48 protein-coding genes, 1 tRNA gene and 5 pseudogenes (2 of these 54 only partly in view) are annotated in these 56,204 nt (G+C 63.8%); 25 read left to right on the forward strand and 29 right to left on the reverse strand.

Annotated elements, in window-relative coordinates; genetic code table 11:
• From P3R82_RS28335 to P3R82_RS28345, 3 genes are all read left to right on the forward strand, one after another.
• On the forward strand, positions 1-1,533 hold the 3' portion of the coding sequence (locus P3R82_RS28335) for an EAL domain-containing protein (RefSeq protein ID WP_283196170.1). It extends 774 nt beyond the left edge of the window; 1,533 of the gene's 2,307 nt are visible here — the last part of the coding sequence; its start codon lies beyond the left edge, outside the window; its stop codon occupies positions 1,531-1,533.
• Between the two features lie 180 nt (positions 1,534-1,713).
• A complete protein-coding gene (locus tag P3R82_RS28340; protein WP_183901964.1) occupies positions 1,714-2,466 on the forward strand; it encodes a hypothetical protein in 753 nt (250 codons plus the stop codon).
• Between the two features lie 173 nt (positions 2,467-2,639).
• Complete coding sequence (locus P3R82_RS28345) at positions 2,640-2,864, forward strand: aa3-type cytochrome c oxidase subunit IV (protein ID WP_183901963.1); 225 nt, start codon at positions 2,640-2,642, stop codon at positions 2,862-2,864.
• 108 nt (positions 2,865-2,972) lie between these two features.
• On the opposite strand, the gene P3R82_RS28350 is transcribed toward P3R82_RS28345, so the two are convergent.
• The 3 genes from P3R82_RS28350 to rpsU (P3R82_RS28360) all read right to left on the reverse strand — a co-directional run bounded on the left by P3R82_RS28350 (position 2,973) and on the right by rpsU (P3R82_RS28360) (position 6,116).
• Complete coding sequence (locus P3R82_RS28350; protein ID WP_283196171.1) at positions 2,973-4,631, reverse strand: sensor histidine kinase; 1,659 nt, start codon at positions 4,629-4,631, stop codon at positions 2,973-2,975.
• Between the two features lie 276 nt (positions 4,632-4,907).
• On the reverse strand, positions 4,908-5,768 hold the full coding sequence (locus P3R82_RS28355) for a tetratricopeptide repeat protein (RefSeq protein ID WP_283196172.1): 861 nt from the start codon (positions 5,766-5,768) through the stop codon (positions 4,908-4,910).
• A 132-nt stretch (positions 5,769-5,900) separates the two neighbouring features.
• Positions 5,901-6,116, reverse strand: a complete 216-nt coding sequence (rpsU, locus tag P3R82_RS28360) for a 30S ribosomal protein S21 (protein WP_018899827.1) — start codon at positions 6,114-6,116, stop codon at positions 5,901-5,903.
• 715 nt (positions 6,117-6,831) lie between these two features.
• Here rpsU (P3R82_RS28360) and rpsU (P3R82_RS28365) point away from each other — a divergent pair.
• The 3 genes from rpsU (P3R82_RS28365) (at position 6,832) to P3R82_RS28375 (ending at position 8,709) form a co-directional block, all read left to right on the forward strand.
• Positions 6,832-7,071 (forward strand): 30S ribosomal protein S21, encoded by a 240-nt coding sequence (rpsU, locus tag P3R82_RS28365; RefSeq protein ID WP_018899825.1) that lies wholly within the window; start codon positions 6,832-6,834, stop codon positions 7,069-7,071.
• Between the two features lie 32 nt (positions 7,072-7,103).
• Complete coding sequence (locus P3R82_RS28370) at positions 7,104-7,331, forward strand: hypothetical protein (RefSeq protein ID WP_183901960.1); 228 nt, start codon at positions 7,104-7,106, stop codon at positions 7,329-7,331.
• Between the two features lie 187 nt (positions 7,332-7,518).
• A complete protein-coding gene (locus tag P3R82_RS28375; RefSeq protein ID WP_283196173.1) occupies positions 7,519-8,709 on the forward strand; it encodes a TadE/TadG family type IV pilus assembly protein in 1,191 nt (396 codons plus the stop codon).
• Positions 8,710-8,721: 12 nt separating this feature from the next.
• Here the strand turns inward: P3R82_RS28375 and P3R82_RS28380 are convergent, their stop codons facing one another.
• Together P3R82_RS28380 and P3R82_RS28385 are read right to left on the reverse strand one after the other, a co-directional pair.
• Positions 8,722-9,159 carry a VOC family protein gene (locus P3R82_RS28380; protein WP_283196174.1) on the reverse strand — a complete coding sequence of 146 codons (438 nt, stop codon included), beginning with the start codon at positions 9,157-9,159 and terminating at the stop codon, positions 8,722-8,724.
• Positions 9,160-9,173: 14 nt separating this feature from the next.
• The gene (locus P3R82_RS28385; protein ID WP_283196175.1) at positions 9,174-9,443 is read right to left on the reverse strand and encodes a DUF2277 domain-containing protein; all 270 of its coding nucleotides are present in this window, start codon (positions 9,441-9,443) and stop codon (positions 9,174-9,176) included.
• 294 nt (positions 9,444-9,737) lie between these two features.
• Here P3R82_RS28385 and P3R82_RS28390 point away from each other — a divergent pair, with 294 nt between their 5' ends.
• Genes P3R82_RS28390 through P3R82_RS28405 form a run of 4 tightly spaced genes read left to right on the forward strand, consistent with a single transcriptional unit; the run spans position 9,738 to position 14,876 of the window.
• Complete coding sequence (locus tag P3R82_RS28390; protein ID WP_283196176.1) at positions 9,738-10,991, forward strand: sarcosine oxidase subunit beta family protein; 1,254 nt, start codon at positions 9,738-9,740, stop codon at positions 10,989-10,991.
• A 12-nt stretch (positions 10,992-11,003) separates the two neighbouring features.
• Entirely contained in the window at positions 11,004-11,345 is a 342-nt protein-coding gene (locus tag P3R82_RS28395) for a sarcosine oxidase subunit delta (protein WP_183901955.1), read from the forward strand.
• A complete protein-coding gene (locus tag P3R82_RS28400) occupies positions 11,342-14,335 on the forward strand; it encodes a sarcosine oxidase subunit alpha (protein ID WP_283196177.1) in 2,994 nt (997 codons plus the stop codon). The genes P3R82_RS28395 and P3R82_RS28400 overlap by 4 nt, the downstream gene beginning before the upstream one ends.
• Positions 14,328-14,876 carry a sarcosine oxidase subunit gamma gene (locus P3R82_RS28405; RefSeq protein WP_283196178.1) on the forward strand — a complete coding sequence of 183 codons (549 nt, stop codon included), beginning with the start codon at positions 14,328-14,330 and terminating at the stop codon, positions 14,874-14,876. Before P3R82_RS28400 ends, P3R82_RS28405 begins: the two co-directional genes overlap by 8 nt.
• 266 nt (positions 14,877-15,142) lie before the next feature.
• Here the strand turns inward: P3R82_RS28405 and P3R82_RS28410 are convergent, their stop codons facing one another.
• The 9 genes and pseudogenes from P3R82_RS28410 to P3R82_RS28450 form a co-directional block, all read right to left on the reverse strand.
• The gene (locus P3R82_RS28410; RefSeq protein ID WP_283196179.1) at positions 15,143-15,268 is read right to left on the reverse strand and encodes a hypothetical protein; all 126 of its coding nucleotides are present in this window, start codon (positions 15,266-15,268) and stop codon (positions 15,143-15,145) included.
• On the reverse strand, positions 15,265-15,498 hold the full coding sequence (locus tag P3R82_RS28415; RefSeq protein ID WP_283196180.1) for a hypothetical protein: 234 nt from the start codon (positions 15,496-15,498) through the stop codon (positions 15,265-15,267). The genes P3R82_RS28410 and P3R82_RS28415 overlap by 4 nt, the downstream gene beginning before the upstream one ends.
• 30 nt (positions 15,499-15,528) lie before the next feature.
• Positions 15,529-16,014 carry a MaoC family dehydratase gene (locus P3R82_RS28420; RefSeq protein ID WP_283196181.1) on the reverse strand — a complete coding sequence of 162 codons (486 nt, stop codon included), beginning with the start codon at positions 16,012-16,014 and terminating at the stop codon, positions 15,529-15,531.
• Positions 16,015-16,102: 88 nt separating this feature from the next.
• Positions 16,103-18,058, reverse strand: a complete 1,956-nt coding sequence (gene glgX / locus P3R82_RS28425) for a glycogen debranching protein GlgX (protein WP_283196182.1) — start codon at positions 18,056-18,058, stop codon at positions 16,103-16,105.
• Between the two features lie 486 nt (positions 18,059-18,544).
• A pseudogene (locus tag P3R82_RS28430) lies at positions 18,545-20,177 on the reverse strand (alpha-D-glucose phosphate-specific phosphoglucomutase).
• A 6-nt stretch (positions 20,178-20,183) separates the two neighbouring features.
• Positions 20,184-21,627, reverse strand: a pseudogene (gene glgA / locus P3R82_RS28435) (glycogen synthase GlgA).
• A gap of 3 nt (positions 21,628-21,630) precedes the next feature.
• Entirely contained in the window at positions 21,631-22,893 is a 1,263-nt protein-coding gene (gene glgC, locus P3R82_RS28440) for a glucose-1-phosphate adenylyltransferase (protein WP_183900340.1), read from the reverse strand.
• 19 nt (positions 22,894-22,912) lie between these two features.
• Positions 22,913-25,120 carry a 1,4-alpha-glucan branching protein GlgB gene (gene glgB, locus P3R82_RS28445; RefSeq protein WP_283196183.1) on the reverse strand — a complete coding sequence of 736 codons (2,208 nt, stop codon included), beginning with the start codon at positions 25,118-25,120 and terminating at the stop codon, positions 22,913-22,915.
• Positions 25,117-27,579, reverse strand: a complete 2,463-nt coding sequence (locus P3R82_RS28450) for a glycogen/starch/alpha-glucan phosphorylase (protein WP_283196184.1) — start codon at positions 27,577-27,579, stop codon at positions 25,117-25,119. The genes glgB and P3R82_RS28450 overlap by 4 nt, the downstream gene beginning before the upstream one ends.
• On the opposite strand from P3R82_RS28450, the gene P3R82_RS28455 reads away from it, so the two are divergent.
• Positions 27,554-27,844: a hypothetical protein gene (locus P3R82_RS28455; protein ID WP_283196185.1), complete on the forward strand. Its 291-nt coding sequence runs from the start codon at positions 27,554-27,556 to the stop codon at positions 27,842-27,844. The genes P3R82_RS28450 and P3R82_RS28455 overlap by 26 nt on opposite strands.
• Positions 27,845-27,852: 8 nt before the next feature.
• On the opposite strand, the gene P3R82_RS28460 is transcribed toward P3R82_RS28455, so the two are convergent.
• The 6 genes and pseudogenes from P3R82_RS28460 to P3R82_RS28485 form a co-directional block, all read right to left on the reverse strand.
• Positions 27,853-28,884: a TadE/TadG family type IV pilus assembly protein gene (locus P3R82_RS28460; RefSeq protein ID WP_283196186.1), complete on the reverse strand. Its 1,032-nt coding sequence runs from the start codon at positions 28,882-28,884 to the stop codon at positions 27,853-27,855.
• A 179-nt stretch (positions 28,885-29,063) separates the two neighbouring features.
• Positions 29,064-29,942, reverse strand: a complete 879-nt coding sequence (locus tag P3R82_RS28465) for a transglutaminase family protein (RefSeq protein WP_283196187.1) — start codon at positions 29,940-29,942, stop codon at positions 29,064-29,066.
• Between the two features lie 4 nt (positions 29,943-29,946).
• Positions 29,947-32,365 (reverse strand): annotated as a pseudogene (locus P3R82_RS28470) (circularly permuted type 2 ATP-grasp protein).
• Between the two features lie 20 nt (positions 32,366-32,385).
• Positions 32,386-35,706 (reverse strand): transglutaminase family protein, encoded by a 3,321-nt coding sequence (locus tag P3R82_RS28475; RefSeq protein WP_283196188.1) that lies wholly within the window; start codon positions 35,704-35,706, stop codon positions 32,386-32,388.
• A gap of 311 nt (positions 35,707-36,017) precedes the next feature.
• A complete protein-coding gene (locus P3R82_RS28480) occupies positions 36,018-37,397 on the reverse strand; it encodes a sensor histidine kinase (RefSeq protein WP_283196189.1) in 1,380 nt (459 codons plus the stop codon).
• Positions 37,394-38,116 (reverse strand): response regulator transcription factor, encoded by a 723-nt coding sequence (locus P3R82_RS28485; protein ID WP_283196190.1) that lies wholly within the window; start codon positions 38,114-38,116, stop codon positions 37,394-37,396. The genes P3R82_RS28480 and P3R82_RS28485 overlap by 4 nt, the downstream gene beginning before the upstream one ends.
• A gap of 146 nt (positions 38,117-38,262) precedes the next feature.
• Between P3R82_RS28485 and P3R82_RS28490 the strand changes: the two genes are divergently transcribed.
• Together P3R82_RS28490 and P3R82_RS28495 are read left to right on the forward strand one after the other, a co-directional pair.
• Complete coding sequence (locus tag P3R82_RS28490; protein WP_283196191.1) at positions 38,263-39,072, forward strand: MerR family transcriptional regulator; 810 nt, start codon at positions 38,263-38,265, stop codon at positions 39,070-39,072.
• 57 nt (positions 39,073-39,129) lie between these two features.
• Positions 39,130-39,348, forward strand: a complete 219-nt coding sequence (locus P3R82_RS28495) for a hypothetical protein (RefSeq protein WP_283196192.1) — start codon at positions 39,130-39,132, stop codon at positions 39,346-39,348.
• 18 nt (positions 39,349-39,366) lie between these two features.
• On the opposite strand, the gene P3R82_RS28500 is transcribed toward P3R82_RS28495, so the two are convergent.
• Positions 39,367-41,235: an adenylate/guanylate cyclase domain-containing protein gene (locus tag P3R82_RS28500; RefSeq protein WP_283196193.1), complete on the reverse strand. Its 1,869-nt coding sequence runs from the start codon at positions 41,233-41,235 to the stop codon at positions 39,367-39,369.
• 195 nt (positions 41,236-41,430) lie between these two features.
• Here P3R82_RS28500 and P3R82_RS28505 point away from each other — a divergent pair, with 195 nt between their 5' ends.
• Both P3R82_RS28505 and P3R82_RS28510 read left to right on the forward strand, forming a co-directional pair.
• Entirely contained in the window at positions 41,431-42,498 is a 1,068-nt protein-coding gene (locus P3R82_RS28505) for an ABC transporter substrate-binding protein (RefSeq protein WP_283196194.1), read from the forward strand.
• A 271-nt stretch (positions 42,499-42,769) separates the two neighbouring features.
• Positions 42,770-43,168, forward strand: a pseudogene (locus tag P3R82_RS28510) (response regulator); the annotation flags it as partial.
• Between the two features lie 162 nt (positions 43,169-43,330).
• Here the strand turns inward: P3R82_RS28510 and P3R82_RS28515 are convergent.
• Positions 43,331-43,531, reverse strand: a complete 201-nt coding sequence (locus tag P3R82_RS28515; RefSeq protein WP_283196196.1) for a hypothetical protein — start codon at positions 43,529-43,531, stop codon at positions 43,331-43,333.
• A 325-nt stretch (positions 43,532-43,856) separates the two neighbouring features.
• Between P3R82_RS28515 and P3R82_RS28520 the strand changes: the two are divergent.
• The 3 genes and pseudogenes from P3R82_RS28520 to P3R82_RS28530 all read left to right on the forward strand — a co-directional run bounded on the left by P3R82_RS28520 (position 43,857) and on the right by P3R82_RS28530 (position 46,818).
• Positions 43,857-44,802 (forward strand): annotated as a pseudogene (locus P3R82_RS28520) (tripartite tricarboxylate transporter substrate binding protein).
• Positions 44,799-45,290, forward strand: a complete 492-nt coding sequence (locus P3R82_RS28525; protein WP_183900353.1) for a tripartite tricarboxylate transporter TctB family protein — start codon at positions 44,799-44,801, stop codon at positions 45,288-45,290. Before P3R82_RS28520 ends, P3R82_RS28525 begins: the two are co-directional and overlap by 4 nt.
• Positions 45,291-45,300: 10 nt before the next feature.
• Entirely contained in the window at positions 45,301-46,818 is a 1,518-nt protein-coding gene (locus P3R82_RS28530; protein WP_283196197.1) for a tripartite tricarboxylate transporter permease, read from the forward strand.
• 102 nt (positions 46,819-46,920) lie between these two features.
• Here the strand turns inward: P3R82_RS28530 and P3R82_RS28535 are convergent, their stop codons facing one another.
• A complete protein-coding gene (locus P3R82_RS28535) occupies positions 46,921-47,526 on the reverse strand; it encodes a dienelactone hydrolase family protein (protein ID WP_283196198.1) in 606 nt (201 codons plus the stop codon).
• A 144-nt stretch (positions 47,527-47,670) separates the two neighbouring features.
• On the opposite strand from P3R82_RS28535, the gene P3R82_RS28540 reads away from it, so the two are divergent.
• Together P3R82_RS28540 and P3R82_RS28545 are read left to right on the forward strand one after the other, a co-directional pair.
• Positions 47,671-48,078 (forward strand): DUF1801 domain-containing protein, encoded by a 408-nt coding sequence (locus P3R82_RS28540; protein ID WP_283196199.1) that lies wholly within the window; start codon positions 47,671-47,673, stop codon positions 48,076-48,078.
• Between the two features lie 120 nt (positions 48,079-48,198).
• Positions 48,199-48,366, forward strand: coding sequence for a hypothetical protein (locus tag P3R82_RS28545; protein ID WP_283196200.1), 168 nt, complete (start codon positions 48,199-48,201; stop codon positions 48,364-48,366).
• Between the two features lie 262 nt (positions 48,367-48,628).
• On the opposite strand, the gene P3R82_RS28550 is transcribed toward P3R82_RS28545, so the two are convergent.
• A complete protein-coding gene (locus P3R82_RS28550) occupies positions 48,629-49,744 on the reverse strand; it encodes a DUF475 domain-containing protein (RefSeq protein ID WP_283196201.1) in 1,116 nt (371 codons plus the stop codon).
• A gap of 514 nt (positions 49,745-50,258) precedes the next feature.
• Here P3R82_RS28550 and P3R82_RS28555 point away from each other — a divergent pair.
• Complete coding sequence (locus tag P3R82_RS28555) at positions 50,259-50,519, forward strand: hypothetical protein (RefSeq protein ID WP_283196202.1); 261 nt, start codon at positions 50,259-50,261, stop codon at positions 50,517-50,519.
• A 133-nt stretch (positions 50,520-50,652) separates the two neighbouring features.
• Here the strand turns inward: P3R82_RS28555 and P3R82_RS28560 are convergent, their stop codons facing one another.
• A complete protein-coding gene (locus P3R82_RS28560) occupies positions 50,653-51,216 on the reverse strand; it encodes a tyrosine-protein phosphatase (RefSeq protein ID WP_283196203.1) in 564 nt (187 codons plus the stop codon).
• Between the two features lie 248 nt (positions 51,217-51,464).
• On the opposite strand from P3R82_RS28560, the gene P3R82_RS28565 reads away from it, so the two are divergent.
• On the forward strand, positions 51,465-52,214 hold the full coding sequence (locus tag P3R82_RS28565; RefSeq protein WP_283196204.1) for a hypothetical protein: 750 nt from the start codon (positions 51,465-51,467) through the stop codon (positions 52,212-52,214).
• A gap of 12 nt (positions 52,215-52,226) precedes the next feature.
• On the opposite strand, the gene P3R82_RS28570 is transcribed toward P3R82_RS28565, so the two are convergent.
• Positions 52,227-52,706: a hypothetical protein gene (locus tag P3R82_RS28570; protein WP_283196205.1), complete on the reverse strand. Its 480-nt coding sequence runs from the start codon at positions 52,704-52,706 to the stop codon at positions 52,227-52,229.
• A 208-nt stretch (positions 52,707-52,914) separates the two neighbouring features.
• Here P3R82_RS28570 and P3R82_RS28575 point away from each other — a divergent pair, with 208 nt between their 5' ends.
• Positions 52,915-53,250 (forward strand): hypothetical protein, encoded by a 336-nt coding sequence (locus tag P3R82_RS28575; protein ID WP_183900363.1) that lies wholly within the window; start codon positions 52,915-52,917, stop codon positions 53,248-53,250.
• A 140-nt stretch (positions 53,251-53,390) separates the two neighbouring features.
• Here the strand turns inward: P3R82_RS28575 and P3R82_RS28580 are convergent, their stop codons facing one another.
• From P3R82_RS28580 to cpdR1, 3 genes are all read right to left on the reverse strand, one after another.
• Complete coding sequence (locus P3R82_RS28580; RefSeq protein WP_283196441.1) at positions 53,391-53,756, reverse strand: hypothetical protein; 366 nt, start codon at positions 53,754-53,756, stop codon at positions 53,391-53,393.
• Between the two features lie 218 nt (positions 53,757-53,974).
• Positions 53,975-54,049, reverse strand: a tRNA-Val gene (locus P3R82_RS28585).
• Positions 54,050-54,132: 83 nt separating this feature from the next.
• Positions 54,133-54,495: a response regulator CpdR1 gene (cpdR1, locus tag P3R82_RS28590; protein ID WP_003542883.1), complete on the reverse strand. Its 363-nt coding sequence runs from the start codon at positions 54,493-54,495 to the stop codon at positions 54,133-54,135.
• A 187-nt stretch (positions 54,496-54,682) separates the two neighbouring features.
• Here cpdR1 and P3R82_RS28595 point away from each other — a divergent pair, with 187 nt between their 5' ends.
• Both P3R82_RS28595 and hisN read left to right on the forward strand, forming a co-directional pair.
• Positions 54,683-55,564 carry an N-formylglutamate amidohydrolase gene (locus P3R82_RS28595; protein WP_183900365.1) on the forward strand — a complete coding sequence of 294 codons (882 nt, stop codon included), beginning with the start codon at positions 54,683-54,685 and terminating at the stop codon, positions 55,562-55,564.
• Positions 55,565-55,929: 365 nt separating this feature from the next.
• Positions 55,930-56,204: the 5' end (the start) of a histidinol-phosphatase gene (hisN, locus tag P3R82_RS28600; protein ID WP_283196206.1), read on the forward strand. 499 nt of this gene lie beyond the right edge of the window; only the first 275 of its 774 coding nucleotides appear in the window; it begins with the start codon at positions 55,930-55,932; the stop codon falls past the right edge of the window.

The following is a 56,204-nucleotide window of genomic DNA, read 5'->3' on the forward strand; positions in this document are numbered from 1 at the left end:
CGCTACGGCGCGCGCTACAATTTCATGGATTCCTCGCAGCCGGAACTCATCCTGCGGCAGATGACACATGTCGCGGAGGGCAAGCTGTCGCGCATGCTCATCCATTTCCCCGAGGACCTGTCGCTCGAATTCTCCGCCAGCCGCCGCGCCGATGGCGGCGCCGTGCTGATCTTCGAGGACGTGTCGAGCCGCGTGAAGGCCGAGCAGAAGATCCTGCACATGGTGCGCTACGACGCGCTGACGGGCCTGCCGAACCGCGAATATTTCAGCCATCTCGTGCAGGATTACCTGAACCGCCATCCGCGCAAGCGCGGCCCGCTCGGCTTCATGGTGCTCGATATCGACGAGTTCAAGCATGTCAACGACATGCGCGGCCACATCACCGGCGACCGGCTGCTCTGCGCCATCGCCAACCGCATCGAGGAGCGCTCGCGCAAGGCGATCGTCGGCCGCCTGATGGGCGACCAGTTCATCCTGTTCTTCCCGCACGCCAAGGACGCGGAAGCGATGGACGCCGAGATCCGCCGCGTGCATGCCGAGATCCAGGGCAATTACGAGGCCGACGACGTCACCTTCCTGGTGTCGCTCTCGGCCGGCTTCGCCATCCTCGAAAGCGATGCCTTCGCGATGGACGAATGGAGCATCAAGGCGGATCTGGCGCTGTTCGAGAGCAAGTCCAAGGAGCGCGGCGGCATTTCCGGCTTCGAGCGCGAGATGGACGGCCGCTATATCGAAAAGCAGAAGCTGAAGGCCGACCTGCGCGAGGCGGTGGCCTCCAACGGTCTCAACATCGCCTACCAGCCGATGTTCAAGGCGGACGGCTCGCGCATCGAATGCGCCGAGGCGCTGGCGCGCTGGGTGCACCCGGAGAAGGGGGCCATCCCGCCGGATGTGTTCATCCGTCTTGCCGAGGACATGGGCATCATCTCCGACATCACGCGCTTCATCCTGATGAAGGCCTGCGTGGACTGCATGACCTGGCCGGATCACATCGCGGTCTCCGTGAACCTTTCGGCGCGCGACCTGCGCGACAACGACATTCTCGCCGTGGTTTCGGAAGCGCTGAAAAACTCCGGGCTGAGCCCCGCGCGGCTGCATCTGGAAATCACCGAAAGCTGCCTCATCGACGAGCCGGCGGCGGTGCGCGCCATCCTGGCGGAGCTGCGCAACAGCGGCATCACCATCGCCATCGACGATTTCGGCACCGGCTTCTCCAGCCTGAGCTATCTGGATACGCTGCCGCTCGACATCATCAAGATCGACCGCTCGTTCCTGCGCAACATCGTGGAGGACGGGCGCCGGCTGAAGCTTCTGCGCGGCACGGTCAATCTTGCCCGCGAGCTCGGGCTCAAGATCGTCACCGAAGGCGTGGAAACCGCCGAGCAGCTGGCGCTGCTCAACAAGTACCGGGCGACTGATCTCGTCCAGGGTTACGTCTTCTCGCCGCCGGTGCCAGCGCAGAACGTCGCGCTGCTGCAGGAGGCGATCGGCCGCCGCACGCCGGTGCCGCGCCGGCGCAACAACGTCGCCTGAGCGTTTCCACTTCTGATCATCGCTGATGCCGCCGCCATCGCAACCGCTGGCTTTCACCGTTGCGCGATGATTGCGGCGCGTTAACCTTAACAACTTAAATACGATTAAATTTACGTTAAAATCTTGCGTTTCGGCTCGTGTTCGGATGATTAATAACCCGTTAACGAACGGACGGGCACAATGTCAGGATCACATTCCAACGCAAGTGATTTCAGCCGCAAGATTCTTGAAGTTCTCGATAATGTCGAATACCGCCGCGTTGAAAGCAACGAGGACCTGGCACAGGTAGAACGCCTGCGCTACAAGGCCTACAAGGCGCACGACGTGCTGGCGCTGGCCCCCAAGGGGCTGCTCGACGACAGCGATTTCGACAGCCACGCCTATGTTTTCGGCCTGTACTATTATGGGGAAATGGTCAGCACGGTCCGGATCCATTATGTGACACCCGACCATCGGCTCAGCCAATCGGGCGGGGCATTCCCCTGGGCGATGGACGCGATGCTCGACGCCGGCCTGACGCTGATCGATCCGGCACGCTTCGCCGCCGACCCGGAAATGACCGCCGATCTCTCCTGGATACCCTATCTGACGCTGCGGCCATCGATCGTCGCCGCGGCCTATTTCCGCGCCAGCCGGGTGCTGCAGTTCTGCCGGCCGCCGCATGCCGCGTTCTACAAGCGCGTCTTCTACGCCGACACCATCGTGCCCGGCCAGCTGGCGAAGAATTACGGGATCGACATGACGCTGATGGCGACCAATGTCATCGAGGTCGGGCGCAAGCTGTTGACGCGCTATCCCTTCTTCATCTCCAGCGCCAGCGAACAGCGCATGATGTTCTCGCGCAACCCCAACGACACGCTGCCGCCGCTGACGATCATTCCGACGGCGCGCTTCGTGCCCGAGGGCCAGTTCGGTACCGATCTGCCGCTCTGAACAATCCAGCACGATGCATGGGAAAGCCGCTCGCCCGCGGCATTCTCATGCATTGCGCTTTCGTGGGCTTTGTGCAATTTCTCTAACGGGACGTTCGCGCATGGGAGCGCGCGAACTAGAAAGTCATGTGGCCGCATCATGATGCCGGCCGGGGTTTCAGGGAGATGACAATCATGGCCGAGCACAATAGCGGACCCGCCGAAGTCGGTGCGCCGATGGACTATCCGGCGCACGAGCAGACCTACAGCATGTTCTTGGCGGCCGCGAAGTTCGGCACGCTGTTCCTCGTCGCGCTTCTGCTCGGCATGACCGCCGGCTTCTTCGCCGGCGCGGGCCTGCTCGGCGGCATCGTGGTGATGCTGATCGTCTTCATCGCCGGCCTCGTGCTGCTGCGCTAAGCGGCGATCGGCGACGGGCGATTTTTCACGATAGTTCGACATGATTGAGCCGGGTGGATGGCCGCCCGGTTTTCGTTCGTGCCTGTTACTCAGGGGCGGGTGAGGGTCTCAGTCGCGTTGAAGGACGCGGCGTGGCGCCGTCAGTTCCCAGCGCAGGCCTTCCGGCCGGAAGTCGACATGGACGCTGCCGCTGAAGGCTGCGGCGGCGTGGTTCTTGATGACGGTCGTGCCGAAGCCGGAGCGCTCCGGGGCGGTCACCGGCGGGCCGTTTCGCTCGTCCCAGACGACGCGCAGCATCTCCTCGGCGTGGTCGTTTTCCTGAATGCTCTGCCAGTAGAGCCTGACGCGGCCCTGAGGGACCGAGAGCGCGCCGTACTTGATCGAATTGGTGGCGAGCTCATGCAAGGTGAGGCCGAGGTTCTGCACGGCCTCCGGCTTCAGCATGAAATCGGTGCCGGTCACCTCGATCTGCTGCAGGGCGTGCGGGAAGGCTTCGAGGTGAATGTCGATGACGCGGCGCAGCGACGCGCCGGCCCATTGCTCGCTGGTCAGAAGCTGGATCGAACGCGCCAGTCCTTCCAGGCGATCGGCGACGGCGGCCTGGTACTCCTCCACCGATCCGGCCTGCCGGGCGATCTGGCGCATCATCGCCTGGGCGAGCGCAAGCAGGTTCTTGGTGCGGTGGACGAGTTCGTTCATGACGAAATGCAGCCGGTCTTCCGTCTGGCTGCGGTCGAAGGAAGCGTTGGAGAGGGCCACGGCGACGCGGTTGGCCTCGATCACGCTGGTTTCGATCGGCGAGACGATATGGCCTTCGCCCATGCGGTTGGCCATGTCGGCGATGGCGCGGATGGTGGAGCGAACCTGCCGGGCGACGACATAGGCGCCGAGGATGGCGACCAGAAACAGCGCGATGCCGCCGATGATCAGGAAGCGCCATGTCGTGAGGATCGAGGCCTGGGCGGTGGCGACCGGCCCCCAGACCACGGCCTTCCACGACCAGCCGGGGATCTGCGCATAACCGAGGAGAGCATTCGGCATGACGACGCGGTCCTCGTAGACGCCGCTGGAATTGATCAGGGACGGAAGGATGCGGGGGTCGAAAGGCTTGCCGAAATCGAGACTGGTGGCGCCGGCCGAGGCGACCACCTGGCCGCTCTGGTCCAGGATCGCCGCCGACCAATCGGCCGACAGGCCCTCTGTCGATACCAGCTTGGCGAGATCCCTGGCGTTCTGGGTGATGATCAGCGCCGCGACATCGCCGACATCGACCGGCATGGCGACGTTGTAGACCCATTCGCCGCTGGTGCGGCCCATGAAGACGTCGGAGGCCTCGATGCGCCCGGATCGCATGACCGCCTCGACGGATGGCAGGTTCGCCACCTTGCCGAGCGGGGTGCCGTAGTCGACACGGGTGTTCAACAGAAGCTGGCCGGTCTTGTCGGTTGCGAGCACATACAGGGTGTTGGCGCGCATCGCCGTTTCGGTACGATTGTGAAAGGCCTCGAAATCGCCGCTCTCGAGCTCGGGCGAGGTCGCCAGCAAGCGCAGCGTCGTCGCCATGTCCTGCAGCTGGCGATCGACGGTGCGGGCAAGGGCGGTGGCGTCCTGCGCGGTCTCGCGCTTCAGGATCGAACGCTGGCTGTCTTCCAGCTGGCCGAGCAGCAGCGCCACCAGCGCGAAGATCGGCAGCGCCACGGCCACCGCCATCGCGATCAGGTAGGTGCCGATCGAGGCCTTGGGGAAGAAACGAAAGCTACGCTTCATCGGCACGGGCACCGCTCGAAGGGTAGGCCGGCAGCCGCGGGCGCGGGTTTCCAACAGGTAACAGCAGAGACTTCAACCACGACATCCGCCCTCAACGCGCCATCACGCTCCCGATAGCCTGCTATCGAACCCGTCGCATGTTAGGGGCAGGGGGGATCGCTTGCAACACACTAAAGCATGCCCGCGGCCATTTGTCGGAAATCGTCCTTTGCGACGTCAACTGACGCCGCGCGGCCGGAAGGGAGCGAGCGATCGGATCGCTCCCGCTTCGGCGGATCAGGCGCCGCTGACGCGGCCGAGACCATCCTTGGCCGGCTGATATTTCGGGTCGAGGCTGATGGCGTGGCGATAGGAGCGCGCCGCCTTCTGCTTGTCGCCCTTGCGCTCGTAGACCAGCGCCTGGTTGGCCCAGCTCTCGGCGAGGTTGCCGTTCAACTCGATCGCGTGGTTGAAATCGGCGAAGGCGTTGTCGTCGTCATTGGTGGCGATGTAGGAGATGCCGCGGCCGTTGTAGGGTTCCGGCGAATTCGGAGACAGCGAGATCGCCTTGGAGAAATCCTCGATCGCCTTGTCCTGCTGATTGCGCTTCTGGAAGATCAGGCCGCGATTGTGATAGGCGCGGCCGTCGGTGGTGCCGTTCTGGATCGCCTTGTTGAAATCGTTGAAGGCGGCGTCGTCCTGGCCGGCGGTGCGGTAGACGTTGCCGCGGCCGATCAGGGCCACGTCGTAGTTCGGGTTGATCTGGAGCGCCGAATTGTAATCCTGGATCGCCTGCTGCTGCTGTCCCATGTTGCGGTAGACGAGGGCGCGGTTGGCGTAGGCCTGGTAGAATTTCGGGTTGATCTGCAAGGCGGTGTTGAAGTCGTTCAGCGCCGCGCGGAAATCGCCGCCGCGACCATAGGCGGAGCCGCGAACGTTGTAGCCCTCGGGGTCACGCGGATTTGCGTTGATGACGGAGGTCAGCGATGCGATGTTTTCCTGCGAGCCCTGAGCCTTGTCGATGCGGATGACGGCATCGGAGGTGCTGTTCGTGTTGCAGCCGGCGAGGGCAAGGACCGAAACCACCGCCATCACGGGCAGGGCGATCATTTTCTTCGACGAACGCAAGGATCGGGTGTTCAACATCGTATCAGCCATGCGGGCTCGTTTTCCCCATTACGGCCGGCCAATCTCAGACGGGCGGGCGAAGCAGCAAACAAAAAAGGCGGTGGCGACCAGATCGCCCCCGCCAACATGCATCTGAAAACGTCGAAATAACGACGGAACGCCTTAGCGTGCGGCAACTCCGCCTTCGCGCTGAAGACGCTTGCGGGCCAGCTTGCGAACGCGACGAACAGCTTCGGCCTTTTCGCGGGCGCGCTTTTCCGAAGGCTTCTCGTAGTAGTCGCGCATCTTCATTTCGCGGAAAATACCTTCGCGCTGCATCTTCTTCTTGAGGGCGCGGAGAGCCTGGTCAACATTGTTGTCGCGGACGAGTACCTGCACGAGAATCACGTTCCTTTGGTTCGGTTGATGCCCCTGATCATCCCGATGGCAGAGGCAAAAAATGTTCATTCCGCGCGGCAGCGCCTCGCGATTGGTGTGCGGGATAGCAGATCGCTTGGGCGAAGTCCATATGGATCAGCGGGTTTCAGCCGAAAAAACCCTGCAATCCAGGCTCGTATCCGCGCAAAAGGTATTTTCACCCTCGTGGCGCGCCGTTAGGCCGCCTGAAGCCCCGTAAAGCCAGGGTGTCGCGGCTAATTCGGGTTCGTTCCTTGCATCGGCCGCCTTTTGCACTATAATCCAGCCATCGACCATTGCTTGTGACCTTTGTCAAAGAGCCTATCGGGCTCCGTCAGATCTCCTCTCAAAATCGATCATATCCGGCACGTAACTGCCGGGAAATGCCTCGCATTGGAAGTGATCTTCGGTATCGCTGCGAGGATCGGCTTTTTGCCGGCCGCCTCGGGATCTCGATCCCGGGCGTAGCAGTTCAGTCCGTTTCGGGGCCCTGGGTCCCGATATCAGGGTCGCTCAGGCGATCGCGAAATCGCGCAGGCGTTTTCGACACCACTTAGCCGGCATCCTCGATGCCAGACACGAAACCGCGACGATTGCCGCTCAAGTCATCCCGGCCTCGCCAAGGGCGCCAAGGGCGGGAAACAGCTTTCGGCTCGTCAACAACCGGCAATCCGTTGCCGCAGGAAAGGAATATAATTTGCAGGTTCTCGTCAGGGATAACAATGTCGACCAGGCGCTCCGCGTCCTGAAGAAGAAGATGCAGCGCGAAGGTCTCTTCCGCGAATTCAAGGCGCGCAGCGCCTATGAAAAGCCGTCGGAAAAGCGCGTGCGCGAAAAGGCCGAAGCCGTTCGCCGCCAGCGCAAGCTGACCCGCAAGAAGCTTCAGCGCGAAGGCCTGCTGCCCGCGCCGAAGAAGGCCGTGCGTCCGGCGCGCTAAGAGCCGGCCCAACGAAGAGATAGAGAGCGCAGATGACTTCAGACAATGAAATCTTCAATCAGGCCAAGCTCTCGTCTCGCGACAAGGCTGTCGTGACCGACACGACGGCCAGGGCGATCATTTCAGCCGAGGCCCAGGCTCGCGAATTGAAGACGGAGAAGCTCAAGGCTCTCCGCCTGCAGCGCGCTGCCGAGGCCCCGCCTGAGGTCGAGCCCGCCAAGAAGAAGCGGGCAACGCCGAAGACCGCGTCCCGGGCCTGATCTCGTCATTCCTTCCGGCAATCATCAGACCATGCATATCGGGATAGGGCCGCTATCCGGTCTGTCCACGGCCGCCGCAATCTATTCCATTGTTCTAAAATGACCCGCGCGTCTCGATCGGCTTACCTCCGGTTAAACGCGATTCAACGTCCGATGGCACTTTCGCGCCGCCTGCCCGTTTTCAGGCATGCTGTACGTTCAGGACATAAAGCGTCTTCTTGGGCGCCGGGATGGAAACTTCGGCATCACCACCGCGCTCGTGCTGCCTATCCTGGTCGGCGTCGCCGGGCTGGCGGTCGATACCGCCAACCTCTCCTTGTCGCAGCGCCAGCTGCAGGAAGCGACGGATGCGTCGGCCCTTGCCGTCTCGACGGCGCTTGCCAACGGGGTGGCCGACGAGACATCCGGCAAGGCGCTGGGGCTCGACTTCCTGTCCGGCCAGATCGCGGGCATATCGGGCAGCACGGCCGCGGCTGCCGCGAAGAAGGCGGCCACGGTGTCGATCACGACCACGACCACCTCGTCCGGCAAGAGTTTCGTGGTGAACGTGGTTTCCTCGATGCCGGTGACGCTGACGCCGCTCAGCGCGCTGATCGCCGGCAATACGATGACGGTCGCGGCCGCCAGCAAGACCACAAGCGGCTCGGGGACGACGAAGAACGGCATCTCGATCGAGCTGGTGCTCGACGCGTCCACCTCGATGGCCGAAGATACGACCACGCAGAACGGTACGAAATGCGCGATCTATCTGCTCGGCATCTGCATCGGCACGCAGCCGGCCTATTACAGCAAGATCGACGCGCTGAAGATCGCCGCGGCCAAGCTGTTCGATTCGCTCGACAAGTATGACCCGAATACGCGCTATGTCCGCAGCGGCGCGATTTCCTATACCAGCAGCATCAAGGGGCAGTCGCCGATGGCCTGGGGCACGACGAACGCCCGCGACCACGTGAAGAACATCGTCATCGCGGCAAACAACGGTACCGACGCGACGGCCGCGATGAAAGCGGCGAATGCCAACATCGCCAAGAACCTCTACGGCACCGACACGGAAAGCGTCGAGCAGGCGAAGAAGCTCAACACCAGTTCGGACCGCATCATCGTGCTGATGACCGACGGCGACATGAGGGGCGATACCAGCAGTTGGGTGAGCAAGCTCGACCAGTCGGTGCGCGACGAATGCTCCAACGCCAAGGCGGCCGGCATCAAGATCTACACGGTGGCCTTCATGGCGCCGGACAAGGGCAAGGCGCTACTGAAATTCTGCGCCTCATCCGACAGCAACTACTACGAACCGAATACGATGGACGCGCTGACATCGGCCTTCAGCTCGATCGGAGAGGCCGCGACCAAGTCGACGAGCCGGCTGACGAATTGAGACGACGGGCGCCTAGTCCAGCTCCTGCGCAAGGCCGATCAGCAGCCCTCCGGGGCCTCTGATGTAGCAGAGCCGATAGGCATCCTTGTATTGCACCAGCTCGCCTTCGAGGCTGGCGCCGCGATTGAAGAGCCGTTCGAGCGTGTCGTCTATATCCTCCACCGCGAACATGACGCGCAGATAGCCCAGCGCGTTGACCGGGGCGTCGCGGTGGTCGGCGACGATTTCAGGAGAGATGAAGCGGGAAAGTTCGAGGCGGCTGTGGCCATCGGGCGTGCGCATCATGGCGATCTCGACGCGCTGGTCGCCGAGCCCGGTGATGCGTCCGGCCCATTCTCCCTCGACCGTCGTCCGGCCCTCGAGTTCGAGGCCGAGTTCCGTAAAGAAATCGATCGTCTCGTCGAGGTCGTCGACGACAATGCCGACATTGTCCATGCGTCTGACGGTCATGCGCGCGAACTCCCTTACGATGCGAACCGAAGCGCCGATTTCGCGCGCGCCCTGGCGGCGACCTCCTCGCGGTCGCGGGGCGGCTGCGAGGTCTCCAGCGTGTCGAGCAACTCGCGGGCGCAGGCCGCGATCGACGCGACGGCGGCCTCGAAGGCTTGCTCGTTGCGCTTCGACGGCTTGTTTGTGCCGCTCAGCTTGCGCACGAACTGCAGCGCCGCATCATGGATTTCCGCATCCGTTGCCGGCGGGTCGAAATTGAACAGGGGTTTGATATTCCGGCACATGCCTTGCCTCCCTTTCTCGCCATTGCCGCACGGTGGCGGCGCGTGACTTCATGGGAAAGCTAGGCGAGGGGGCGGCGATTGCAATCTGCGACATCGCCAGTCCTGGCGATCCACGACGTCCGGCGGGCATCGCCAGGGCGTTCTTCGCCTTATTTTCTGCCGCATCCCAAGCAATCTTGCGCCGTGTCAAAACAAAAGCGTGTCGGCGTCGCAAAAGAAACGTTGTGCCGCTTTTGGATTTGCGATTTGTATGGCCAGCGACAGGGGATTTTCCCCGCAAGGAGATCAAGGCGGATGCGCAGATATTCGGTTTTTGCCGTGGCACGTGAGGCTCTCAGGGGGCACAAGGGCTGGGACAAGCAGTGGACTTCGCCGGAACCGCGCGCCGAATACGACGTCATCATCATCGGTGGCGGCGGGCACGGCCTGGGCGCGGCTTACTATCTGGCCAAGGAGCACGGCATCACCAATGTCGCGGTGCTCGAAAAGGGCTGGCTCGGCGGCGGCAATACCGGCCGCAACACGACCATCATCCGCTCGAACTATCTCTATGAAGAGAGCATGCACATCTACGAGCATTCGATGAAGCTCTGGGAGAACCTCTCGCAGGATCTCAACTACAATGTCATGTATTCGCCGCGCGGCGCGATGATGCTGTCGCACAATGTGCACGACCAGCAGTCCTTCAAGCGCCATATCCATGCCAACCGCCTCTACGGCATCGACAATGAATGGCTGACGCCGGAGCAGGCCAAGGCTTATTGTCCGCCGCTCGATATTTCCGCCAGTGCCCGCTATCCGATCAATGGTGCGGCTCTGCAGCGTCGCGGCGGCACGGCGCGACACGATGCGGTTGCCTGGGGCTATGCGCGCGCGGCGTCCGACCGCGGCGTCCACATCATCCAGAACTGCGAAGTGACCGGCATCCGCCGCGGCCCCGACGGGCGCGTCACCGGTGTCGAGACATCGCGCGGTTTCATCGGCGCCAAGAAGGTGGGCGTTTCGGCCGCCGGCCACACGACCACGATCATGAAGATGGCCGATGTGCGCGTGCCGCTGCAATCGAGCCCGCTGCAGGCGCTGGTATCGGAACCTCTGAAGCCGATCTTCCCCTGCGTGGTCATGTCCAACACGGTGCATGCCTATATCTCGCAGTCCGACAAGGGCGAGCTCGTCATCGGCGCCGGCACCGACCAGTACAATTCCTACAGCCAGACCGGCGGCCTGCAGATCATCACGCATACGCTCGATGCCATCTGCGAGCTCTTCCCGATGTTCCGCCGCGTCAAGATGATGCGCCAGTGGGGCGGTATCGTCGACAACACGCCGGATCGTTCGGCCATCCAGTCGAAGACGCCGGTTCCGGGGCTCTACGTCAACTGCGGCTGGGGCACCGGCGGCTTCAAGGCGACGCCGGGCTCGGCCAATCTCTTCGCGCACCTCATCGCCCGCGACGAGGCGCACAAGTTCAATGCCGGCCTGACGCTGGACCGCTTCCGCACCGGCCGTCTGATCGACGAAGCCGCCGCCGCAGCCGTCGCGCACTGACACGAGGACATCATGCTTCTTATCTATTGCCCATACTGTCAGGAAGAGCGCTCCGAGCTCGAATTCCGCGGCGCCGGCGATGCGCATATCGCCCGCCCGACCAATATCGCCGAAATCTCCGACGAACAGTTCGAGGAGTATTTCTTCCTGCGCGACAACCCGAAGGGACTGATCTTCGAACGCTGGCGCCACCAGCATGGATGCGGCCGTTTCTTCAACGCGGCGCGCGACACGATCAGCGACAAGTTCATCATGACGTACAAGGCCGGCGAGCCGAAGCCCGATATCGGTGCCGCCGCCGCGCCCCATGCTCCCGTCGAGACCTATGAGCAGCTCGAAGGAGAAGCGAAATGAGTGCTGCGAACCGCATATCAGGCAAGGGCCGCCTGACGCCCGCCAAGACCGCGCGCTTCACCTTCGACGGCAAGACCTATACCGCGCTCGAGGGTGACACGGTCGCCTCGGCGCTGATCGCCAACAACATCCATCTGGTCGGCCGCTCGTTCAAGTATCACCGCCCGCGCGGCATTTTGTCGGCCGGCGCCGAGGAGCCGAACGCGCTGATCGACGTGTCGCGCGATGCCGCCCGCAAGCAGCCGAACGTGCGCGCCACGGTGCAGGAAGTGTTCGACGGCATGATCGTCGAATCGCAGAACCGCTTCCCGTCGCTCGCCTTCGATATCGGCGGCATCAACAACATGCTCTCGCCGTTCTTCGCGGCCGGCTTCTACTACAAGACCTTCATGTGGCCGAAGGCTGCCTGGAAGAGCCTCTACGAGCCGATCATCCGCCGCGCGGCCGGCCTCGGTGTCGCGCCGAAGGAAGCCGATCCGGATCACTATGCCGGCCGTTACGCGCATTGCGACGTGCTCGTCGTCGGTGCCGGCGTGGCTGGTCTTTCGGCGGCTCTCGCCGCGGCGCAGACCGGCGCCAAGGTCATCCTCTGCGACGAGCAGGCCGAGGTCGGCGGCGCGCTGCGCTATGACAGTGGCGTCAAGATCGACGGCCTTTCCGGTTACGAGTGGGCGCAGAAGACGGTTGCGGCTCTGAAGGCAATGGACAATGTGCAGGTCCTGACCCGCACCACCGCTTTCGGTTACTACAACCACAATTTCGTCGGCCTCGCCGAGCGCGTCACCGACCATATCGCCAACCCCAGCCGCCATCTGCCGCGCGAGCGTCTGTGGCAGCTGCGCGCCAAGCGCGTGATCCTCGCCAATGGCGCCATCGAACGCCACATGGTGTTCCCGAACAACGACCGTCCCGGCATCATGCTGGCATCGGCCGCGCGCATGTATCTCAACCAGTATGGCGTTGCCGTCGGCCAGAAGGTCGGCGTCTATACGGCGCACGACTCGGCTTATGAAGCAGCCTTCGACCTGAAGCGCGCCGGCGTCGAGATCGCGGCGATCGTGGATAGCAGGCAGACGCCGGGCGCCGATGTTCTGGCCGAGGCCCGTTCGCTGGGTATCGACGTTCTCACCGGCCAGTCGGTCGTCAACACCTCGGGCAAGCTGCGCATCGCATCGATGACCGTTGCCCGCAACGGCGGCGGCTCGCCGCGCAAGATCGCGGTCGACGCGCTGCTGGTCTCGGCCGGATGGACGCCTTCGGTCCACCTGTTCTCGCAGTCGCGTGGCAAGGTGAAGTTCGAGCCCGAGACGCAGCGCTTCCTGCCCGGTACCTATGCCCAGGATTGCCTCTCCGTCGGCGCCTGCAACGGCACCGACGACCTGCAGCGCACGATCGAGGAATCGCTGGCAGCGGGCGAGCTGATGGCGCAGGCCGCCGGCAAGGCGCCCACCGGCAAGATCAGCATTTCGTCCGAGCAGGCGCATCAGTGGACCGGCGGGATGATCGGTGCGGCCGAAGGGGCAGGTCCGGAGACCAGCGCCAAGGCGTTCATCGATTTCCAGCACGACGTCTGCGCCAAGGATATCCGCCTTGCCGTGCGCGAGGGGATGCACTCGATCGAGCATATCAAGCGCTTCACGACGAACGGCATGGCGTCGGACCAGGGCAAGCTCTCCAACATGCACGGCCTGGCGATCGCCGCCGAGATGCTGGGCAAGGAGATCCCGCAGGTCGGCCTCACCACCTTCCGCGCGCCCTATACGCCGGTGACCTACGGCACGCTGATCGCGCATTCGCGTGGCGAGCTGTTCGACCCGACGCGCAAGACGCCGCTGCATCAGTGGGAAGAAGCCCAGGGCGCGGTGTTCGAGGATGTCGGCAACTGGAAGCGTGCGTGGTTTTATCCGCGCGCCGGCGAAACCATGCACCAGGCGGTCTCGCGCGAATGCAAGACGGCGCGCGATGTGGCCGGCGTGTTCGATGCCTCGACGCTCGGCAAGATCGAGGTCGTCGGCCCCGATGCCGCCGAGTTCATGAACCTGATGTACACCAACGCCTGGGACACGCTGAAGCCCGGCAAGTGCCGCTACGGCATCATGACCCGCGACGACGGCTTCGTCTATGACGACGGTGTCGTCGGGCGTCTGGCCGCCGATCGCTTCCACGTGACGACGACGACGGGCGGCGCGCCGCGCGTGTTGAACCACATGGAAGACTATCTGCAGACCGAATTCCCGCATCTGAAGGTGTGGCTGACGTCGGTGACCGAGCAGTGGGCGGTCATCGCCGTGCAGGGGCCGAAGGCGCGCGAGATCATCGCACCGCTGGTCGACGGCGTCGATATTTCCAACGAGGCCTTCCCGCATATGAGCGTTGCCGAGTGCACGGTCATGGGCGTTCCGGCGCGCCTCTTCCGCGTGTCGTTCACCGGTGAAACCGGCTTCGAAATCAACGTGCCGGCCGATTACGGCCAGTCGGTTCTCGAAGCCGTCTGGGCCAATGCCGAGCCGCTCGGCGCCTGCGTCTACGGCACCGAGACGATGCACGTCCTGCGCGCCGAGAAGGGCTACATCATCGTCGGCCAGGACACGGATGGCACCGTGACGCCCGATGATGCCGGCCTCAACTGGGCTGTATCGAAGAAGAAGACCGACTTCGTCGGCATTCGCGGCCTGAAGCGCCTGGATCTCGTCAAGGAAGGCCGCAAGCAGTTGGTCGGCCTCGTCACCAAGGATCCGACGCTGGTGCTCGAGGAAGGTGCGCAGATCGTCGCCAACCCGAACGAGCCGAAGCCGATGACGATGCTTGGCCACGTCACCTCGTCCTACTGGTCGGAAAACCTCGGAAAGTCGATCGCGTTCGCGCTCGTCGCCGGTGGTCGCAGCCGCATGGGCGAGACGCTCTACGTGCCGATGCCGGACAAGACGATCGCTGTCGAGGTGACGGACATGGTGTTCTTTGACAAGGAAGGAGGCCGCATCAATGGCTGATACGGCAGTTCGCACATCCGTTCTCGCAAACAAGCAGGGCGGCTCGGCCAGCGTCAGGCTGACGGCGGCGCCCAACGCGACGCGCGTGGCGCTGCGCGCGCCGGCGGAATCGCTTTCGGCTATCTCGTCAGCGCTCGGGGTGACCGTTCCGGACGCGCCGAAGACCTCCGGCCGCAAGGGCGGCCGCGCCGCGCTCTGGCTCGGGCCCGACGAATGGCTGGTCATCGACGAAAGCGGCGCCGACCTGATGGCGGCGCTGAAGGACGTGGGCGTCGCGCATTCCGCGACCGACGTCTCGCACCGCAACGTCGCGGTCATCGTCTCCGGTCCCGGCGCCGGGACCACGATCTCCACGGGCTGCCCGCAGGACCTGTCGCTCGAAGCCTTCCCCGTCGGCGCCTGCTCGCGCACGCTGTTCGGCAAGGCCGAGATCGTGCTCTTCCGCACCGAGGAGGATACGTTCCGGGTGGAATGCTGGCGGTCCTTCGCGGATTTCGTCTTCGGCCTGCTCGCCGAGGGCGCGGAGGATGCGGGGCACTAACGCCCTCGTGTTGTGATCATGAGATCGGGGACGGTGCCAGAGCGCCGTCCCCGATGCTTTTTCCCCTTGCGCGACGTCTTCCTCGGGTTTTTCCCGAGGGCCAAAGCACGTCTCTGGGGGGCGACGGTCGTAGCGCAAGGCTCCGTGGGCTGCGGTGTCAGTCCTGCGTCGCGTCACGGCAATTCACGTCCAGTGCTGATTGACCCAAGGCAGATGCTCGGCACAAGGCCGAGCATGACGTCGCGTGTGTGGTTGCGGGAGGCCGTTTACTCGCCTGGCTGATTGCGATGCTTGCGCCATTCGCGCTCATGCAGCAGGAAAGCAATATAGGCGAGGGCCGCGATGATCGCGGGCAGGCCGAATGAGATGAAAAATAGTGAACCAAAGCTCATGGGATCAGTCTCCTGAGCGTCAATCTCGCTATGTAATGTAATAGCACCGCCACGGAAAGCCAAGCGCAGAGGTAGCCTGCAAGCCAGAAGCGCGACAGCTGAGCGAAATTGCCGATGCCGTAAAGCGCGCCGGCGATCGGCGTGACGATGCCGACGGTGAAGCAGGCCGTCGAGGCGCGGTCCAGGGCGTTGGCGAAAAGCTTTGTCTGCTCATTATATGCCAAACTCATCAGCGTCCTCCGCGCCCTTCATGGACTGGCCTAAACGTCCTCCGGCCGATCCTTCGGGTCGAACTGGATGATGGTCGTCCAGCGTGCGGTGAGTGCCGGCTTGCGTTCGTTTTCGATCTCGATGGTGACCTCGTAGGTGGTCATCAGCATGCCGGCGCCGCGGAAGCGGGCTTCGGCGAGGACGAAGCGGCCGCGGATGCGGGCGCCCGACTTGACCGGGGCGGCGAAGCGGACGGCGTCGAAGCCGTAATTGATGCCCATGGTCTGCTCGCGCACCTTGGGCAGGCAGTTGTAGTTCATCGTCGACAGCAGCGAGAGCGTCAGGAAACCATGAGCGATCGTGCCGCCGAAGGGGCTCTCGGCGGCGCGCACCGGATCGGTGTGGATGAACTGATGGTCGTGGGTGGCGTCGGCAAAGGCGTCGATCATCGTCTGGTCGACGACGATCCAGTCCGAAAGGCCGGTTTCCGTGCCGACCAGCCCGCGAACGTCCGCAAGCGAAATTTCCTTGACCATCAATTCCTCTTGAAAAAGCTGTTTCTAAAAGGCTTACAGTGCGTTCGTGACGATTACGACAAGGATTCTAATACAACTCACGGGCGCGTCAATTTTCAAGCAGGAAAGTGACGGACCGCCCCGGTATGCGCACTTGTTTCTCCGGTTTCAGGTTTTCATCGCCGCCGATCCGGCACCAGGCCGCGTCGGCCGGGAGCGAGAACAGATGTTCGGATTGCGCGCGGTTGAAGAGCACGGCCAGCCTGAGCCGCCTGCCGGTGCCGGCATCGTCGGTTCGGAGGATCATGCCGAGCGTGGCGAAATCGGGCGTCTCCCAATCCGACACGGCCATCGGCTGGCCTGAAGGCTTAATCCAGCTGACGTCGCCGTCGCCCTTGAAGAAGGAGAATTGCGAGAAGACGCCGAAGCGCTTGCGCAAGCCGGAGACGAAGGCGGTATGGGCGATCAGCTCTTCGTCGAGTGCCGCCCAGTCGACCCAGGTGATCTCGTTGTCCTGGCAATAGGCGTTGTTGTTGCCGCGCTGGCTGCGGCCGCCTTCGTCGCCCGCCGTCAGCATGACGGTGCCGCGCGTCGCGAAGAGGGTGGAAATCAGCGCCTTCAGGTCGGCGCGGCGGCGGGCGACGATCGAGGGATCGTCGGTCTCGCCTTCAACGCCGTTGTTCCAGGAATGGTTCTCGTTGTGGCCGTCGCGGTTGTCCTCGCCGTTCGCCTCGTTGTGCTTGCCGTTGTAGGAGACGAGGTCCTTCAGGGTGAAGCCGTCATGGGCGGCGAGGAAATTGACGCTGCGGGTGGCGGTGGCGCCGCCGCGGGCGAAGATGTCGGAGGAGCCCGCGAGAGCAGACGCCAGCGCGCCGGTCTTGTCGTGGTCGCCGCGCCAGTAGCATCTGACGTCGTCGCGCACACGGTCGTTCCATTCGAGGAAGGGAGCGGGGAAGTTGCCGAGCTGATAGCCGCCGGGGCCGATGTCCCAGGGTTCCGCGATCATGACGCGGTCGGCGAGCACCTCGTCCTCCAGCATCGCCTTCAGTGTCTCGCCGCCTGCCTCGAAGCCGGTGGCGGTGCGGCCGATGATCGGCGCAAGGTCGAAGCGGAAGCCGTCGATGCCGGCCTTGAGCACGAAATGGCGGAGCGTGTCGACGATCAGCTGCCTGACATAGGGATGGTCGCAGGCGACCGTGTTGCCGGTGCCGGTGTCGTTGACCAGCGTGCCGGGCTGGCCGGGGACGTGGCGCAGAGCCACGCGGTTGTCGAGGCCGCGCATGGAGAGTGTCGGGCCGAAGCGGTCGCTTTCGCCGGTATGGTTGAAGACGAGGTCGAGGATGACGCCGATGCCTTCCTCGTGGAGCCTGGCGACGGTATCGCGCAGCTCGGCCACGCCGCCCGGGGCAAGGCGCGGATCGAGCGCCATGAAGGCGACGGGATTGTAGCCCCAGCCGTTGGTGAGGCCGAGCGGCGGAAGGTGGCGTTCGTCGATCCAGGCGGTGATGGGCATCAGCTCGATGGCGTCGACGCCGATGCGCTTGAGGTGGGCGATGACCGAGGGATGGGCAAGCGCCGCGATGGTGCCGCGCTGTGCTTCCGGCACATCGGGGTGCAGCATGGTGAAGGGGCGGACCGCCACTTCGTAGATGAAGCCGCCGGCGCGGAATACGGGGGGCGCTTGCGTTATGTCGATGTCGCGGGTGACGATCGCGCGCGGGACGAGGTGCTGCGTGTCGGCGCCGAATTTCGACAGCAGCGGATCGTAGCGGAAAGGGCGGTCGAGCTCGGTCGCGTAGGGATCGACCAGGAGTTTCGAGGGATCGAACCAGAGGCCGTCGTCGGGGGCATAGGCGCCTTCGGCGCGGTAGCCGTAGCGGGCGCCCGGCGCGATGCCTTCGACGAAGAGATGGTGGAGGTCGTCTTCGCCTCGCGTCATCGGCAGGCGGTCGGTCTCGCGGCCGGTCTGGTCGAAGAGGCAGAGGTGGAGTTTCGTAGCCTCGCTCGAGCGGACGACGAAGGTGGCGCCGGTGGCGGTGAGGGTTACGCCGGAAGCGAACGGCATGGGGTGCTAGGTCCTTGTTCCGGGGGGATGTTTGATATGGTCGACGTGGTGCCGTGTGGCCCCCTCATCCGACCCTTCGGGCCACCTTCTCCCCTATGGGGCGAAGGGGAGGCTGAGCGAGCGGCCCGCCTCGAGTCTCTTCTCCCCAACGGGGGAGAAGGTGGCGGCAGCCGGATGAGGGGGCTGCACGGTAGGAGGCAAGAGGTGGAAGTTAGCTAGGGTTGCGCCGTGTTTTTTGGCAAATAGGGAGGTCGGCATGCGGTGTTACCCCCCTCTGCCCTGCCGGGCATCTCCCCCACAAGGGGGGAGATCGCAAGCGGCTAACGCTCGACCAGCCTGCAACTTGGGTTCGGCGGAAACGCTAAGTTCGAGCAAGGATACCGATCGGTGCTCCCAGCCGATCTCCCCCCTTGTGGGGGAGATGCCCGGCAGGGCAGAGGGGGGTAGAGGCATCCGCTGCTCCCGATCGGGCATGTAGAGACTATCTCAGGTGATCACCGAAGGGGCGTCGCGGCCGGTGCGGGACTTGATCTCGGCGATGGTCTCGGCGGCGGCGATGAGGTCGGCGAGCGCTTCCTGTGTCTCGATATTGTGACGGCTGGAATTGGCCTCGTATCGCTCGATGTAGACGCGCAGCGTGGCGCCCGAGGTGCCGGTGCCCGACAGGCGGAAGACCACGCGGGAGCCGCCCTCGAACATGATGCGGATGCCCTGGTGCTCGCTCACCGACTTGTCGACCGGGTCGTGATAGGCGAAATCGTCGGCCTTCTCGACCTTGAGCGGACCAAACGTCTTGCCCGGAAGGCTCGGAAGCTGGGCGCGCAGGTTGGCGACCAGGCCGTTGGCGGCTTCAGTGTCGACGCCTTCATAGTCGTGGCGCGAATAGTAGTTGCGGCCGTAGGTCTGCCAGTGCTGGGTGACGATGTCCTGAACGCTCTCGCCGCGAACGGCCAGGATGTTCAGCCACATCAGAACCGCCCAGAGACCATCCTTCTCGCGAACGTGGTTGGAGCCGGTGCCGGCGCTTTCCTCACCGCAGATGGTCGCCATGTTGGCGTCGAGCAGGTTGCCGAAGAACTTCCAGCCGGTCGGCGTCTCGTACATGCCGATGCCGCGCTTTTCGGCGACGCGGTCGGCGGCGCCCGAGGTCGGCATGGAACGGGCGATGCCGGCGAGGCCGCCGGAATAGCCGGGCGCCAGATTGGCGTTGGCGGCGATGATCGCGAGGCTGTCGGACGGGGTGACGAAGATGCCACGGCCGACAATGAGGTTGCGGTCGCCGTCACCATCGGAGGCCGCGCCGAAATCGGGCGCGTCGTCGCCCATCATCTCGTCGAAGAGTTCCTTGCAGTGAACCGGGTTCGGGTCCGGATGGTGGCCGCCGAAATCGGGCAGCGGCATGAAGTTGCGGACCGAGCCGGAGGGCGCGCCGAGACGGTTTTCGAAGATTTCCTTGGCGTAGGGGCCGGTGACTGCGCTCATCGCATCGAAGGCGATGCGGAAGCCGAGGCTGATCAGGTTGCGGATGGCGCCGAAGTCGAACAGCTCTTCCATCAGCGCCGTGTAGTCCTCGACGGAATCCAGAACCGAAAGCACCGTGCCGCCGGGCAGCTCGTCCTTGCCGATGCGGTCGAGATTCACGTCGGCGAAGTCGGCGATCTTGTAGGTGTCGATCACCTTGGTGCGCGCGAATATCGCGTCGGTGATCTTTTCCGGCGCCGGGCCGCCATTGCCGATGTTGTACTTGATGCCGAAGTCTTCGGTGGGGCCGCCGGGATTATGGCTGGCCGATAAAATGATGCCGCCGAAGGCCTTGTATTTGCGGATCACATGCGATGCGGCCGGCGTCGACAGGATGCCGCCCTTGCCGACGATGATCTTGCCGAAGCCATTGGCGGCGGCCATCTTGATCGCCTTCTGGATGACTTCCTTGTTGTAGTAGCGTCCGTCGCCGCCGATGACGAGGGTCTTGCCCTGGAAGCCTTCAAGCGAGATCGAAGATCGACTGGATGAAGTTCTCGGCGTAGTTCGGCTGCTGGAATACCGGGACCTTCTTGCGCAGGCCCGAGGTGCCGGGCTTCTGATCCTGATAGGGGGTGGTGGATACGGACTTGTTCATTTTCTGTCACTTGCCTTTCGGGGCGAGGCTTGAATAGAGGGCAGCATAGCGCTCGGCGCTTTTCTCCCACGAGACATCCGATTTCATGCCCTGCTTTTGCAATTGGGTCCAGACCTTTTGATCGGTATAGAGATGTAGCGCGCGGCGGATTGCCTGCAACAGACCGGAAGCGGTCACCGGAGAAAATTGTATCCCGGTTGCCACCTTGGCCGCAAGTGCGGCGTGATTGGCATCGATGACGGTGTCGGCTAGGCCGCCGGTGTGGGCGACGATGGGCACGCAACCATAGCGCAGGCCGTAGAGCTGCGTCAGGCCGCAGGGCTCGAAGCGGGAGGGAATGATGATGGCGTCGGAGCCGGCCTGCATCAGGTGCGACATCGGCTCGTTGTAGCCGATCGAGACGCCGATACGGCCGGGATGGCGGGCGGAGGCGGCGAGCAGCGAGCCCTCGAGCGCCGGATCGCCGGAACCCAGGATGGCAAGCTTGCCGCCCATGGCGACGATCTCGTCGGCGCAGGCGGCGATCAGGTCCATGCCCTTTTGCCAGGTGAGGCGGCTGATGATGCAGAAGATCGGCGCGTTGTCGTCGTGCAGGCCGAAGAATTCCTGGACGGCGGCGCGGTTGGCGGCGCGGTTCTTCAGCGTGGCGCCGGTGTAATGGGTCTGCAGCACGGCGTCGGTGGCGGGGTCCCAGACCTCGTGGTCGATGCCGTTGACGATGCCATGCAGCGCCTCGATGCGGCTGGCGATGACACCCTCGAGGCCCATGCCGAACTCCGAGGTCAGGATCTCGCCGGCATAGGACGGGCTGACGGTGGTGATCGCGTGCGCGGTCTTCAGGCCCCCCCTTGAGGAAGCCGATATTGCCGTAATATTCCAGCGCTTCCACCGAGAATGCCTGCGGGGGAAGGCGCAGGCCGGAAAAGATATCGGCGCTGAACTGGCCCTGGAAGGCGATGTTGTGGATGGTGAGGATGCTGGGGAGTTCGGGCGTCGGGTAAAAGCGCATGTAGACGGGCGTCATCGCCGCCTGCCAGTCATGCGCGTGCACGACGTCGGGGCGCCAGCCGGGCATCAGGCCGGCGGCGATTTCGGCACCGGCGAGCGACAGGGCGGCGAAGCGGCGCCAGTTGTCGTGGTAGTCCTTGCCTGTTGCGTCGAGATAGGGGCCGCCGGAGCGGTCGTAATAGGCGGGCGCGTCGAGGATGAGGATGTCGAGCCCCTCGTGATTGACCTCGAGCACGGTCGCGGGTTCGCCGAGCAGATCATCGAAGCGCATGCGGACGACGGGATCGCGAATGACCTTCATCACCGCGGGATAGCCGGGCATCAGCGTCTTGGTTTCGATGCCGAAGCGCTTCAGCGCGATCGGCAGGGCGCCGGCCACATCGGCCAGGCCCCCTGTCTTGATCAATGGGAAGACTTCGGACGAAACCGAAAGAACTTTCATCGTTTACAAATCCAGCTTGTCGATCATCGGCTGCGTGATGAGGCAGATCCCGCCCTCGGAGCGGCGGAAACGCTTGGCGTCGAGAACCGGGTCCTCGCCGACAACAAGACCTTCCGGAATGATGACGCCGTGGTCGATCACGACATTGGTCAGCTGCGCGTGGCGGCCGATCTTGACGCTCGGGAGTACGACGGCGCCCTCGAGCTTCGAGTAGGAATTGGCGCGCACACCGGTGAAGAGCAGGCTGTTGTTGAGCGTGGCCCCCGAGATGATGCAATCGCCGGCAATGACCGAGGAGGTCGCGGACCCCCGGCGGTTCTCGTCGTCGTGGACGAACTTCGCCGGCGGCGAGATCTCGGCATAGGTCCAGATCGGCCAGGACTTGTCGTAGATGTCGAGTTCCGGAACGATCGCCGTCAGGTCGATATTGGCCTGCCAGTAGGCATCGATGGTTCCGACGTCGCGCCAGTAGGGCTCGCGCTCGAAATCGGAGCGCACGCAGGAATTGGCGAAGCGGTGGGCGACGGCCTTTCCGTTCTTGACGATATAGGGGATGATGTCCTTGCCGAAGTCGCGGCTGGAATTCGGATCGGCGGCGTCGCGGCGCAGTTCCTCGATCAGGAACTTGGTGCGGAAGACGTAGATGCCCATCGAGGCGAAGGCGCTGTCCGGCTTGCCGGGAATGGCCGGCGGATCGGCGGGCTTTTCGACGAAATCGATGATGCGGTCGGTCTCGTCGACATGCACGACGCCGAAGCCCACGGCTTCCATGCGCGGCACTTCGAGGCAGCCGATGGTGACGTCGGCGCCACTGTCGACATGCTGCTGCAGCATGTATTCGTAGTCCATCTTGTAGACGTGGTCGCCGGCGAGGATCACCATGTATTCGACGCCGTAGTCCTGGATGATGTCGATGTTCTGGTAGACCGCGTCGGCCGTGCCTTCGTACCACTGCGTCTCGGAGACGCGCTGGGAAGCCGGCAGGATGTCGAAGCTCTCGTTGCGCTCGGGGCGGAAGAAGTTCCAGCCGCGCTGCATGTGGCGGATCAGCGAGTGCGCCTTGTATTGCGTGGCGACGCCGATACGGCGGATGCCTGAGTTCAGCGCGTTGGACAGCGCGAAATCGATGATGCGCGACTTGCCGCCGAAGTAGACCGCGGGCTTGGCGCGTCGGTCGGTGAGTTCCTTCAGACGGCTCCCCCGGCCGCCGGCAAGAACATAGGCCATTGCATCGCGGGCAAGTGGCTGAATGCGTTTTTCTACCATTGTCTTCCTCCCACCAGTCTCAAGTCTCAGGTTCAAGCATGATCACCGCCAGAGGCGGCAAGGTCAGTGATGCGACGATGGTGCCGCCGGCGTTGACCGCCTGGACACGACCGCCATTGCCTTTGCCGCTGCCGCCATAAATGTCGGCGTCGGTATTCAGGATTTCGCGCCAGCGGCCTTCGGTGGGCAGCTTGACGGCGTAGTTCTCGCGGTAGACGGGCGTCATGTTGCAGATGACGGCGACCGGCTTTTCACCCGGCGACTTGCGCAGCCAGGCGAAGACCGAATTCTCGTGGTCGTCGGCCACCAGCCATTCGAAGCCTTCGCCCTCGCAGTCGCGGGCGTGCAGCGCCGGCTTGCTGCGGTAGGTGAAGTTGAGGTCGCGCACCAGACGGCGCATGCCCTCGTGCATGCGGTACTGAAGCAGGTTCCAGTCGAGCGAGCCGGCCTCGTTCCATTCGCTCCACTGGGCGAATTCCTGGCCCATGAAGAGAAGCTTCTTGCCGGGATAGCCCCACATCAGCGCGTAATAGGCGCGCAGGTTGGCGAATTTCTGCCAGTCGTCGCCGGGCATCTTGGCGATCAGCGAGCCCTTGCCGTGCACCACTTCGTCGTGGGAGAGCGGCAGCACGAAGTTTTCCGAATAGGCGTAGAGCAGGCCGAAGGTGAGCTCGTTGTGGTGATGCTTGCGGTGCACCGGCTCGCGGCTCATGTAGCTCAGCGTGTCGTGCATGAAGCCCATGTTCCACTTGAAGCCGAAGCCGAGGCCGCCTTCATGCACCGGCTGCGAGACCTTGGGCCATGACGTCGATTCCTCGGCGATGGTCATGACGCCGGGGTGCTCGGCATAGATGCGGGTGTTCATGTTCTGCAGGAAGCGGACGGCCTCGAGGTTTTCGTTGCCGCCATATTCGTTGGGGATCCACTCGCCGTGCTTGCGGGAGTAATCGAGGTAGAGCATCGAGGCGACGGCATCGACGCGCAGGCCGTCGAGATGGAATTTCTCGGACCAGTAGAGCGCGTTGTTGACGAGATAGGACACGACCTCGGTGCGGCCGAAATTGTAGATCGCCGTGTTCCAGTCCGGGTGGAAGCCCTTGCGCGGGTCCTCGTGCTCGTAGAGCGCGGTGCCGTCGAACCAGCCGAGACCATGCTCGTCGGTCGGGAAATGCGCCGGTACCCAGTCGAGGATGACGCCGATGCCGACCTTGTGGGCGCCGTTGACGAAGCGGGCAAAACCCTCCGGCTCGCCGAAGCGGGCGGTGGGGGCATAGAGGCCCGTCGTCTGGTAGCCCCAGGACGGATCATAGGGGTGCTCGGTGATCGGAAGGAACTCGATATGGGTGAAGCCCATATCGACGCAGTAGGGGATCAGGCGGGCGGCGAGCTCGTCCCAGGAGAGGAACGTGCCATCGTCGCGGCGCTGCCAGGAGCCGGCATGGACCTCGTAGATGGAGATCGGCTGGCGGCGCTTGTCGATCTCGCTCCAGTGCTTGAGGTGGGCTTCGTCCTCCCACTCCTGCAACAGCTCAGGCGTGGTGACCGAGGCGTTCTTCGGGCGCAGCTCGCTGCGGCGCGCGAAGGGATCGGCCTTCAGCGGCAGGAGCACGCCGTCCTGGCCACGGATCTCGAATTTGTAGGCGACGCCTGTCGGCACATCGGGAGCGAAGATTTCCCAGATGCCGGCGCCTGATCGAAGGCGCATGACGTGGCGGCGGCCGTCCCAATTGTTGAAGTCGCCGACGACGGAGACGCGCTGCGCGTTCGGCGCCCAGACGGCGAAATGGATGCCTTGAGCGCCTTCGTGCTTGATCCAGTGCGCGCCCATCTTGTCGAAGAGGCGCAGATCCGAGCCCTCGCGGGCGTAGTAATCGTCCATCGGCCCGAGAACGGGGCCGAAGCTGTAGGGGTCGGTGACGGCCCATTCGGCATCGCCGCGGCGGGCGCGGTAACGCACCGGCACCTGCTTGCTGACTGCGACGGTGCCGGCGAAGAATCCGCTCGGATGCTGGAGCGCCAGATCGCCGATCACGGTGCCGTCGAGCGACATCGCGGTCACCTCCTCGGCGCCGGGAATGTAGCATCGGGCAACGTAAACGCTGCCCGATTTGTGGACGCCCAGAACGGCAAACGGATTGGAATGCGCGCCAGCAAGGATTGCCGCTATTTCATCTGCCGAAATTTCCCAGGGAAGCTTGACTTCGGGGGTCGCCTTCGGCGTTTTCATCCGGCTCTCCAGATTTCCTTGGCATACTGCCGGATCGTGCGGTCCGACGAGAACCAGCCCATGCGGGCGGTGTTGCGGATGGTCTTCTCGCTCCAGGCGGCCTTGTCGTTCCAGAGATCGTCGACTTCGCGCTGGGCCTGGGCGTAGGCATCGAAATCGGCGGCGACCATGAACCAGTCGTGCGAATAGATGCCCTCGATCAGCTCGGAATAGCGGTTGCGGTCATCCGGCGAGAAGACGCCGGAGCCGATGGCCGAAAGCGCCTGCGACAGCTCGTGCGAGGCCTCGATGATGGCGCGGGGATTGTGGCCGTCGGCTCGCAGCTTGGCGACCTCATCGGCGCGCAGGCCGAAGATCTTGATGTTGTCCTCGCCGACATTGTCGCGCATTTCGACATTGGCGCCATCGAGCGTGCCGATGGTGAGCGCGCCGTTGAGGCCGAACTTCATGTTGCCGGTGCCCGACGCTTCCATGCCGGCGGTCGAGATCTGCTCGGAGAGGTCGGCGGCCGGAACCATGACCTCGGCCAGCGAGACGTTGTAGTTCGGCACGAAGACGACCTTGAGCAGGCCGCGCACGGCCGGGTCGTTGTTGATGGTGCGGGCGACGTCGTTGATCAGCTTGATGATCAGCTTGGCGTTGTGATAGCTCGGCGCCGCCTTGCCGGCGAAGAGCTTTACGCGCGGCACCCAGTCGAGTTCGGGGCGCGAGCGGATCTGGTCGTAGAGCGCGACCGCCTCGATGACGTTCAGGAGCTGGCGCTTGTACTCGTGGATGCGCTTGATCTGGATGTCGAACATGGCCGACGGATCGATCTTCACGCCCATGCGCGATGCGACCAGATTGGCGAGCGCCACCTTGTTGGCGCGCTTCACCGCCGCGAACTTCTCCTGGAAGGCGCTGTCGGTGGCGAACTTGTCGAGCGCACGCAGCTTTTCGGCGTCGTCGAGGAAATCGTCGCCGATCGCTTCGCGGATCAGGCCCGTCAGACCCGGATTGCACTGCTGCAGCCAGCGGCGCGGCGTGATGCCGTTGGTCTTGTTGTTGATGCGGTCGGGATAGAGCTTGTGCAGGTCGGCGAAGACGGTGACCTTCATCAGGTCGGTGTGCAGCGCCGAGACGCCGTTGATCGAATGCGAGCCGACGAAGGCGAGATTGCCCATGCGCACCCGGCGGCTGCCGCTTTCCTCGATCAGCGAGATCGAGCGGATCTCGGTGTCGGAGAAGTTCTTGGTCTTGCGCGCCTCGAGCAGAACCTTGGCGTTGATCGCGTAGATGATCTGCATGTGGCGCGGCAGGAGACGCTCGAACAATGGCACCGGCCAGCTTTCCAGCGCTTCGGGCAGAAGCGTGTGGTTGGTGTAGGCGATGGTACCGCGGGTGATGTCCCAGGCCTGGTCGAACTCCAGCCCGTGTACGTCGCAGAGCAGGCGCATCAGTTCAGCGATGGAGACGGCCGGATGGGTGTCGTTCAGCTGGATCGCCACTTTGTCGGGCAGCGAGGTGAAGTCGTCATACTGCTGCAGATGGCGGCGCAGGATGTCCTGCAGCGAGGCCGACGAGAAGAAGAATTCCTGGCGCAGGCGCAGCTCCTGGCCGGCGGGCGTCGCGTCGGCCGGGTAGAGAACGCGGGTCAGGCTTTCGGCCTTGTTGCTCTCGCGCAGCGCGCCGATATGGTCGCCGGCGTTGAAGGCGTCGAGCAGGATCGGGTCGATCGGCTGCGCCGACCAGAGGCGCAGCGTGTTGACGCGCTTGCCGCGCCAGCCGACGACGGGCGTGTCGAAGGCGGCGGCGATGACGCGCTCGGCCGGCTTCCAGACATAGCGCGGTTCGCCATCGGCGCCGTTGGCGACATCGACCGAGCCGCCGAAGCCGATTTCATAGGCGCTCTCGCGGCGTTCGAATTCCCAGGGGTTGCCGTGGGCGAGCCAGCTTTCCGGCAGCTCGACCTGCCAGCCATCGGCCATCTGCTGGCGGAACAGGCCGTGCACATAGCGGATGCCGTAGCCATAGGCGGGCACGTCGACGGTGGCCATGCTCTCCATGAAGCAGGCGGCGAGACGGCCGAGACCGCCATTGCCAAGTGCGGCATCCGGCTCGAGGCCGGCGATGACTGACACATCGACGCCGAGCGAACCGAGCGCGTCGCGCACCTCTTCCATCAGGCCGAGATTGGACACGGCATCGCGCATAAGGCGGCCGATGAGGAATTCCAGGGATAGATAGTAAACGCGCTTGGCGCCGGTGGCGTAGACCTTGCGGGTGCTGTCCATCCATTTGTCGATGATGCGGTCGCGGATGACGAGGATGGTGGCGGTCAGCCAGTCGTGCGGCTTGGCGACCTTGGCATCCTTGCCGATGCGGTAGGTCAGGCGCTCGATGATTTCTTCTGCGAGAATTTCCGGCTTGGAACTGCGCGGCGCGGGAGAGGGGATGGTGGGCTTCGAAACGGGGGTCATCGTCAGGCTCGCCAATTCTGGTTTTGTTTCAGTATGTTATAGGTGCTTCAATCGATTTACTCACGCACTAGCCCTGCAGTTTATGCACCGTTACTACGCACTTGCAACAAGGGAAAACCGGCAAACGGAAAAGTTGACGCGGGCCGCCCATCGCCGATGGAAAGAACTTGATTTTTATCGGCTTTCTGATTTTGATAGAGGCGGATTTGCACAACAACGAAAAGCCGCTCCGGTTTGTTCCGGAGCGGCTTTTTTGGTGCGATGAAATTGATGTTACTGGGTCAGGCGGACGTAGTTGCTGTCGGTAGCGGTGCAATCCGACGAGATCGTGTAGAAGATGTCCTGGCGATCCCAACCGCCGCCGTCTTCCCAGGCGTGGCTTTGCGGCTTCGCGCAACCGAAGTATTTTTCCAGCGGGAAGTTGATGCCCTGGGGCATCTGCTTGCCATCAACAAACAGGTAGTTGCTGGTCGCCGGATTGTCGGTTCTGAGCGTGTTGTTGTAGGAGAAGTAACCGGAATATTGGCTCTTGTTCTTATCCTTGGCGGGGATCACGTTGCAGGTGACGTCTTTCTTGCTGTTGACCGTAGCGTAGGCGCCGAGCGGGCAGCCGTCGGTTTTGATGTCCATCTTCAGCACGAGCTTGGTATATTTCCCGAGATCGATCGCGCCGGAGGGGCTCATGACCTTCGTGCCCTGGCCGCTATCGTTTTGCGTTGTAGGCTGGTAGGTATAGGTGCCGAGTACAACCTCATCGGTCGTGTCCGGGCGTACGACGATGATCGATACGACCTTGTACCAAAAGCCCTGAGCATTGGTCGGTGTCAGCGTGATCTTTTGCGGCTTCATCGGCGATATTGCCGCTGCGTTCGCGCCGATCGATATTGAGTTATAGTTGGCGATCTTCATCAGCGATGTGTCGACCGACGCGTTCAGGGCAACCTTGAACGTCCGGCCATCGGCGGTCATTGTCGATGTGACATTGCCTGGCATCTGTGAGGAATAGCCCTTGAGGAAGGCCTGGGCGGTGGTGGTTGCCGCGGCAAGATTGGTGCCGTCGAAGACCTTGCCGCCTTCGAGCGCGGTTGCGTCGGCAATCTGCTGCAGATTCGTCCTCTGCGTGGATGCATTGGAATAATCGACCGCGACGCCCCCTGCCAGCAGCAATGGGGTGGCGATCAAAGCCGTCACCATCGCGAAGTTGCCGCCACGGTCTTTCAGCAGGCCGGCGAAGCTGGCCTTCAGCGAATGCAAGGTGCTCATCATGTTCACCAGAATGGGGTTGCCCTTAATGCGGATATTCATGGGCCACATTCGTTGCGGTCGACTTTATGCATTCGTTCGAAATTTAGCGATTTGTCGCTTTCCTGCGCGGAATCGCGCGAAATCGGCGACGATGCGGTCGGATTCGCCTCCTGGCGTTCGCCGGGAGGCCGGATGGCCGCCTTATTTCACGTTGTTTTGCTGGCGCTACTTCACCGGCGCTACTTGACGGGAATGACGTCGACCGCCTGCACGGCGCGCTGGCCGCCATAGCTCTTCAGCACGCCGATGACGGGGGCGACGTCGGAGTAGTCGCGGCCGTAGCCGACGACGATATGGTCGGTGCCGGCGGGGATGTTGTTGGTGGGGTCGAGTTCCACCCAGCCGGTCGTCTCGCCGCACCAGACACGCACCCAGGCATGCATGGCGTCGGCCCCTTCCAGCCGCTCCTTGCCTGGCGGCGGGATGGTGCGCAGGAAGCCGGAGACGTAGCCCGCGGGTATGCCGAGGCTGCGCAGCGCCAGGATCATCACATGGCTGAAATCCTGGCAGACGCCGCGCTTCAGCCGGAAGGCTTCCAGCGGCGTGGTGTCGACGTTGGTCGCCTCGGCGTCGTATGTGAAGTCCTTGTGGATCGCGGCACAGAGGGCGGTGGCGATTTCGAGCACGGTCAGCCGGGGCTGGACGACGCCTTGGGCGTAATCCGAAATGACCGGCGTCTCGATGAGGCGCGGGCTGTTGCCGAGGAAATGATGCGGCGAGCCCGGCTTCAGCGACCAGACGCCCGATATCTCCTCCGGCAGATCGGCGAGCACGGGGGAGAAATCGGCCGTGATCGAGTGGCTCTCGACCTGAACGCGGGCGTGCATGCGGATGTCGAGCTTCTCATGGGGCGCGCGGACCATGAAGGAGGTCGCGGGATGCTCGAAGAAATCGGTGAAACTGGACTGCTCGTCGGGCGTCGGCGACACCTTGATCGAGCCCGCGATCAGGCGCTGGCGATCGGGCAGCGACAGCGGTAGCAGGCGCATGATGTGGCGGGCGCCTGAGGCAGGCCAATCGTAGCTATAGCCCATGTGCAGCGACAGATCGTAGAGCACAACATCACCCCAGATAGGTTTGCGCGAGGAGATCGGAGAGGTTCTCGAGCTCGCGTTCGAGGCTGCGATAGACGTCGTCGGTCATGGTCTCGGGCGTCATGACGGCGAGGCCGGAGCGCAGGCGCATGGATTCGCGGTAGAAGGGCGACATCTGGCCGTTGGTAAGCGCGTTCGGCAGCTGCTCGACCTCGCGCAGGATCTCGTTCAATTGGAAGAGGATCGAGCGCGGATTGAGCGGGTCGAGCGCCAGAAGGTCGGTGACGGTCAGCCGCGCGGTGTTGACGTTGTAGCGGCGGCGGTGGGTCATGACGCTGTCGCCGATCTCGAGCAGCATGTCGAGCGCGCCATCGGGCGCCTCGGGGCCGGACATGTGGCCGAGCAGGCGGGTCATGTGCAGCGCGCGCTCGATATGGCGGCCGAGCGACAGGAAGCGCCAGCCGGTGAAGCGGTACATGTTTTCATGCACGAGACCGGCGAAGCCCGCGAGCTTGCGCAACAGGATCGTCATCGCATGGCTGGCGTCGTCGCCGGGCGACACTGTCGCGTGGAAACGGCGGGCGGTCTTGGCGAGATCGGTCAGCGCCAGCCAGCCATCCGGCGAGAAGCGGTCGCGGATGTTGCTTGCCGAATAGACGGCGCTGTCGATGTTGCGCAGCAGCGTGTCGGGCACCGCGTCCTCGGTGTCGATGTCGACGGCGGCGAGATAGGCGCTGACATCGGCCAGCAGCGGCTGGCTCGGATCGGCGGCCTCGGCGAAGCGGGCGTGCCAGGCGCGCAGGATGCGCAGCGCCCCTTCGGCGCGCTCGATATAGCGGCCGAGCCAGAAGAGATTGTCGGCGGCGCGGCTGGGCAGGCTGCCCGGCATGTTGCGGGTGAAGCTCGCCTCGGTGGGGAGCAGCGTGTGGCGCTCGACGGGTTTGTCCGAGACGATCCAGACGTCGGCGGCGGCGCCACCCGATTGCATCGCGATCGCCGCCACGTCGTCGCCGGCGCCGATGCGGGCGAAGCCGCCGGGCATGATCTGCCAGCCGTTCTTTGTGCGGGCGGCGAAGACGCGCAGCGACATCGGCCGCGGCACCAACTTGCCGTTCACCCAGCTCGGCGTGGTCGAGAGCGTCACGGCTTCCTGGCCGACGAGCTTGGGGCCATCGCTGTTCAGCCAGTCACTGACCGAGATCGCGGGCGGTGGCGCGCAGCGCCGAGCCGAGCACGGATTCACCGTTGTCGTCGAAGAAGGGCGCGCGCGAATAGGCCGGGCCGATCACCATCTTCTCGATGTTATGGGCCACATGGTCGCGCTCGCTCTTCTGGCCGCACCACCAGGTGGCGATCGACGGCATCTTCAGCTCCTCGCCGAAGAGGCGGCGACAGATGGTGGGCATGAAGGCGAGCAGGGCGCGGGTCTCGATGATGCCGCTTCCGAGCGCATTGACGATGGTGACGCTTTCGGCGCGCAGCGCGTCCACGAGACCCGGCGTGCCGATGTGCGAGGTCTGGTTGAGCTCGAGCGGATCGGCATAGGCGGGATCGAGGCGGCGCCAGAGCACGGTGATCGGCTTCAGGCCGGAGACGGTGCGCACCATCACCTTGCCGTTGACGACGGTCAGGTCCTCGCCTTCGAGCAGCATGAAGCCGAGATAACGGGCGATGTAGGCGTGCTCGTAATAGGTCTCGTTGGCGGGGCCGGGGGTGAGCACGGCGATGCGGTCGTCGCCGCTGTGCTTCATGCCCTGCAGCGCATCGCGGAAGGCGCCGAAGAAGGAGGCGAGGCGGTGCACCGGGGTTTCGGCGTAGATGTCGGAGAAGGCGCGGGTGGTCGCCACGCGGTTCTCCAGCGCGAAGCCGGCGCCGGAGGGGGCCTGGGTGCGGTCGGCCAGGACCCACCAGTTGCCATCGGGGCCACGGCCGACCTCGAAGGCGCAGAAATGCAGATAGTGGCCGCCGGCCGGCTTGACGCCGACAAGCGGGCGCTGGAACTCCGGATTGGAGGCGATCAGCGCCGGCGGCAGCACGCCATCCTCGACCAGCCTGTTGTCGCCATAGATATCGGCGACGATCGCTTCCAGGAGATCGGCGCGCTGGACAAGGCCTGCCGACAGGCTTTCCCATTCGCGCTCGTCGATCAGAACGGGGATGGGCGAAAGCGGCCAGGAGCGTTCGGCGCTGCCGGTGCTGCCATAGGCGCGGTAGAAGACGCCGGCATCGCGCAGATAGCGGTCGGCGCGGGCGAAGCGCTCGGTCAGGTCCTTTTCCGGCATGCCGCTCAGATGCGCCATGAAGCGCTGCCAGACCGGGCGGATCGCGCCGTTCTGATCGACCATCTCGTCGGCGACGCCAGGCGGCGGGCGATAGCCGAGCACCGCCTCGTTGCCGATGCGCTCGCTCTTGTCTTGCCGCAGCTCTCTTGCCGGTTTCTTGCCCATGGACCCCTAGTCTAATGCGTCTAAATGCCTGCCGGTCGTCGCAGATCCAGCGTCAGCGGGAACTCCGGCGATCCGGTCTCGATCGCGGGGATATAGCCGCCCGATGTATGCCCCCATGGCTCGAACCGCGCCAGACGCCTGGCTTCGGCTTCGTTACCATTGACCGGGAAGGTGTCATAGTTACGCCCGCCCGGATGGGCAACATGATAGATGCAGCCGCCGATCGAACGCTTCGACCATGTATCATAAATGTCGAAGGTCAGCGGCGTGTTGACCGGCAGCAGCGGGTGCAATCCCGACGCCGGCTGCCATGCCTTGAAGCGGACGCCGGCGACCGAGACGCCAGCGGTGCCGGTCGGCGTCAGCGGCACGGTGCGGCCGTTGCAGGTGACGGTGTAACGGGAAGAATTGCTGGTCTCGAGCCGCACCTGCAGACGCTCGACGGAGCTGTCGACATAGCGCACGGTGCCGCCGATCGCGCCTTCCTCGCCCATGACGTTCCAGGGTTCCAGCGCCTGGCGCAGCTCCAGCTTCGAGCCCTCGTATTCGACCTCGCCGCAGAAGGGGAAACGGAATTCGAGCTGCGCCTTGAACCATTCCGGGCTGAGGTCGAAGCCGTTCTGTTTCAGGTCGGCGAGCACGTCCTGGAAATCCTGCCAGACGAAGTGCGGCAGCATGAAGCGGTCGTGCAGCGTGGTGCCCCAGCGCACGAAGCGGCCATCGGCCGGGTGCTGCCAGAAGCGGGCGATGAGGGCGCGGACGAGAAGCTGCTGGGCGAGCGACATGCGCGCATTCGGCGGCATCTCGAAACCGCGGAACTCCACGAGGCCGAGGCGGCCGGTCGGGCCGTCGGGCGAAAACAGCTTGTCGATGCAGATCTCGGCGCGGTGGGTGTTGCCGGTGACGTCGATCAGGAGATTGCGGAACAGGCGGTCGGTGATCCAGGGCAGGGGTGTGATGCCCTTGCCGGGCGCGGGGATCTGGGCGAGTGCTGTTTCCAGCTCGTAGAGGCTGTCGTGGCGGGCCTCGTCGATGCGCGGCGCCTGGCTGGTCGGGCCGATGAACATGCCAGAGAACATGTAGGAGAGCGAGGGATGGCGCTGCCAGTGCAGCACCAGGCTCTTCAACAGATCCGGGCGGCGCAGGAACGGGCTGTCACCTGGATTGGCGCCGCCGACCACCACATGGTTGCCGCCGCCGGTGCCGGTGTGGCGGCCGTCGATCATGAACTTGTCGGCGCCGAGGCGCGACTGGCGCGCTTCCTCGTAGACGGTGCTGGTGATCGCCACGCAGTCCTGCCAGTTGGAGGCCGGGTGGATGTTGACCTCGATGACGCCGGGGTCCGGTGCGACGCGGATGACGTTGATGCGCTCATCCTGCGGTGGGGAGTAGCCCTCGATATGGACGGGCAGGCCGAGCTCGGCGGCGGCGTTTTCGGCGGCCGCGATCAGCTCGAGATAGTCCTCGATGCGCTCGACCGGCGGCATGAAGACGCAAAGGCGGCCATCACGCGGCTCCACCGAGATCGCGGTGCGCACGGCGCCGCCGATCTCGCCCAGCGTCTGCTCGACGCGGCTCTGGCCGGCCTCCTCGCTATGACGCGAGGCTTCCGGCATGGCTCGGCCCGAGGGCACGAAGACGTCGGGCAGCGGCGTGCGGGGGATGGAGGGGTCGGCCGGGTGGAGATAGGGGAAGCGGGCCGGGGGCACGTAGGGCAGGGTCCCGAGCGGCAGGCGGTAGCCGACGGGGCTGTCGCCGGGCACGAGGAAGATCTTGCCGCGCCGGGTCTTCCACCGCTCGCTCATCCAGCGCTGGCCGGATGCCTTAGCGTTCCAGGCCTGGACGGGGAGGATATAGCCCGTCGGCGTCGTCAGGCCGCGCTCGAAGACGCGGGCGATGCGGTTGCGTTCTTCCGGGTCCTTGAGCTTGGAATTCGAGGGATCGACATTGTCAGGCAGGCTACCTTCCTTGAGGATCCATTCGGCCGGGTCCTCATAGGCCGGCAGCACCATGTCGGGTTCGATGGCGAGTTCGCGGGCGATGGCGCCGAGCAGGTTGGCGGCGTCGTCTGCCGCAACGCCGGTGTCCTTGCCCTCGCCGGCGATGAGCTCGGGATCGCGCCAGATCGGCTTGCCGTCCTTGCGCCAGTAGAGCGAGAAGGTCCAGCGCGGCAGGCTTTCGCCGGGATACCACTTGCCCTGGCCGTAATGCAGGAAGCCGCCGGGGGCGAAGCGCTCGCGCAGCTTGCGGATCAGGATATCGGCCTTTTCGCGCTTGGTCGGGCCGACGGCCTCGGTGTTCCATTCGGCGGATTCGAAATCGTCGATCGAGACGAAGGTCGGCTCGCCGCCCATGGTGAGGCGGACGTCTTCGGCCTGCAGGATGCTGTCGACCTTGGCGCCGAGCGCGTTGAGTTCGTCCCAGCTGTCGTCGGAGAAGGGCTTGGTGATGCGCGGATGCTCGGCGACGCGCGTGACCTTCATGTCGAAGGCGAATTCGGTGTTGGCGTGGCCGTAGAGCGCGCCTGATATCGGGGCGGCGTTGCTGTAGTGCGGCGTGGCGGCAAGGGGGATGTGGCTTTCGCCGGTCAGGAGGCCCGAGGTCGGGTCGAGGCCGATCCAGCCGGCGCCGGGGATGTAGACTTCCGCCCAGGCGTGGAGATCGGTGAAATCGACCTCGGTGCCGGAGGGGCCGTCCAGCGCCTTCAGGTCGGGTGTCAGCTGGATGAGATAGCCGGAGACGAAGCGGGCGGCGAAGCCGAGATTGCGGAGGATTTCGACCAACAGCCAGCTACTATCGCGGCAGGAGCCGAGCGCCAGCTTCAGCGTCTCCTCCGGCGACTGCACGCCGGGCTCCATGCGGATGACATATTCGACGTCGTTCTTGAGACGCGCATTGAGGCCGACGATGAAATCGGTGGTTCGCATCGAGGTGCGGTCGATGCCGGCGAGATAGGCTGCCAGCGCCGGCTCCACCGGCTGCGGCTGCATGTAGATCTTCAGGTCGTCCCTGATCTCCTCGGGGTAGGAGAAGGGCCACATCTCGGCGCTCTCCTCGATGAAGAAATCGAAGGGGTTGTAGACCGTCATGTCGGCGACGAGATCGACCTCGATCTTGAACTCGGTCACCGGGTCGGGGAAGACGTAGCGGGCCAGATAATTGCCGTAGGGATCCTGCTGCAGGTTCACGAAATGGTTCGCCGGCGACACCTTCAGCGAATGGCTGATCACCCGAGTCTTGGAATGCGACGCGGGCTTGAGGCGGATGATCTGGGGCCCGAGGCGGACCGGCTTGTCGTATTTGTAATGCGTCAGGTGATAGATGCTGGCTTTGATCGACATGGACTGCCTTATCCGCGGCCGTATCGTTGTACGGCATTTTGCTGTTCCCGGTCGCAGTGTGTGCAATGCAGCGAGAGAATGCAAGGCGGGGATGGGTGTTCAAGGTAAGTGCTGTGGGTGTGGCTAGATGGTCTGCTGTTTTACCGCGTGGCCCCCTCATCCGACCCTTCGGGCCACCTTCCCCCCGCTGGGGGGAAGGGGAGGTTGGCGCGAGCGGCGGGCCACGAGTCCCTTCTACCCAAAGGGGAGAAGGTGCCGGCAGGCGGATGAGGGGGGCTCCGGGCTCCACCGAAAATTGAACTCGCATAAACTTACAGCCGCCCAAACCTCACCACCGCCCTCAGCCCCCTGCCGCCAATCCCCGCCTCCAGCGCCAGCGTCGCACCAAACAACCCGCAGATCTCCTCGACGATCGGCAAGCCCAATCCAGCGCCGGGGGCGCCGGATTGGTCGGCGCGGGAGAAGCGGCGGCGGACGGCTTCTAGCTGGTCGGGCGGGATGCCGGGGCCGTTGTCTTCGACTTCGAGCAGCACGGCATCTTCCAAGCCGCGGATGCGGACGGTGACTTCGGCGCCGTGGCCGGCATAGGCGATGGCGTTGCCGGCGAGGTTGCGCAGGAGTTCGCCGATCAGCAGCGGTTCGGCGCGGATCATCTCCTGGCCGTCGCCCTCGAAGCCGAGATCGATGCCGGCGGCGGACGCGGTCGGGATGAGTTCGCCGGTGATCTCCTGGGCGATCGCGGTGAGGTCGATCGCTGTCGCCGCCAGCGCCTCGCGCGAGGTGGCGGCGTCGATCTTCGCCATCAGGAGCAGCTGGGCGAGCACGCGCTCGGCATGCGCCACGGCCTGATCGCCCTTCAGCGCGACGGCCTGGGCGTCTGCCAGCGAGGTGGCGCGCGCCGATAGCGCCAGCTGGGTACGGATGATGGCGAGCGGGGTTCGCAGCTGGTGGCTGGCATTGCCGGTGAAGTTGCGCAGCGCGTCCAGCGCCTGCTCCAGCCGGATCATGAAGCCGTTGACGGTATCGACCAGCGGCTGGACCTCGCTCGGGACGGATTGCTCGATCGGGTGCAGGTCGTCCGGGCTGCGTTCGCCGATCGCGTCGCGCAGCTTGTAAAGCGGGCGCAGCGCCACGGTGACCGAGATCCAGACGATGATGGCGGCGCCGAGGATCATGACGGAGAGGCGCAGCGCCGAGCGCAGCAGGATGGCGCGGGCAAGCTGGCGGCGGGCGATGGTGGTTTCGGCGACGGTGACGGTGAAGGGGACCGAGCGGATGCCCGTCGAGGCCGAACGGTTGAGGGTGGCGACGCGGATCGGCTCGTTGCGGAAGAGGTCGTCGGCGAAGACGGAGCCGTCGCCCTTCGTCTGCTTGATGACGGGCAGCGCCTGGTAGCCGGTGATGAACTGGCCGGGCGGGCCGTCGACGCGGTAGAAGACGCGGTCCTGCGCCGCCGATGTCAGCATTTCCAGCGCTACATAGGGTATGTCGACCTGCAGCGAGCCATCCTCGGCGACGACGACGCGTTCGGCGATCGCCAGCGCCGAACCGGCGAGGACGCGGTCGGAGACGATGTTGGAGGTCTGCACCGCCTCGCGGTAGGTATCGGCCAGCGCCACGATGCCGATGACGGCGGTCGAGATCAGCAGCCAGAAGAGCAGCCGGCGGCGAAGCGAATAGGCCGCTGTCATGGCGCCTCGGGAGTGACGGCGCCCGGTGGCGGGGCGCCCGTCGAAGAGGGGGCGGGGAGCTTGTCGAGATAGTAGCCGATCCCGCGCGCGGTCTTCACCGTCAGCCCATGCGGCGCGAGACGCTTGCGGAGGCGGCTCACATATTGCTCGATCGCATTGGCGGAAATATCGTCGTCGAAGGCGGTCAGCGACTGGATGATCGCTTCCTTCGAAACGACCTTGCCGGCGCGCATGAAGAGGATTTCGAGCAGGCCGAGCTCGCGGGCGGGGATGTCGAGCGGTGTGGCGCCGGAAAAGAAGGCGCGCGAATTCAGATCGAGCGACAGGCCGCCGAAGCTGACGGTCGCCGAATGCAGGCCGGCCTGGCGACGCAAAAGGACGCGCACGCGGGCCTCGAATTCGGCGATGTCGAAGGGCTTGATCAGGTAGTCGTCGGCGCCAAGATCGAGCCCCCTGACGCGCTCCTCCGGCGTGCCGCGCGCCGTCAGGATCAGGACGGCGGCCTGGTTCTGGCGGGCGCGCATGGCGCGCAGCACGTCTAGGCCGTCCATCTCGGGCAGGTTGAGATCGAGCACCACGAGATCGAAGTTTTCGGCCGCCGTCACGGCATTGGCGGAGGCGCCGTCATGGACTACGTCGACGGCATGGCCGGTGCCGCGCAAGATGGCCGACAGCCCGTCGGCCAGCGCGATATTGTCCTCGACCAGTAGAATGCGCACGGATGTTCCCCTGATTTTTGCCGGAGACTACAGGGCGGCGCTGGCGATGTCACGGGTGGAGCCTATGTGCAGACGCGGCAAAATTGTTCGCGGTGGTACTTGAGCCGGCCCTAAGGTCATAGCCTATAACGGTTGCTGGAGGCCCTATGAGTGAGCAAGTCAATGATGATCGCTGGCTGACCGCAGCCGAGTGCGCAGAGCAGATGGGTCTGACCGTCCGTGCGCTGCGACTCTACGAGACGCGGCGGCTTATCAACCCGCGACGAACGGGTAAGAACTGGCGTTTGTATGGCATCTCGGATATCGCGCGGCTGCATGAAATCCTCGCCTTGAAACGTCTCGGGCTTAGCCTTGCCCACATTACTGATCTGCTTGCAGGGCACACGGCGGATTTGGATCGGACGTTGGCCATGCAAGAGGCAACAATGATGGCTGTGCGGCGGCGTGCCGATGAGGGGCTGGCGTTGATCCAGACTTCGCGCAGACGAATCGCTTTGGGCGAGTCGGTTGCAATCCACGACATCATCCGAATAGCAAGGGAGACAGACATGAGCGATGGTGGCAGCGAATCCGTTGCATGGCGACGTTACGAACAAGCGCGTCCACGTGTCGAAGTGCCAACCGATCCAGCGCTTTATGATCGCTATGTGGGTTTCTATCGATTTGAAACCGGTGCGGTTATGACGATCTCCATAAGGTCCGGCGGGCTGTCGGCACAACTCACGGGTCAGGATCCGCTCGACATATTCGCGGAGAAGGATGACCTGTTTTTCCTGCGCGTCGTCGCGGCGCAACTGAGTTTCACATGCGACGGCGGAGGAACAGCGCGCAGTCTGGTGCTGCATCAGAACGGCTACGAACAGACGGCGTTGCGGATCAATGAAGAGCTGGCGCTGACGATCGCTGCCGAGCTTGCAGGTAGGGTCAAAGAGAGACGTCCGGCGCCCGATAGCTAGGCGCGGCTGCGTAGCCTTATTCGTGAGGCTACGCAAGGCGAATATGATTTCGACAAGATGACCGATATGCTCGCTGAGGCGACGCGCGAACAGGCGCCGAAAATCAAGGCAGACCTGGAGAAGGCCGGCCTTCTACAGGATCACCTTTTCAAGGGCGTCACCTCGGAAGGCTGGGACGTCTACGACGTTACGTTTGAAAACGAGAAGATGGAGTGGCGGTTCGTTCTGGCCGATGACGGGCGCATGAGCGGTGCTTGGATCCGGCCGTTGCCTTGAGCGGTCGTGCGATGGCTCTCACTGCCGCGCGATCGCTTGCATCAGCTTGATGAAGCGCGGGTCGGAGCGGATGTTGTCGAGGTCGGAATCGTTTTCGAACCAGCCGATCTGGTAGGCGGAGCTGTTGGGTAGCAGCTGCTGCAGGAGTTCCATGGCGCGGTCGGTGTCGCCGAGCACGGCGTGGACGCAGACGGCGTTGTAGCGGGTGATGACGTCGTGCGGGTCCATGGCAAGCGCGCGGTTGATCCAGGAGACGGCGCGTTTGCGGTCGCCGATCTGCGCGTAGGCCAGCGCCGCGCGGTGGACGGGGGCGGAATTGCCGGGGTTCTGCTCGGCGGAGCGTTCGGCGCGGGCCGCCCCTTCGGCCGCCCAGTTGCGGGCTTCCTCGTCGCTTCCGAGCGAGCGGCAGGCGGCGGCGAGAAGGACGGGGGAGACATAGTCATCGGCGTAGAGTGCCGCCGAGCGTTCGAAATAGACGATCGCCTCCTCGAACTGGCCGCGCTTGAACAGGCGGTGGGCGAAGTGAAAATTGGCCTCGAAGAGATTGGGATCGAGTGCCAGCGCCCGGGCGAAATAGATGTCGGCCTCCTGATCGCGGTCCGCGTGATGCAGCGCGATGGCGCGGGCGGCATGCGCCTCGGCGAGAGCGGGATCGAGCGCGAGCGCCTTTTCCGTCATCTCCAGAATTTCACCGATCGGCAGTTCGGCGGCGTACCAGATGTAAAGCGCGCTGTCGCAATCGGCGATGCCGGCATAGGCGCGGGCATAGTCGGGATCGAGCTCGATCGCCTTGTAGAACATGCGCCTCGCCATGATCAGATAGGACATGGTCATGCTGCGGGCGAACTTGCGGCCGCGCAGATAGTAGGTGTAGGCCTCGACATTGGTGGTGGGGTCGCTTTCAAGCGCGCGCACTTCCTCCGGCCGCATCTTGATCTTCAATTGCCCGACGATCGCATGGGCGATCTCGTCCTGTATGGCGAAGATATCGGTGAGGTCGCGGTCGTAGCGATCGGCCCAGAGGTGGTCCTCGTTCAAGGCGTCGATCATCTGGGCGCTGATGCGCACCCGCGCTCCGGACTTGCGGACGCTGCCCTGCAACACATAGCGCACCGCGAGTTCGCGGGCGATCTGGCCGATCTTCACGCTGCGGCCCTTATAGGAGAAGGTGGTGTTGCGCGGGGTCACCATGAGGCCCGAGATCTTCGAGAGATCGGTGATGATGTCCTCGGTCAGGCCGTCGGAGAAATACTCCTGGTCGGGATCGCCGCTCATGTTGGTGAAGGGGAGGACGACGATCGAGCGGTCGTCGCCGGCCGTCGTTTCGGGGGCGGGCGTTCGCGGCTTGCGATCGCCGGTCGTGTCGGCGGGGCGGTCGAAGCGGACGGCATAGACGTGAACCTCCTGCTGGATGTTCTTCAGCGTCTGCCGGCCGCGATCGTCGAAGCCGAGATCGAGGCGGGCGCCGACATGGTCGCGCACCGACGACGAGACCGCGATGCCGCCGGGTTCCGCCACGGCCTCCAGCCTTGCGGCGACATTGACGCCGTCGCCGAAGATATCGTCGTTCTCGACGATGACGTCGCCGAGGTTGACGCCGATGCGAAAGCGGATGCGCCGGTCTTCCGGCACATTGTCATTGTCCCGCGCCGCGCCGCGCTGGATGTCGACGGCGCAGGCGACCGCGTTGACGACGCTGCCGAATTCGGCGAGCAGCCCATCGCCGAGCAGCTTCACCAGCCGGCCGCGATGGCGGGCGATCGCCGGTTCGATCAGCTCGGTACGATGACGGTTGACCGCCTTCAGCGTGCCGGCCTCGTCGATGCCCATCAGCCTGCTGTAGCCGACGACATCGGCGGCGAGGATGGCTGTCAGTCGGCGCTCCAATGCGTCCTCCGAATGATCCGGGAAGGTGGTTCAGGCGGGTGCTTTGGGAAGTCTAACGTCTTTGGCTGTTTTTGTCGCGCGCGACGGTTACGCCTTTGGACGGGCATGTGGCATGCGCGGCATGCGGTGAGGGCCAAATCGCGTGAAGAGAGGTGCTCCCTTGTGCGCGCCATCGCAGTCATGCATTCTTGATGGATGAGGAGACTGCCGTTACTTGCGCTGATGCTGATCTGTCCGGGGCTCGCCCTGGCGGAGCCGGTTTTCTATCCGGCGGTCTCGGGCAATGCCACGGCCCCGACGCTCATCGTCTATTCCTCGCTCGACGAGCCGCTGGCGCAGCCGATGATCCGCGGATTTCAGGCGGCCAATCCCGACGTCGCCGTCAGCTACGAGGACATGCTGACGGGCGAGATCTACGATCGCATCGTCAGGGAGACCGACGCCGGCAAACCAACTGCGGATTTCGCCTTCTCGTCGGCCATGGACCTCCAGGTGAAGCTTTCCAACGACGGCTATGCGCAGCCGAGCAACCTGCCGATGAGCGGGCTCTGGCCGAAATGGGCGAACTGGCGCAACACCGCCTATGCGCTGACCTTCGAGCCCGCCGTCTTCGTCTATCACAAGCCGAGCTTCGTCAACGAACAGCCGCCGAGCTCGCGCGCCGAATTCGTCGACTACCTCAAGCGCAAGGGCGACGCCGTGCACGGGCGGATCGGCACCTACGATATCGAACGCTCCGGCGTCGGCTTCCTGTTCATGGCGCGCGACCAGGAGCAGTTCGGCGACATCTGGTCGGTGATCGGCGCCATGGGGGCGGCGGGCGTGAAGCTTTATTCGACGAGCTCGGCGATCCTCGAGCGTGTGTCGGACGGGCGCTTCGTGCTCGGCTACAACATTCTCGGCTCCTACGCGGCGGATTGGGCCAAGCGCAACCCGCAAGTCGGCATCGTGCTGCCGAAGGACTATACGGTGGTCATGTCCAGGATCGGGCTGGTGCCGCAGGCGGCCGCCAATCCGGAGCTCGGGCGGCGCTATCTCTCCTTCTTCATGTCGAAGGAGGGGCAGACGGTCATGGCGCGCGAGCTGCAGATTCCCGCCGTCAGTCCCGAAGTAACCGGCGAAAACACCGCCAACACGATGCAGGCGCTGCTCGGCGCGCAGCTGAGGCCGGTGCCCGTCAGCCCCGGTCTGATGGTCTATCTCGATCAGGTGAAACGGGCGCGGCTGATCGCGCGCTGGAACGAGGTGCTGCGCACGCAGTAAGCGTCGGACGATCGCCAATAAGCGCCAGGCGTGTTGTTTCGGGGCAATTATATCGGGTGGGTTGCATAAGTATATTGCCGCCCGGTTTCCTCGGCTTTGCCGGGATATCCGGGCTTTGTACTGAACATTCACACCCCAAAATTGGTGCGGCGCGCATACTATTCTTTTAACCCTCGGGCTCCATATTAGGAAATTGGAAAGGTCGGGAACCAATCGCGCCGTCAGGCGTTTTCGGGTTTCAGGCTAGCGTGCATTCCACGGATATGGGCAATACCGCATGAACATTCTCATTGTCGAAGACGAATTGCTGATCGCGCTCGATCTCGGATCCATCGTCGAGGATCTCGGTCACACCGTCATCGGCCCGGCCCGAACGCTGGATGAAGCGCTGGAGCTTGCCGAGCAGGCCGAGGTGGCGCTGGTGGATGTTCAGCTTGCCGACGGCGTGACCGGCCCCGCGATCGCCGAGCGGCTGTCCAGCGAGCATGGCGTCACCGTCGTCTTCGTCACCGGCAATCCGGAGATGGTGCGCGACAACCGCAACGCCGTCGGTGTCGTGTCCAAGCCGCATTGGCCGGAGAAGGTGTCGGAGGCGCTCGATTACGCCGCCGCGATCCGCTTCGGCAAATCGCTGATCTCGCCACGCTTCCTGATGCCGCTGGCGTCTTGAACCCCCGCGCTGTCTAGCGCAGTTTCAATCCTGATTTTCCGGAAATGGATGCGGCGCTCTATCGCTGTCGCGTGTGGTTGCTCGCAGGCGCCAGACGAAAGGCCCCGGCGATGCCGAGGGCCGTGTGTTTCCCGTATCGAACCTGTTCGCACGCCTCCTAGTCTAGCGGAAGCGGCAGGGACGCTGGGCGTTGGAGAGCAGTTCCTGCTTCGTCGCGAAGGACCCGAAGAGCTTCAAGAGGCGCTTTTCCTCGTCCTGTTCCAGCCGGTGGCGGCGCGAGAATTCGGTGACGCTCCATACTTCCCGCAGGCGGTCGTTCTGGCGGTCGTCGTTGATCTGGTTGACGTCGATATGCGTGCTCATGGCGCGATTTCCCCTATTACATCGGCCTAACGTCGAAGGCCGCAAACGGTTCCCGCGGCGTATGCGAAATTTGCGATTTCGGCTCCCAATTCGAATTGCGGCAAAAAAGTGTCCCGCGTGACTGGATAAGCGCGGGACGTCAGCTAAATGACAGCTTGTTGTGGTCCCTTTTGACGAACTTCAACTCCGTGGAGGCGGATAGGGGAAGTTTCGGGAGGAGTTTCGCCAGATGTTTCGGACGCGTCCAGCATCCGTGGGCGCTGTCCTTCCCGATCCGATCGAGAACAATGCGCGGTGCTCCGCCGCGCTCATGGAGGACAGTCTCTTGAAGCATATTTTCCTGACAAGCATGTTTGCGGCCGCCATCGCGCTGCCGGCCTTTGCCGCCGATTACACCATCATGGCGCCGGCCGCTCCCGGCGGTGGCTGGGACCAGACCGCGCGCTCGCTGCAGCAGGTGATGCAGAAGGAAGGCATCTCGGGCAACGTTCAGGTGATGAACGTTCCGGGCGCCGGCGGCACCATCGGCCTGGCGCAGTTCACTGGCCAGAACAACGGCAATCCGAACGCGCTGATCGTCGGCGGCTATGTCATGGTCGGCGCGATCCTGACCAACAAGTCGCCGGTCTCGCTGAAGGACGTCACGCCGATCGCGCGCCTGACGGGCGAATACGAGGCGATCGTCGTTCCCACCTCTTCCGACATCAAGACGATGGACGACCTCGTCGCCAAGCTGAAGGCTGATCCGGGCTCGGTATCCTGGGGCGGCGGCTCGGCCGGCGGCACCGACCATATCGCGGTCGGCCTGATCGCCAAGGCGGTCGGCGTCGATCCGACGAAGATCAACTATGTCGCGTTCTCGGGCGGCGGCGAAGCGCTGGCGGCCATTCTCGGCGGCCAGGTGACGGCCGGCATCTCCGGCTACGGCGAATTCGAGATCGCAGGTGAAGTCGGGCCAGCTGCGCCTGCTCGCCGTCTCCGGCGACGAACGCATCGAAGGCGCCGACGCGCCGACGCTGAAGGAAGCCGGCGTCGACGTCAGCCTGCAGAACTGGCGCATGGTCGCGGCCGCTCCCGGCCTCTCGACCGAGCAGACCGCCGCCGTGACCGCCGATTTCGACAAGCTGTCGAAGTCCGCCAGCTGGCAGGAGATGCTGAAGACCAAGGGCTGGGCCGACACCTACCTCGCCGGCGACGCCTTCAAGGCGCAGCTCGACAAGGATGTCTCGGCGACTGAAACGATCCTCAAAGACATCGGACTTGTTCAATGAGCATGGGTAGAGAACCCGTGGCAGAAAAGCGCCGCCCCGACTGGGCGGCGCTTGTCATCGCCATCTGTCTTTTCGCCGTTGCCGCCGTGATGCTGTGGGACGCCTCGAACATGCGCGTCATCGCGCAGTACGACCGCATCGGGCCGGCGACCGCGCCGAAGGTCGTGGCCTTCGGGCTGATCGGTCTCGGCATCTGGACGATCTTCGAGGCGTTTCGCGGCGAGTTTCCTAAGCGCGAGCGCCAGGAAATCGGCCCCGTCGTCTGGGTCATCGCCGGGCTCGCGGCGCAGATGCTGCTGCTGAAGACCGCCGGCTTCTCGATCGCCACCGGCCTGCTGTTTGCCTTTACCGCGCGCGGATTCGGGCAGCGCAAGCTCTGGTTCTCGATCCCCTTCGGCATCGCCTTCAGCTTCATCGTCTGGGTGATCTTCTCGCAGCTCCTGAAGCTCACGCTGCCCGCAGGGCCGCTCGAGCGACTGTTTTTCTAGGAAATAGGCGATGAATACCTTCGAATTCCTGTTCCAGGGCATCCTGGTCGCCGTGCAGCCGATGAACCTCGTCTATGCCTTCATCGGCGTGACGCTTGGCACCGCCGTCGGCGTCCTGCCGGGCATCGGGCCGGCGCTGACCGTGGCGCTTCTGCTGCCCGTGACCTACCAGCTCGATCCGGCCGGATCGCTGATCATGTTCGCCGGCATCTATTACGGCGGCATGTATGGCGGTTCGACCACCTCCATCCTGCTCAACACGCCGGGCGAAAGCTCCTCGATCGTCACCGCGCTCGAGGGCAACAAGATGGCGCGCGCCGGACGCGGCGGCCCGGCGCTGGCGACAGCCGCGATCGGCTCCTTCGTGGCCGGCCTGATCGCCACGCTCGGGCTTGCCTTCATCGCGCCCTATATCGTCAAGCTGGCGCTGGTGTTCGGACCGCGCGAATATTTCGCGCTGATGGTGCTCGCCTTCGTCACCGTGTCGTCGGCCTTCGGGGATTCGGCGCTGCGCGGGTTGACTTCGCTGTTCGTCGGCTTCGTGCTCGCCATGGTCGGTATCGACCAGCAGACGGGGCAGGCGCGGCTTGCCTTCGGCATTCCCGATCTGCTCGACGGCGTCGAGGTGACGACGCTCGCGGTCGCGATGTTCGCGATCGGCGAGACGCTCTACATCGCCGGCCAGGGCAACAGCATCGAGGAAAAGGTCGAGGCCGTGAAGGGCTCGCTGTGGATGACGGCGGAAGACTGGGGCCGCTCGTGGAAGGCCTGGCTGCGCGGCACCGTGATCGGCTTCCCGATCGGCGCGATGCCGGCGGGCGGCGCCGAGATCGGCACGTTCCTGTCCTACGCCACCGAGAAGAAGCTGGCGAAGAACCCGGAGGAATTCGGCCATGGCGCCATCGAGGGCGTCGCCGGACCGGAGGCCGCCAACAATGCGTCGGCGGCCGGTACGCTGGTGCCGCTGTTGACGCTCGGCCTGCCGACCTCGGCCACGGCGGCGATCATGCTGGCCGGCTTCCAGCAATACGGGCTGCAGCCCGGGCCATTGCTGTTCGCCAACAATCCGCAGCTCGTCTGGGGCCTGATCGCCAGCCTGTTGATCGCCAACGCCATGCTCCTGGTGCTGAACCTGCCGATGATCGGGCTCTGGGTTCGCCTCCTCACCATCCCGAAGACGTGGCTCTATGCCGGCATCCTGCTGTTCGCGACGCTCGGAACCATCGGCGCCAATCCGTCGGTGTTCGAGCTCGGCATGCTGCTCGCATTCGGCGTGCTCGGCTACATCATGCGGCTGTTCGGCTATCCGATCGCGCCGGCGGTGGTGGGGCTGATCCTCGGGCCGCTCGCCGAACAGCAGTTGCGCCGGGCGCTCGCCATCAGCCAGGGCGATGTGACGACGCTGGTCATGTCGCCGATCGCGGCGGGCCTGCTGCTCGTCGCCGCCGCCGCCTTCATCATCCCCCTCATCCTGCGCCTGCGCGGGCGCGGGCAGGTGCTGTCGCAGCTGGCGGCGAACGAGGACTGAGCGTCTGACATAGAAAGTGCCGGGAAACGTTCATATGCGATGAACGCTCCCAACCCCAGACGTTGCGGCCGGCGGATGCATCATCCGCCGGCCGTTTCTCGTTTACGGCGGGCCGTCGCCGGCGCCGTTGACGTGGCGCAGGAAATCGATGACGCGGCGGGTCAATAGCTCGGCGGCGTCGGAATCCCAGGAGGGGAGCGAGCTGTCGGCGAAATAATGCTGGTCGCCGGGGTAGAGGAAGAGGCTCGCGTCCTTTACATGCTCCAGGATCTCGCGGGCGGCATCGATATCGCCTTCGCGCATGAAGATCGGGTCGGCGTCCATGGCATGGATCTGCACCGGCACGCCCTCCGGCCAGGGACCGAAGGACCATTCGCCCGATATCGGCAGGCAGGCGTGGAACAGAAGCGCGCCGCGCGCGCCGGGCCGCGTCTGCGCCAGCTGCTGCGCCGGCACGACGCCGAAGGAGAAGCCGGCATAGACGAGCTCGGCGGGCAGGTTCCGCGCCATTTCGACGCCGCGCTCGCGCAACGCATCGAAGCCTGCCGCCTCGATATAGGCCATGCCCTCGTCGATGCTGGCGAAGACATGGCCGTCGAAGAGATCTGGCGTGTGGACGACATGGCCGGCGTCGCGCAGATGATCGGCGAAGACATGGATGCCTGACGTCAGGCCTTGGGCATGATGAAAGAGCAGGACTTCGGCCATCGTTACCTCCGGGAGGGATAGCTATGGCGGGGGTGGGGGAAGTCCATGGGGGAGGCTTCGCCGGGCCGGTGGCGTCTTTGCATCAGGAGCGGACATTTCTACTCGGTGTCGCTAAAATTGGTGCGGCAATCATGGAGGGACTTAATGAGTGCACCCAAGCTTCTGTCCGGCGGCAATCCGCAGATACCGAAGGGGGAAGGGGATGCCCCGGTTCAGGCATATATTGCCGCGATGCCGGGGTGGAAGAGCGCGGTTGGGAAGCAGATCGACCAGCTCATAACAGGTCTCGTCCCCGATGTGCGCAAGGCCATCAAGTGGAACACGCCGCTTTACGGCGTGGCAGGCGACGGCTGGTTCCTGGCATTTCACTGCTTCGATCGATACATCAAGGTAACGTTCTTCAAGGGCGCATCGTTGGTTCCGTTGCCGCCTGTCGGGTCCAGACAGGACGGGGTGCGGTATGTGCATCTGCATGAAGATGAGCAGTTCGATGCAGCCTTGCTGAAGGGTTGGATATTGCAGGCGGTGCAGCTGCCGGGGCAGGTTTTGTGAGGTTGGCGGTAACCCACCCCATCGATTCCCGCATGGCTGGGTTGAATTCCCGGTGGTTGTGGTTGGTGCCGGGCGCGCCCATATGTGAGCTGTCAATCATATGCTAGAGAAAGAAAGACAATGTCCTTCCGCCAGTCCATTCGTGATGGCTTTCTTGGTCGCGCCTTTGCGATGATCGGTGCCGCCAATGCCGCCAGCGCCGCCGTCGAATCCGGCCGCCGCCCCCGCGCGCGCGATCTGAAGAAGCTCGGGATCGATCCGGGCCAGTTCGACCGCATCAATCACTAAGCTTGCGACATAAAGCGTGTCGCGATCCGCAGGATTCGCTCGTCACGCTTTAAGTCTTTGTTTTGTCGCACGTCGCTGCCGCAAAACAGCTGTACATTCTTGCGCGACATGCTTGGAAGCGGTCCTCGACCGCTCGACATGAATGAGCCCGCCACCCGGTGAAGTGACCGAGGTCGCGGGCTTTATTTTTGTCGAAAGTTTTGTTCTGCCGAAGATCGGGCCACCGCGGCTGCCGCGGCCGATCTTCACGTCGAACGTTGCCTCAGGTCTGGACCTGCGGCTCCTGCTTCTTGTGGGCGTGCGTTTCGCCGCGCGCGCGCTCTTCGGCCACTTCCCGCCTGTTGTGGCGGATGGAGGACCAGAGCGAGAGGCCGATCAGCGTCGCGCCGCCGAGGCCGGTGATGACTTCCGGAACGCGAACCATCGTCTGCGCATACATGACCACCGAGAGGATCAGGATGGCGTAGAAGGCGCCGTGCTCGAGATAGCGGTATTCGGCCAGCGTTCCCTTTTCCACCAGCATGATCGTCATCGAGCGCACATACATGGCGCCGATGCCGAGACCGATGGCGATGATGAAGAGGTTCTGCGTCAGCGCGAAGGCGCCGATGACGCCATCGAAGGAGAAGCTGGCATCCAGTACCTCGAGATAGATGAAGGCGCCGACGCCACCCTTGGCAGCCGCGTTCATCGTCTTTTGCGAGGCATCCAGCAGGCCGCCGACCACTTCGACCGCGAGGAAGGTCAGGAGACCATAGATGGCGCTTTCAACGAAGCTGCTCGCCTCTTCTTCCGGCAGGAAGGAGGAGAAGATCAGGATCAGCGAAAGCACGAAGGCGATCTCGATGCCCTTGATGGTGGCCGAGCGCGACATCAGTCTTTCCAGGCCGGCGATCCAGTGTACGTCCTTCTCGTGGTTGAAGAAGTAGCTGAGGCCGACCATCATCAGGAAGGTGCCGCCGAAGGCCGCGATCGGCAGATGCGCGTCGTTCATGATGCGGGCATATTCGTCCGGTTCGCGGGCGGCCAGAACCACGGCTTCCCATGGGCCGATCTGCGCGGCGATGGCGACGATCGCCAGCGGGAAGACGATACGCATGCCGAAGACGGCGATGATGATGCCCCAGGTCAGAAAGCGATGCTGCCATTCCGGCGTCATCTCCTTCAGCTTGTTGGCGTTGACGATGGCATTGTCGAAGGAGAGCGAGATCTCCAGCACGGCAAGCACCGTGCAGATGAAGAAGACGGTCGCCATGCCGCCGAGGGTGCCGGTGGTCTGCCAGCCGAGGGCCGCGCCAAGCGCCAGGCCGGCGGCCGTGACGATGAAGGACCAGGTGAAGTAGCTGAGGGTCGATCTCGACGTGGTGGGGGCGCTCATGAGCGAACCTCCACGCCGGAAACGGTGTTCGGGAGCGCAAATACGCTCTTGAGCATCGAAATGCTCGTGAGCATGGATATGCTCGGGAAACGCGACATGCCACAACGGGCATGCGCGTAAGGCATGGTGTGCTTTTTCATAGAATGAAAATCCGCCGGCTCATTTGCAGGCGGTACCGACATCACGAGAGCGCCGTAAAAACTCTCGCCAGAGGGGCCCGGCACCAGGTTGCCCGTCGGCCGATGTCTGAGGCCGCGGGATGCTCACAGAGATAATCAACTTCAGGCGTCAGTCAAGATCACCTTGCGGGTTCGTGTCGCTTTTCCCGGGAACCATCCGATCGCTCGATCGTTAGCTTACCGATTACCCGACAAATGTGTCGCTGATGGGCTGTCGACCTTGGTCGCGGCACGCTCGATACGCGGTCGGGAACCGAACCAGTGCCTATCGAAAAAGTGCCATCGAAACAGTGTCAGCCGAACATGTGCCGGTTGAAAGAAGGGAGAGGACGACCATGCAGAACTTCAGCCACGTTCCGGAAACCCATATTCCCGACAAGCGCACGGAAGCGCCGGACCGCATGAAGCGGGCTAAGCCGAACCGGATGAAGACGGCCCAGGTTATGCCGCCGCACCAGGTGGACCTGACGCTGACGCCGGGGGTTCATCACGACATCCATGTGCCCGCGCATGTGACGGGCGGAGACCTGTCGCGCGAGGGGCCGATCACCAGCGACGGTGAAAAGGGTGCAGACAAGAGCGCCAAGAAGAACTGAATTCAAGCCGATAGCGAGGACACATGACCGTAAACACCGTACCCGTCGACCTCTCCATGAAGCACGAGAGCGAGTGGCGGGCGATCAGGGCAGTCGCCACGCGCGGCGGCGACATCATGACAGCCGGCTCCCGTCAGAACCCGATCGTTTCTTCGAAGGCGTCCCAGGAGCGGGTAAGTTCGTAGCGGCCGATGCCGGGGATGGCGAAGTGGCCGAAATAGGGGCTGAGCTGGAATTCGGCGAAGGCCTCGCTGAACTTGCCGACGGCGCCGACATAGATCGCCGCGGCAAGGCCGGTGCGGTTGGCGCCGTGTTCGCAATGGATGAGCAGCGGCTTGGGCGCATCGGCCATCAGCCTGGCAAGGCGCTGGGCCTCCGGAACCGGCAGGACTTGCGACGAGGACATGGGGAAATCAATCAGCGTGATGCCGGCCTTGGCGGCGGCCGCGGCCTCCTGGCGGTACCAGCCGGTGCGCTCCTCGTCGCGCAGATTGACGATCGTCTTGATACCGTAGGTATCGGCATAGGTGGCGATGTCCGAGCCGGTCGGCTGGGCCGAGCGGTAGAGTTCGCCGGGTATGACTTCGTGAAAATTTCCGGTGAGCTGGCGGATGCCCGCATGGCCGACGACCAGCAGGACCGCGCCCAGCGCAAGGCCGACGGACCATTTCAGAACTGCAAGATATCTTCGCGCCATGCCTTCACTTCCAGGCAGCCTTCATGGCTGTCGCATCACTGCGATTGCGGTGATCGGGCATGACATGGGGTGCTTGGCAAGGCCATGCCAGCCTCTTCAACGAAACGTGAGCGGATGGCTCCGGCCGAGAAATGCCGCGTGGACGTGGCGGTCGCATGGGCGAAAACTTGCTGGTGGCAAACGGCGCTTGCCAACCTTTCGGAAAGGATTGAGCGGCGATAATCGGCCATCACGGGATTTGGGACATCATGGCCAAGACAGCGACACGCCGCAAGACATCGACACGCTCGCGGGCGGGAGCGAGAAAAAGCGGAGGCGGCAGCGCGGTTCCCTGGGTGGTCGCCGGTGTGCTCGCCTTTGGCGGCATCGCCGTCTACGACAACTGGAAGAGCGTGAAGCCGATGCTGGCGTCGACGGCGCCCGCGGCATCGATCGCGAGGCCGGTCAGCGTGGCCAAGAGCGCGCCACAGCGCGAGAGCGACAACAGCCGCGATACCGGGCCGAGGCAGACCGCGTCGATTTCGTCGATCTCGAGGATGGTGCCGCCGGCCGCCGTGCCATTGCCGTCCAGGGGCCCATCATCCAATAATCCCGCGGCCGAAAAGGCGGTGCCGGTTTCCGTTTCCCCGGTTTCCGTTTCTCCGGCGCAGACGCAGGCCGCCAAGGCCGCGTTCGGCTATTGCGGGCAGGGCGAGCATGTCAACTGCGTCGCCGACGGCAGCACCTTCTGGTACAAGGGCGAGAAGATCGTGATCGCCGATATCGTCAGCCCCGGCATCGACAATGCGCGCTGCGACGGCGAGCGCCGCGCCGGCTTCGCCGCCAAGCTCAGGCTGCTCAATCTACTGAACGCCGGCTCGTTTTCGATGAACGCCGCCGGCCAGCCCGACAAGGGCGCCGCACCCCGGGTCATCTCGCGCGACGGCCGCTCGCTCGGCGCGCAACTGGTCGACGAGGGCCTGGCGCGCAAGCCCGGCCAAGGCGCCTGGTGCGCCTGAGGGCGCTTGAAGCTACTTCTGCTTCGGCGCCTTGCCGTTGGTCTTGAAGAGGGCGGAGAAGGCGGTATCGGTGCTCTTGGCGGTGCATTCGATCGAGACCGGCTTGCCGTCGTAGGGGTTGCCGAGCGTGCAGCTTCCCGACACCTTGACCTGACCGGTCATCTTCTGGCCGACCCCCGTCACCACCATGTCGAGCGGCAGGGTGACATTGCCTGACGATGCCGGCTTGATCTTGGTGCCGTCGCCCTGGAAGCCGAGCATCTTGCCCTCGGCGCTGAAGATCAAGGTGACCTGACCGTTGATCAGCGTGACGCTGGCGATCTCGTTCCGGCAGGGCTTGGACGCGTCGACCTTGCCGACGACAAGCTTGCTGCATCGTCCCGCCAGCGTCAGCGCGCCCGGCGCGCCCGGAAAATTCTGCTGCGGCGTGCCCGCGGCCTGCGCGATCGTTGCCGACAGAAGCACGCCGGCGGTCAGGATTACCAGTTTCATTTCAATACCTCGTCATTCTCCAGGGCACCGAGGCCATGGCATTCTTCTGTGTTCGAAATTGGTCGACGGACCGGACTTTCAAGGCGGGTGCGTACAGCTTCGCGGCAACGGGAAAAGCCACCAGAAATGGCTTCCAACACCACTTTTACATATATCGATCCGATAATAAGACCGTCGCCGCCCCGTGTGGGGCGCAATGAGGGGAAACATGAGAAACATCACGCTGTCGGCGGTCTCCGCCATCGCATTCCTGGCATTTTCGGGCGTCTCTTACGCGGAAGACCTGGTCTTCACGCTGAAGAACGGCACCAACTCCGTGCTCACCAATTTCTATACCTCGCCCGTCGGCGTCAACGAGTGGGAGGACGATGTCTTCGGCAGGCAGGTGCTGAACCCGGGCGAGAGCATGGACATCACCATCGCCGACGGCCGCGACGTCTGCAAATACGACATGAGGTTCGAATTCGAGGAGGGCTCCAGCCTCGACACGACCACCGATACGCAGAACCTTTGCGAAATGGGCTCCTATACGATCAACGAATAGGCGCCGCGCGAATTGCTTTTGGTGACGAGGCTAGGCCGATCCGCCGGGCCTCTTTTCGTTTGCGCGGGGCCCGACGGCAAAACGCCCCGGAGACCGGGGCGATGGCTGTTTCGGTGGTGTCGGCGCAATGCCCGACATGCCTAGCGGCAGACGCGCAGGCTTTCCATGTGGTAGCCGCCGTCATAGGCGTTCGGCACCTGGCGGTCCTCGAACCAGCAGCGCGGCGGGGGCGGCGGTGGCGGATCGATGTAGCGCGGGCCGGAATTGCCGTTGGCGATGGCGCCGCCGATCAGGCCGCCCAGAACGCCCGCCGCAAGACCGCCGGCGATCACGGCGCCGTCGTTGTTGTGGCGGCGGCGCGGCGGCGGCGGGGGCGGCCGCTGGTCGCGATAGCCGTAGCCCGGCGGGCGACGGTCGTAATACTGCGCCATGGCCGGCGCGGTGGTCGCCAGGACGCTGCTCAACGTGGTTGTGGCAACCACAGCGTACAGAACCATCTTCTTCATTCGCATGCGTCTCCGTTAAGATCGAGGGGCCTGATAGCCACTCAACATGCCCAGAAGATGGCATTGGTGAGCTTAACGGATTCTGAACGAGGCAGCGGGGTGGATGAGTTCGAAACGGAGGATGCTGGGCGGTCTCGCGCGCGAGGCAGCCGACCGCCGAAATGAAAAAGGGCTCAGCGATTTCTCGCTAAGCCCCTGACTATTCAGTCTAATCTGGATGGTGGGCGTGACAGGGATTGAACCTGTGACCCCTACGATGTCAACGTAGTGCTCTCCCGCTGAGCTACACGCCCATCCGATGTCGGCGCATAGACCACAAACCTATTTGGCCGTCAATAGGCCTTTTTCAGATTTGTGACATGCGCCCACAGAAGCCTTAGGCGGCAAGCATTTTGTTGACTTCGTCGACGAGGTCGCGGAGATGGAAAGGCTTGGAAAGGACCTTGGCGTCCTTCGGTGCCTTCGAATCAGGATTGAGCGCGACGGCCGCGAAGCCGGTGATGAACATCACCTTGAGGTCGGGATCGAGTTCGGTGGCGCGGCGCGCCAGCTCGATGCCGTCCATTTCGGGCATGACGATGTCGGTGAGAAGAAGCGAAAAGGGTTCCTCGCGAAGGCGGTCGTATGCGCTGGCGCCGTTGTCGTAGGACAGGACCTTGTAGCCTGCCTTTTCGAGCGCCTTCACAAGGAAGCGGCGCATGTCGTTGTCGTCTTCTGCAAGAAGTATCTTCTGAGTCATTATCCAGACCGCTGATCAGTGGAATTTATGCGTGAGTATTGGTCATTTACACTAGATTTCGGCCGGTAAACAACCGGTGAAGCGCCTGTGCAAAGCGTCATCCCCATGAGATAGTATGGACTTGGCGGCCTTCAACTGGCAACATGGGCAAAGCAGGTGCCTGCGAGCATGGTTAAGAGGGAAACAGGTGGACGAGATTCCCGCGTACGAGCTTTTTGAGATACGGGAACCCGCGTCGCACACCATTCCATTCGTCTACAATTCCCCTCATAGCGGCCGCATCTATCCGCCCGAGTTCATCGCGCAATCGAGATTGCAGGGGATTTCGATCCGCCGCTCGGAAGACCACTATGTCGACGAGCTGTTTTCGGCGGCGGGCGCGCTCGGGGCGCCGCTGCTGCTCGCCAATTTTCCGCGCGCCTATCTCGACGTCAATCGCGAGCCCTACGAGCTCGACCCGCGCATGTTCGACGGGCTCTTGCCTTCTTACGCCAATATCAACTCGCTGCGCGTGGCCGGCGGGCTCGGCACCATTCCGCGCATCGTCGCCGAGAACATGGAGATCTACGCCCGCCGCCTGCCGGTGCAGGAGGCGCTCGATCGCGTCGAGGCGGTCTACAAGCCCTATCACGCGGCGCTGCGGCGGCTGATCGCGCGCACGCATGTGCAGTTCGGCTTCGGCGTCTTGATCGACTGCCACTCGATGCCGGGCAATATCCGCGTCGCCGGTGCGACCTCGCGGCCGGATTTCATCATCGGCGACCGCTACGGCACCAGCGCCTCGGCCGAGCTGTCGCGCATGGCCGTCAGCATCTTCGAGGAGATGGGCTTCGCGGCGATCCGCAACAAGCCCTATGCCGGCGGCTTCATCACCGAGCATTACGGCCGCCCGTCGCGCGGCCTGCACGCGCTGCAGATCGAGATCAACCGGTCGCTCTATGTCGACGAGGTGACGCTTGAGCGGCGCGCCGATTTCCCGCTCGTCGTGGCGGCGATCACCTCGTTCATGCGACAGATGGCCGACTACGTCGCCAAGTTCGCCGGCGACACGGCGCTGGCGGCGGAATAGGGCGGCTTCGAGCGCGCTCTCGATCGCCGTATTTCAACGCATTATTGCTGTCGTGAAGTTGCGATAGATTGCCTGATGCGGCGGTCGTTTCTTGTAGCTCCTGGGCCGCAACGGTTCCGTCCTGTTTCCACCCGACAAAAAAAGACCGCCTTGCGGCGGTCCAAGTCTAGGGAGGAAACACCCAAGGAGGGTATTTACAGTCAGAAGACTGTAGGGAGACGCTACTATTGCAGTGCACAATTGTCAATCAGTTTATTGCGGTGCGCAAAATATGGGCAGCCGGCTAAAAATTGCTGCCTGCGTTTGCAAAATGACCGGTTTCGGCTATGGAAAGCGGCATCGACGGTCTCACACGGATGTCCCTCATGTTTCCTGATCGCACCTTCTTCAATCGTCTCGCGGAAGCCGCCAAGGCCGAGACGCTGCCGCGGTTTCGCTCCGGGATCGACGTGACCAACAAGCTGGCCTCGGGGTTCGATCCCGTCACCGAGGGCGACCGGGCGGCCGAAGCGGCGATCCGGGCGTTGATCGAGGCGCATTTTCCCGAGCACGGCATTCTCGGCGAGGAGTTTGGCAATGTCGGGCTCGAGCGCGAGCATGTCTGGGTGATCGATCCGATCGACGGCACGCGGGCGTTCAT

Origin of the sequence: Rhizobium sp. AN80A (assembly GCF_030053015.1) — a bacterium.
GTDB lineage: Bacteria > Pseudomonadota > Alphaproteobacteria > Rhizobiales > Rhizobiaceae > Rhizobium > Rhizobium metallidurans.

Excerpts from the sequence above, each read along its gene's own strand:
- P3R82_RS28340 (WP_183901964.1), top strand. The coding sequence starts at position 1,714 with ATGTCAGGATCACATTCCAACGCAAGTGATTTCAGCCGCAAGATTCTT.
- P3R82_RS28345 (WP_183901963.1), top strand. The coding sequence starts at position 2,640 with ATGGCCGAGCACAATAGCGGACCCGCCGAAGTCGGTGCGCCGATGGAC.
- P3R82_RS28350 (WP_283196171.1), bottom strand. The coding sequence starts at position 4,631 with ATGAAGCGTAGCTTTCGTTTCTTCCCCAAGGCCTCGATCGGCACCTAC.
- P3R82_RS28355 (WP_283196172.1), bottom strand. The coding sequence starts at position 5,768 with ATGGCTGATACGATGTTGAACACCCGATCCTTGCGTTCGTCGAAGAAA.
- P3R82_RS28370 (WP_183901960.1), top strand. The coding sequence starts at position 7,104 with ATGACTTCAGACAATGAAATCTTCAATCAGGCCAAGCTCTCGTCTCGC.
- P3R82_RS28375 (WP_283196173.1), top strand. The coding sequence starts at position 7,519 with ATGCTGTACGTTCAGGACATAAAGCGTCTTCTTGGGCGCCGGGATGGA.
- P3R82_RS28380 (WP_283196174.1), bottom strand. The coding sequence starts at position 9,159 with ATGACCGTCAGACGCATGGACAATGTCGGCATTGTCGTCGACGACCTC.
- P3R82_RS28385 (WP_283196175.1), bottom strand. The coding sequence starts at position 9,443 with ATGTGCCGGAATATCAAACCCCTGTTCAATTTCGACCCGCCGGCAACG.
- P3R82_RS28390 (WP_283196176.1), top strand. The coding sequence starts at position 9,738 with ATGCGCAGATATTCGGTTTTTGCCGTGGCACGTGAGGCTCTCAGGGGG.
- P3R82_RS28395 (WP_183901955.1), top strand. The coding sequence starts at position 11,004 with ATGCTTCTTATCTATTGCCCATACTGTCAGGAAGAGCGCTCCGAGCTC.
- P3R82_RS28400 (WP_283196177.1), top strand. The coding sequence starts at position 11,342 with ATGAGTGCTGCGAACCGCATATCAGGCAAGGGCCGCCTGACGCCCGCC.
- P3R82_RS28405 (WP_283196178.1), top strand. The coding sequence starts at position 14,328 with ATGGCTGATACGGCAGTTCGCACATCCGTTCTCGCAAACAAGCAGGGC.
- P3R82_RS28410 (WP_283196179.1), bottom strand. The coding sequence starts at position 15,268 with ATGAGCTTTGGTTCACTATTTTTCATCTCATTCGGCCTGCCCGCGATC.
- P3R82_RS28415 (WP_283196180.1), bottom strand. The coding sequence starts at position 15,498 with ATGAGTTTGGCATATAATGAGCAGACAAAGCTTTTCGCCAACGCCCTG.
- P3R82_RS28420 (WP_283196181.1), bottom strand. The coding sequence starts at position 16,014 with ATGGTCAAGGAAATTTCGCTTGCGGACGTTCGCGGGCTGGTCGGCACG.
- glgX (WP_283196182.1), bottom strand. The coding sequence starts at position 18,058 with ATGCCGTTCGCTTCCGGCGTAACCCTCACCGCCACCGGCGCCACCTTC.
- glgC (WP_183900340.1), bottom strand. The coding sequence starts at position 22,893 with ATGGTAGAAAAACGCATTCAGCCACTTGCCCGCGATGCAATGGCCTAT.
- glgB (WP_283196183.1), bottom strand. The coding sequence starts at position 25,120 with ATGAAAACGCCGAAGGCGACCCCCGAAGTCAAGCTTCCCTGGGAAATT.
- P3R82_RS28455 (WP_283196185.1), top strand. The coding sequence starts at position 27,554 with ATGGTGGGCTTCGAAACGGGGGTCATCGTCAGGCTCGCCAATTCTGGT.
- P3R82_RS28450 (WP_283196184.1), bottom strand. The coding sequence starts at position 27,579 with ATGACCCCCGTTTCGAAGCCCACCATCCCCTCTCCCGCGCCGCGCAGT.
- P3R82_RS28460 (WP_283196186.1), bottom strand. The coding sequence starts at position 28,884 with ATGAATATCCGCATTAAGGGCAACCCCATTCTGGTGAACATGATGAGC.
- P3R82_RS28475 (WP_283196188.1), bottom strand. The coding sequence starts at position 35,706 with ATGTCGATCAAAGCCAGCATCTATCACCTGACGCATTACAAATACGAC.
- P3R82_RS28480 (WP_283196189.1), bottom strand. The coding sequence starts at position 37,397 with ATGACAGCGGCCTATTCGCTTCGCCGCCGGCTGCTCTTCTGGCTGCTG.
- P3R82_RS28490 (WP_283196191.1), top strand. The coding sequence starts at position 38,263 with ATGAGTGAGCAAGTCAATGATGATCGCTGGCTGACCGCAGCCGAGTGC.
- P3R82_RS28495 (WP_283196192.1), top strand. The coding sequence starts at position 39,130 with ATGACCGATATGCTCGCTGAGGCGACGCGCGAACAGGCGCCGAAAATC.
- P3R82_RS28505 (WP_283196194.1), top strand. The coding sequence starts at position 41,431 with ATGAGGAGACTGCCGTTACTTGCGCTGATGCTGATCTGTCCGGGGCTC.
- P3R82_RS28515 (WP_283196196.1), bottom strand. The coding sequence starts at position 43,531 with ATGAGCACGCATATCGACGTCAACCAGATCAACGACGACCGCCAGAAC.
- P3R82_RS28525 (WP_183900353.1), top strand. The coding sequence starts at position 44,799 with ATGAGCATGGGTAGAGAACCCGTGGCAGAAAAGCGCCGCCCCGACTGG.
- P3R82_RS28530 (WP_283196197.1), top strand. The coding sequence starts at position 45,301 with ATGAATACCTTCGAATTCCTGTTCCAGGGCATCCTGGTCGCCGTGCAG.
- P3R82_RS28535 (WP_283196198.1), bottom strand. The coding sequence starts at position 47,526 with ATGGCCGAAGTCCTGCTCTTTCATCATGCCCAAGGCCTGACGTCAGGC.
- P3R82_RS28540 (WP_283196199.1), top strand. The coding sequence starts at position 47,671 with ATGAGTGCACCCAAGCTTCTGTCCGGCGGCAATCCGCAGATACCGAAG.
- P3R82_RS28545 (WP_283196200.1), top strand. The coding sequence starts at position 48,199 with ATGTCCTTCCGCCAGTCCATTCGTGATGGCTTTCTTGGTCGCGCCTTT.
- P3R82_RS28550 (WP_283196201.1), bottom strand. The coding sequence starts at position 49,744 with ATGAGCGCCCCCACCACGTCGAGATCGACCCTCAGCTACTTCACCTGG.
- P3R82_RS28555 (WP_283196202.1), top strand. The coding sequence starts at position 50,259 with ATGCAGAACTTCAGCCACGTTCCGGAAACCCATATTCCCGACAAGCGC.
- P3R82_RS28560 (WP_283196203.1), bottom strand. The coding sequence starts at position 51,216 with ATGGCGCGAAGATATCTTGCAGTTCTGAAATGGTCCGTCGGCCTTGCG.
- P3R82_RS28565 (WP_283196204.1), top strand. The coding sequence starts at position 51,465 with ATGGCCAAGACAGCGACACGCCGCAAGACATCGACACGCTCGCGGGCG.
- P3R82_RS28570 (WP_283196205.1), bottom strand. The coding sequence starts at position 52,706 with ATGAAACTGGTAATCCTGACCGCCGGCGTGCTTCTGTCGGCAACGATC.
- P3R82_RS28575 (WP_183900363.1), top strand. The coding sequence starts at position 52,915 with ATGAGAAACATCACGCTGTCGGCGGTCTCCGCCATCGCATTCCTGGCA.
- P3R82_RS28580 (WP_283196441.1), bottom strand. The coding sequence starts at position 53,756 with ATGAAGAAGATGGTTCTGTACGCTGTGGTTGCCACAACCACGTTGAGC.
- cpdR1 (WP_003542883.1), bottom strand. The coding sequence starts at position 54,495 with ATGACTCAGAAGATACTTCTTGCAGAAGACGACAACGACATGCGCCGC.